Source organism: Pseudomonas sp. 6D_7.1_Bac1 (genome assembly GCF_025465945.1).
In the GTDB taxonomy this organism is placed as follows: Bacteria; Pseudomonadota; Gammaproteobacteria; order Pseudomonadales; family Pseudomonadaceae; genus Aquipseudomonas.
The window spans coordinates 1-55,958 of sequence record NZ_JANLNW010000082.1; the positions used below are offsets into that span (position 1 = coordinate 1).

Annotated in this window: 53 protein-coding genes and 1 pseudogene (1 of these 54 running past the window's edge); 30 read left to right on the forward strand and 24 right to left on the reverse strand. The window is 58.7% G+C overall.

Features of this window, described 5'->3' with window-relative positions:
• Positions 1–18: 18 nt before the first annotated feature.
• A complete protein-coding gene (locus NTD87_RS26205; protein ID WP_262117089.1) occupies positions 19–2,919 on the reverse strand; it encodes an AAA family ATPase in 2,901 nt (966 codons plus the stop codon).
• Positions 2,920–3,257: 338 nt separating this feature from the next.
• On the opposite strand from NTD87_RS26205, the gene NTD87_RS26210 reads away from it, so the two are divergent.
• Together NTD87_RS26210 and NTD87_RS26215 are read left to right on the forward strand one after the other, a co-directional pair.
• On the forward strand, positions 3,258–4,916 hold the full coding sequence (locus tag NTD87_RS26210; protein WP_262117090.1) for a bifunctional 3-(3-hydroxy-phenyl)propionate/3-hydroxycinnamic acid hydroxylase: 1,659 nt from the start codon (positions 3,258–3,260) through the stop codon (positions 4,914–4,916).
• Positions 4,917–4,918: 2 nt separating this feature from the next.
• Positions 4,919–5,566 (forward strand): TetR/AcrR family transcriptional regulator, encoded by a 648-nt coding sequence (locus NTD87_RS26215; RefSeq protein WP_262117091.1) that lies wholly within the window; start codon positions 4,919–4,921, stop codon positions 5,564–5,566.
• A gap of 22 nt (positions 5,567–5,588) precedes the next feature.
• On the opposite strand, the gene NTD87_RS26220 is transcribed toward NTD87_RS26215, so the two are convergent.
• Positions 5,589–6,824 (reverse strand): NADH:flavin oxidoreductase/NADH oxidase family protein, encoded by a 1,236-nt coding sequence (locus tag NTD87_RS26220; protein ID WP_262117134.1) that lies wholly within the window; start codon positions 6,822–6,824, stop codon positions 5,589–5,591.
• A 361-nt stretch (positions 6,825–7,185) separates the two neighbouring features.
• Between NTD87_RS26220 and NTD87_RS26225 the strand changes: the two genes are divergently transcribed.
• The 5 genes from NTD87_RS26225 to NTD87_RS26245 all read left to right on the forward strand — a co-directional run bounded on the left by NTD87_RS26225 (position 7,186) and on the right by NTD87_RS26245 (position 13,401).
• Complete coding sequence (locus tag NTD87_RS26225) at positions 7,186–7,800, forward strand: TetR/AcrR family transcriptional regulator (RefSeq protein WP_262117092.1); 615 nt, start codon at positions 7,186–7,188, stop codon at positions 7,798–7,800.
• Between the two features lie 88 nt (positions 7,801–7,888).
• Positions 7,889–8,980 carry a VOC family protein gene (locus NTD87_RS26230; RefSeq protein ID WP_262117093.1) on the forward strand — a complete coding sequence of 364 codons (1,092 nt, stop codon included), beginning with the start codon at positions 7,889–7,891 and terminating at the stop codon, positions 8,978–8,980.
• Between the two features lie 82 nt (positions 8,981–9,062).
• Positions 9,063–10,019, forward strand: coding sequence for a fumarylacetoacetate hydrolase family protein (locus NTD87_RS26235; protein WP_262117094.1), 957 nt, complete (start codon positions 9,063–9,065; stop codon positions 10,017–10,019).
• On the forward strand, positions 10,019–11,920 hold the full coding sequence (locus NTD87_RS26240; protein ID WP_262117095.1) for an acyl-CoA synthetase: 1,902 nt from the start codon (positions 10,019–10,021) through the stop codon (positions 11,918–11,920). The genes NTD87_RS26235 and NTD87_RS26240 overlap by 1 nt, the downstream gene beginning before the upstream one ends.
• Before the next feature lie 161 nt (positions 11,921–12,081).
• On the forward strand, positions 12,082–13,401 hold the full coding sequence (locus NTD87_RS26245; protein WP_262117096.1) for an outer membrane protein transport protein: 1,320 nt from the start codon (positions 12,082–12,084) through the stop codon (positions 13,399–13,401).
• A 219-nt stretch (positions 13,402–13,620) separates the two neighbouring features.
• On the opposite strand, the gene NTD87_RS26250 is transcribed toward NTD87_RS26245, so the two are convergent.
• Positions 13,621–14,361, reverse strand: coding sequence for a Mut7-C ubiquitin/RNAse domain-containing protein (locus NTD87_RS26250; protein ID WP_262117097.1), 741 nt, complete (start codon positions 14,359–14,361; stop codon positions 13,621–13,623).
• 195 nt (positions 14,362–14,556) lie between these two features.
• Here NTD87_RS26250 and greB point away from each other — a divergent pair, with 195 nt between their 5' ends.
• The gene (gene greB / locus NTD87_RS26255; RefSeq protein WP_262117098.1) at positions 14,557–15,030 is read left to right on the forward strand and encodes a transcription elongation factor GreB; all 474 of its coding nucleotides are present in this window, start codon (positions 14,557–14,559) and stop codon (positions 15,028–15,030) included.
• Between the two features lie 70 nt (positions 15,031–15,100).
• On the opposite strand, the pseudogene NTD87_RS26260 reads toward greB, so the two are convergent.
• From NTD87_RS26260 to NTD87_RS26270, 3 genes and pseudogenes are all read right to left on the reverse strand, one after another.
• Positions 15,101–15,256, reverse strand: a pseudogene (locus NTD87_RS26260) (transcription elongation factor GreB); the annotation flags it as partial.
• Positions 15,257–15,300: 44 nt separating this feature from the next.
• The gene (locus NTD87_RS26265) at positions 15,301–17,805 is read right to left on the reverse strand and encodes an ABC transporter permease (protein ID WP_262117099.1); all 2,505 of its coding nucleotides are present in this window, start codon (positions 17,803–17,805) and stop codon (positions 15,301–15,303) included.
• Entirely contained in the window at positions 17,805–18,491 is a 687-nt protein-coding gene (locus NTD87_RS26270; protein ID WP_262117100.1) for an ABC transporter ATP-binding protein, read from the reverse strand. The genes NTD87_RS26265 and NTD87_RS26270 overlap by 1 nt, the downstream gene beginning before the upstream one ends.
• Positions 18,492–18,501: 10 nt before the next feature.
• On the opposite strand from NTD87_RS26270, the gene NTD87_RS26275 reads away from it, so the two are divergent.
• The 3 genes from NTD87_RS26275 to NTD87_RS26285 all read left to right on the forward strand — a co-directional run bounded on the left by NTD87_RS26275 (position 18,502) and on the right by NTD87_RS26285 (position 20,558).
• Positions 18,502–19,107 (forward strand): arylesterase, encoded by a 606-nt coding sequence (locus tag NTD87_RS26275; RefSeq protein ID WP_262117101.1) that lies wholly within the window; start codon positions 18,502–18,504, stop codon positions 19,105–19,107.
• A 58-nt stretch (positions 19,108–19,165) separates the two neighbouring features.
• On the forward strand, positions 19,166–19,459 hold the full coding sequence (locus tag NTD87_RS26280) for a hypothetical protein (protein ID WP_027620143.1): 294 nt from the start codon (positions 19,166–19,168) through the stop codon (positions 19,457–19,459).
• 130 nt (positions 19,460–19,589) lie between these two features.
• On the forward strand, positions 19,590–20,558 hold the full coding sequence (locus NTD87_RS26285) for a L,D-transpeptidase family protein (RefSeq protein ID WP_262117102.1): 969 nt from the start codon (positions 19,590–19,592) through the stop codon (positions 20,556–20,558).
• A 124-nt stretch (positions 20,559–20,682) separates the two neighbouring features.
• Here the strand turns inward: NTD87_RS26285 and oprI are convergent, their stop codons facing one another.
• Positions 20,683–20,934, reverse strand: a complete 252-nt coding sequence (gene oprI / locus NTD87_RS26290) for an outer membrane lipoprotei OprI (RefSeq protein ID WP_002553018.1) — start codon at positions 20,932–20,934, stop codon at positions 20,683–20,685.
• A gap of 635 nt (positions 20,935–21,569) precedes the next feature.
• Here oprI and NTD87_RS26295 point away from each other — a divergent pair.
• Positions 21,570–21,851 carry a GNAT family N-acetyltransferase gene (locus NTD87_RS26295; RefSeq protein ID WP_019692933.1) on the forward strand — a complete coding sequence of 94 codons (282 nt, stop codon included), beginning with the start codon at positions 21,570–21,572 and terminating at the stop codon, positions 21,849–21,851.
• 62 nt (positions 21,852–21,913) lie between these two features.
• Here NTD87_RS26295 and NTD87_RS26300 read toward each other — a convergent pair whose 3' ends face one another.
• Complete coding sequence (locus NTD87_RS26300; protein ID WP_262117103.1) at positions 21,914–22,990, reverse strand: 3-deoxy-7-phosphoheptulonate synthase; 1,077 nt, start codon at positions 22,988–22,990, stop codon at positions 21,914–21,916.
• Between the two features lie 132 nt (positions 22,991–23,122).
• Positions 23,123–23,566 carry a PilZ domain-containing protein gene (locus NTD87_RS26305; protein ID WP_262117104.1) on the reverse strand — a complete coding sequence of 148 codons (444 nt, stop codon included), beginning with the start codon at positions 23,564–23,566 and terminating at the stop codon, positions 23,123–23,125.
• Here NTD87_RS26305 and NTD87_RS26310 point away from each other — a divergent pair.
• The 5 genes from NTD87_RS26310 (at position 23,565) to cysB (ending at position 27,503) form a co-directional block, all read left to right on the forward strand.
• The gene (locus NTD87_RS26310; RefSeq protein WP_262117105.1) at positions 23,565–23,951 is read left to right on the forward strand and encodes a thioredoxin family protein; all 387 of its coding nucleotides are present in this window, start codon (positions 23,565–23,567) and stop codon (positions 23,949–23,951) included. The genes NTD87_RS26305 and NTD87_RS26310 overlap by 2 nt on opposite strands.
• Positions 23,948–24,910 carry a putative 2-dehydropantoate 2-reductase gene (locus NTD87_RS26315; protein ID WP_262117106.1) on the forward strand — a complete coding sequence of 321 codons (963 nt, stop codon included), beginning with the start codon at positions 23,948–23,950 and terminating at the stop codon, positions 24,908–24,910. Before NTD87_RS26310 ends, NTD87_RS26315 begins: the two co-directional genes overlap by 4 nt.
• Before the next feature lie 15 nt (positions 24,911–24,925).
• On the forward strand, positions 24,926–25,831 hold the full coding sequence (locus tag NTD87_RS26320; RefSeq protein ID WP_262117107.1) for a 5'-nucleotidase: 906 nt from the start codon (positions 24,926–24,928) through the stop codon (positions 25,829–25,831).
• A gap of 83 nt (positions 25,832–25,914) precedes the next feature.
• On the forward strand, positions 25,915–26,415 hold the full coding sequence (locus NTD87_RS26325; protein ID WP_262117108.1) for a universal stress protein: 501 nt from the start codon (positions 25,915–25,917) through the stop codon (positions 26,413–26,415).
• A 113-nt stretch (positions 26,416–26,528) separates the two neighbouring features.
• Positions 26,529–27,503, forward strand: a complete 975-nt coding sequence (gene cysB, locus NTD87_RS26330) for an HTH-type transcriptional regulator CysB (RefSeq protein ID WP_003183769.1) — start codon at positions 26,529–26,531, stop codon at positions 27,501–27,503.
• Here the strand turns inward: cysB and NTD87_RS26335 are convergent.
• Positions 27,500–27,982 (reverse strand): transcription elongation factor GreAB, encoded by a 483-nt coding sequence (locus NTD87_RS26335; protein ID WP_262117109.1) that lies wholly within the window; start codon positions 27,980–27,982, stop codon positions 27,500–27,502. The genes cysB and NTD87_RS26335 overlap by 4 nt on opposite strands.
• Positions 27,983–27,984: 2 nt before the next feature.
• A complete protein-coding gene (locus NTD87_RS26340; protein ID WP_262117110.1) occupies positions 27,985–28,386 on the reverse strand; it encodes a hypothetical protein in 402 nt (133 codons plus the stop codon).
• A gap of 122 nt (positions 28,387–28,508) precedes the next feature.
• Between NTD87_RS26340 and earP the strand changes: the two genes are divergently transcribed.
• Both earP and NTD87_RS26350 read left to right on the forward strand, forming a co-directional pair.
• Entirely contained in the window at positions 28,509–29,642 is a 1,134-nt protein-coding gene (gene earP, locus NTD87_RS26345; RefSeq protein ID WP_262117111.1) for an elongation factor P maturation arginine rhamnosyltransferase EarP, read from the forward strand.
• 48 nt (positions 29,643–29,690) lie between these two features.
• Complete coding sequence (locus NTD87_RS26350) at positions 29,691–30,260, forward strand: elongation factor P (RefSeq protein ID WP_032626910.1); 570 nt, start codon at positions 29,691–29,693, stop codon at positions 30,258–30,260.
• A gap of 76 nt (positions 30,261–30,336) precedes the next feature.
• On the opposite strand, the gene NTD87_RS26355 is transcribed toward NTD87_RS26350, so the two are convergent.
• Together NTD87_RS26355 and NTD87_RS26360 are read right to left on the reverse strand one after the other, a co-directional pair.
• Positions 30,337–30,756, reverse strand: coding sequence for an organic hydroperoxide resistance protein (locus tag NTD87_RS26355; RefSeq protein ID WP_262117112.1), 420 nt, complete (start codon positions 30,754–30,756; stop codon positions 30,337–30,339).
• Positions 30,757–30,999: 243 nt separating this feature from the next.
• Positions 31,000–31,461: a MarR family winged helix-turn-helix transcriptional regulator gene (locus NTD87_RS26360; protein ID WP_262117113.1), complete on the reverse strand. Its 462-nt coding sequence runs from the start codon at positions 31,459–31,461 to the stop codon at positions 31,000–31,002.
• Positions 31,462–31,619: 158 nt separating this feature from the next.
• Between NTD87_RS26360 and NTD87_RS26365 the strand changes: the two genes are divergently transcribed.
• Complete coding sequence (locus NTD87_RS26365; protein ID WP_262117114.1) at positions 31,620–32,369, forward strand: sulfite exporter TauE/SafE family protein; 750 nt, start codon at positions 31,620–31,622, stop codon at positions 32,367–32,369.
• Here the strand turns inward: NTD87_RS26365 and NTD87_RS26370 are convergent.
• On the reverse strand, positions 32,359–33,213 hold the full coding sequence (locus tag NTD87_RS26370; RefSeq protein ID WP_262117135.1) for a LysR substrate-binding domain-containing protein: 855 nt from the start codon (positions 33,211–33,213) through the stop codon (positions 32,359–32,361). The genes NTD87_RS26365 and NTD87_RS26370 overlap by 11 nt on opposite strands.
• A gap of 97 nt (positions 33,214–33,310) precedes the next feature.
• On the opposite strand from NTD87_RS26370, the gene NTD87_RS26375 reads away from it, so the two are divergent.
• Positions 33,311–33,526, forward strand: coding sequence for a DUF1127 domain-containing protein (locus NTD87_RS26375; RefSeq protein ID WP_262117136.1), 216 nt, complete (start codon positions 33,311–33,313; stop codon positions 33,524–33,526).
• A 64-nt stretch (positions 33,527–33,590) separates the two neighbouring features.
• Positions 33,591–34,820, forward strand: coding sequence for a winged helix-turn-helix domain-containing protein (locus tag NTD87_RS26380; RefSeq protein ID WP_262117115.1), 1,230 nt, complete (start codon positions 33,591–33,593; stop codon positions 34,818–34,820).
• 105 nt (positions 34,821–34,925) lie between these two features.
• Here the strand turns inward: NTD87_RS26380 and NTD87_RS26385 are convergent, their stop codons facing one another.
• Positions 34,926–36,272 carry a class II 3-deoxy-7-phosphoheptulonate synthase gene (locus NTD87_RS26385; protein ID WP_262117137.1) on the reverse strand — a complete coding sequence of 449 codons (1,347 nt, stop codon included), beginning with the start codon at positions 36,270–36,272 and terminating at the stop codon, positions 34,926–34,928.
• A gap of 156 nt (positions 36,273–36,428) precedes the next feature.
• Here NTD87_RS26385 and NTD87_RS26390 point away from each other — a divergent pair, with 156 nt between their 5' ends.
• Complete coding sequence (locus NTD87_RS26390) at positions 36,429–37,184, forward strand: spermidine synthase (protein ID WP_262117116.1); 756 nt, start codon at positions 36,429–36,431, stop codon at positions 37,182–37,184.
• A 116-nt stretch (positions 37,185–37,300) separates the two neighbouring features.
• Here NTD87_RS26390 and NTD87_RS26395 read toward each other — a convergent pair whose 3' ends face one another.
• Entirely contained in the window at positions 37,301–38,092 is a 792-nt protein-coding gene (locus NTD87_RS26395) for a crotonase/enoyl-CoA hydratase family protein (protein ID WP_262117117.1), read from the reverse strand.
• Between the two features lie 422 nt (positions 38,093–38,514).
• On the opposite strand from NTD87_RS26395, the gene NTD87_RS26400 reads away from it, so the two are divergent.
• A complete protein-coding gene (locus tag NTD87_RS26400; protein ID WP_054596358.1) occupies positions 38,515–40,188 on the forward strand; it encodes a DEAD/DEAH box helicase in 1,674 nt (557 codons plus the stop codon).
• Between the two features lie 173 nt (positions 40,189–40,361).
• On the opposite strand, the gene NTD87_RS26405 is transcribed toward NTD87_RS26400, so the two are convergent.
• A complete protein-coding gene (locus NTD87_RS26405; protein ID WP_262117118.1) occupies positions 40,362–41,129 on the reverse strand; it encodes a DODA-type extradiol aromatic ring-opening family dioxygenase in 768 nt (255 codons plus the stop codon).
• A 103-nt stretch (positions 41,130–41,232) separates the two neighbouring features.
• Between NTD87_RS26405 and NTD87_RS26410 the strand changes: the two genes are divergently transcribed.
• On the forward strand, positions 41,233–41,898 hold the full coding sequence (locus NTD87_RS26410) for a thiopurine S-methyltransferase (RefSeq protein WP_262117119.1): 666 nt from the start codon (positions 41,233–41,235) through the stop codon (positions 41,896–41,898).
• 52 nt (positions 41,899–41,950) lie between these two features.
• On the opposite strand, the gene htpX is transcribed toward NTD87_RS26410, so the two are convergent.
• Positions 41,951–42,838 (reverse strand): protease HtpX, encoded by an 888-nt coding sequence (gene htpX / locus NTD87_RS26415; RefSeq protein WP_071554338.1) that lies wholly within the window; start codon positions 42,836–42,838, stop codon positions 41,951–41,953.
• A gap of 313 nt (positions 42,839–43,151) precedes the next feature.
• Positions 43,152–44,363 carry a pyridoxal phosphate-dependent aminotransferase gene (locus NTD87_RS26420; RefSeq protein ID WP_020796801.1) on the reverse strand — a complete coding sequence of 404 codons (1,212 nt, stop codon included), beginning with the start codon at positions 44,361–44,363 and terminating at the stop codon, positions 43,152–43,154.
• Between the two features lie 224 nt (positions 44,364–44,587).
• Between NTD87_RS26420 and msrB the strand changes: the two genes are divergently transcribed.
• The 3 genes from msrB (at position 44,588) to NTD87_RS26435 (ending at position 46,056) form a co-directional block, all read left to right on the forward strand.
• Positions 44,588–44,983: a peptide-methionine (R)-S-oxide reductase MsrB gene (msrB, locus tag NTD87_RS26425; RefSeq protein ID WP_262117120.1), complete on the forward strand. Its 396-nt coding sequence runs from the start codon at positions 44,588–44,590 to the stop codon at positions 44,981–44,983.
• Positions 44,984–45,112: 129 nt separating this feature from the next.
• Positions 45,113–45,598, forward strand: a complete 486-nt coding sequence (locus tag NTD87_RS26430) for a glutathione peroxidase (protein WP_262117121.1) — start codon at positions 45,113–45,115, stop codon at positions 45,596–45,598.
• On the forward strand, positions 45,595–46,056 hold the full coding sequence (locus NTD87_RS26435; protein ID WP_262117122.1) for a MarR family winged helix-turn-helix transcriptional regulator: 462 nt from the start codon (positions 45,595–45,597) through the stop codon (positions 46,054–46,056). Before NTD87_RS26430 ends, NTD87_RS26435 begins: the two co-directional genes overlap by 4 nt.
• Here NTD87_RS26435 and NTD87_RS26440 read toward each other — a convergent pair.
• On the reverse strand, positions 46,040–48,364 hold the full coding sequence (locus tag NTD87_RS26440) for a response regulator (protein ID WP_262117123.1): 2,325 nt from the start codon (positions 48,362–48,364) through the stop codon (positions 46,040–46,042). The two genes, NTD87_RS26435 and NTD87_RS26440, sit on opposite strands and share 17 nt — an antisense overlap.
• Before the next feature lie 165 nt (positions 48,365–48,529).
• Between NTD87_RS26440 and NTD87_RS26445 the strand changes: the two genes are divergently transcribed.
• Together NTD87_RS26445 and NTD87_RS26450 are read left to right on the forward strand one after the other, a co-directional pair.
• Positions 48,530–49,420: an ATP-binding protein gene (locus tag NTD87_RS26445; protein WP_262117124.1), complete on the forward strand. Its 891-nt coding sequence runs from the start codon at positions 48,530–48,532 to the stop codon at positions 49,418–49,420.
• Positions 49,417–49,899 carry a GAF domain-containing protein gene (locus tag NTD87_RS26450; protein ID WP_262117125.1) on the forward strand — a complete coding sequence of 161 codons (483 nt, stop codon included), beginning with the start codon at positions 49,417–49,419 and terminating at the stop codon, positions 49,897–49,899. The genes NTD87_RS26445 and NTD87_RS26450 overlap by 4 nt, the downstream gene beginning before the upstream one ends.
• A 119-nt stretch (positions 49,900–50,018) precedes the next feature.
• On the opposite strand, the gene NTD87_RS26455 is transcribed toward NTD87_RS26450, so the two are convergent.
• The 4 genes from NTD87_RS26455 to NTD87_RS26470 form a co-directional block, all read right to left on the reverse strand.
• Positions 50,019–53,651, reverse strand: coding sequence for a transporter substrate-binding domain-containing protein (locus NTD87_RS26455; protein WP_262117126.1), 3,633 nt, complete (start codon positions 53,649–53,651; stop codon positions 50,019–50,021).
• An 8-nt stretch (positions 53,652–53,659) separates the two neighbouring features.
• The gene (locus tag NTD87_RS26460) at positions 53,660–54,286 is read right to left on the reverse strand and encodes a response regulator transcription factor (protein ID WP_262117127.1); all 627 of its coding nucleotides are present in this window, start codon (positions 54,284–54,286) and stop codon (positions 53,660–53,662) included.
• 278 nt (positions 54,287–54,564) lie between these two features.
• Positions 54,565–54,972, reverse strand: a complete 408-nt coding sequence (locus NTD87_RS26465; protein WP_262117128.1) for a response regulator — start codon at positions 54,970–54,972, stop codon at positions 54,565–54,567.
• 272 nt (positions 54,973–55,244) lie between these two features.
• Positions 55,245–55,958, reverse strand: the 3' portion of a protein-coding gene (locus NTD87_RS26470; RefSeq protein WP_262117129.1) for a deoxyguanosinetriphosphate triphosphohydrolase. Its footprint extends 618 nt past the window's final position; the window shows 714 of its 1,332 coding nt (coding positions 619–1,332); its start codon lies beyond the right edge, outside the window; the stop codon is at positions 55,245–55,247.

Genomic DNA, 55,958 nt, shown 5'->3' on the forward strand with positions numbered 1-55,958 from the left:
ATTTGTATCCTTAACTCTTCAAGCTGGCTTTGCAGCCTGAAGCAGCGAGCGTGCACGTTTCACCAGCTCGGTTCCGTCAGTTTCGGGTGACTGGTCAACCAGCGTCGCCAATGCCTGGTGGTCCTCGGCCGTGGTGTCGTGGTGCTCGCACAGCTCGACCAGCGCGAGCAGCTCCAGCCACGGTGCTTCCTGGGTACGAGCCTCCTCAATCGCATGCCGAACCGCAGTGTTGCCGGCATCGAGCCGGCCCTGCATCCGCGCAATCGCTGCCTCCAGCAGCAACAGTTGCGGCAGGTATACGCGCTCGCCCAGTTCTTCCCCCACCCGTAGTGCTTGCTCTAGCTCGACTCGCGCGGCGTCGCAATCACCCGCCAGCAGCAACGCCTCGGCGGCGTAGCCGAGCACCTCGCTGGCACCGGAGCGCATGCCGAGCCCGGTGTGTTCTTCGTAGGCCTCGCGGATGCGTCGGTAGCCGTCGCGCGGCGCACCATTTCGCGCGTCGGCCCAGCCGCGCCACCAGCGGCAAGCCGTACGCCCCAGTGCGAGCGAATACTCATCGACCAGCTTCTGCATGTCGTCAGCCAGCGTTGCTACACGCACAGGGTTCCCCATCCGCACCTCGATCAACACCTCCTGCCAGGTGGCGACCAGCCAGGTCATAGGTTGGCGAAGCACCTGCGCGCGGGTCCGCGCCCGCTGCATGTGGGCTCGGCCTTGCTCAATCAGGCCAGAACGCACGAGTTCTATGGCCAGCATACCGTGCAGCATGACCTGAGGATCGGCCGCAAAAATCTCGTTCGCCCCGATGTCCAGCGGCTCGGCAATCGCGAGGGCGCGCTCTAGCCAACGGCGGGTCATCTGTGTGCGACCCTGAAGATGATGCACCTCGCCCTGCACGATGCACGCTGCCAGCATGAGCGCTGGATCGTTCGCCTCGGACGACAGGGTTTCGGCGCGTTCCGCCACCTCCAGCGCCAGCGCATAGTCACCGCGAAGGCCAAGCAGGTAGCCGAATCCGTGCAGCAGGCGACCGCGCATTGGATGCTCGGGTACATCCGCTAGCAGCGTGTACGCGCGTTCGAACGCGTTTCTGGCTTCGTTGCCGACACCGAACGTGTGAAAAGCCGACACGCCCTGCAGTGTGGCCAAGGTGATTTCGAGCGCATTGCGCTCGGTCCCTCCAGGTGCCTGCGTCAGCAGGACCAGCGCGCGCTCAGTGAGGCCGATGCACAAGGCCGGGCTGAAGTGCAGCAGCGCGGTTTCTGCGGCCTCGGCGTAGTAGCGCAGCGCGATCATTGGCTGCCGAGCCCGGTCGAAGTGCATGGCCAGTTCCGTGGCAGCAACCGGTATGCCGGTCGTGCGCTCGCGTTCGAGGGCAGTGCCAACCTGGCGATGGAGATGGGTGCGCAATGAGCGTGGCGTGCGGTCGTACAGCACCTGGCGGAAGAGGGCATGCCGGAACGAGTAGGGTGGCTCTACCGTCTCTTCGACGTCGGTGGCCCGCGACGGTGTGAGCCATACCTGCTCGCGCACCAGTTCTTCGCAGGTGTCGGCCACAGATGCGAGGTCGCGCTCGAGGGCCAGTGAAACCGTCTCGACCCGGAATTCGACTCCGCACACCGCTGCCGCCGAGAGCAGCGCACGCTGCTCCTGTCCGAGCTTGGTGATGTAGTGATCGATGATCGCCGCGAGGTTCTCGGGGACCGCCAATCCCGCCAGCCGAGCCTCGATGGTGGCGTCGTCGTCCGTTGGGTCCATCACTTCACTGATGACTGACGATACAAACAACGGTACACCGTCAGTGCGCTCGTGCAGGGCACGTACGAAAGTTTCATCTCGCGCCAACGAGAGGGAATGCAGCGCAACATAGTCAGCGACCTCGGTTTCCGAGAACGGATCGAGCACCACTTCCTCGCACAGACGTTGCAGGCGCAGCTCGTGGCGCAACGAGCTGAGCGGATGATCGAGCGCTACCACCTCGGCGAGGCGAAAGCTCGACAGCCACATAAGCCGCATGGGGCTACGTCGCCGCGCCAGATAGTCGATGAGCTGGACCGTCGCCCGATCGCTCCAGTGCAGGTCTTCAGTGACCAGCAACAGCGGGCGCTGCTCCGTGTAGCGGTCCAGCAGTTCGCCCATTTCCCGCAGCATGCGGTCCGGGCCGATGCCGGCAAGCTCGCGCCGCAATGCATCTCGCTCCTCCATAGTGTTCAGCCACGGTAGTTGCAGCAGCCAGGTCGGCGCCACGGCGCGCAACAGCGTCGGCAGGGTGGGGTCGCTGCGGCACAGATCGGCCAACGCCTCCAGCACCGGCAGGTACGGCTCGCCGGCACCGTAGTGTTCCACGCAATGGCCGCGTGCGCAGGCGATGCCGCCGCCAAGGCTGGCGAGGAAATACTCGATCAACGTCGTCTTGCCAATCCCCGGTTCTCCGGCGAGCCAGACCACTGCACGTTGGCCACCGTAAGCCCGCTCCCACGCCCATTGCAGCTTTGAAACCTCGTCGGTGCGACCGATGAATGGCGGCGACGGATGCGCGCCAGCCGTTGGTAACGTCGTGGATGCAGGCGGCATCGAAGGGGCAGGGGACGGCGCGGCGATGAAGCGATAGCCGCGCCGCGACACAGTCTCGATGAAGCGGGGCTGTCTGGGGTTGTCGCCCAACACCTTGCGCAGATCGCTGATGGCCGTCTTCAGCACCGAATCACTGACAAACCGATGCCCCCACACGGCATCAAGCAAGGCATCCTTGGTCACGAGCGATCCCGGCTGGCGTGCAAGTACGCACAGCAATGTGAAGGGCGTTGGCGCCATCGCCACGGCTTCTCCGTTACGTAACAAGCAGGCGTTGGCCTCGTCGAGCTCGAACTCGATGAAGCAGAGCTGGACTGGGTTCGGATGGGGCTGCGGACGCGCCACGTTGGGTTCCTGAAGACTAAAACATAGTTGTGCGCTGTGAAGCATGGCTCCAATGACAACGCTGATCGGTTCAGAAGCCAAGCCTCACCGGTCGGAAACTGACGCAAGCGCGACTTCACTCCTCAGGCATCCGGGATTCATCTCTTCGGACCGCTCGATTCGCAAGCCTCCTGACACTCTCAGCACAGCCCACATGGCCTCATATCGGTGTGGAAATGATCCCAAAAACTAATGACAAAAACATCAATATTGAAAAATGTCTCAATTTTACATATCTTCGCATTGCCTGACGATGAGACCTGCGCGTCCCACGACTTCAATCACAACAAGGGCTCGATATGAACAACAACAAGAAAATATCCGAACTGCCTCCCACCGCCGTCGATGTGCTGGTCGTCGGTAACGGTCCGGTCGGTGCGACAATCGCGGCGCTGCTCGGCCGCTATGGGGTAAAGACACTGGTGCTGGACAAGACCCATGAGGTCGTACTGATGCCCCGCGCCATTGCCCTGGACAACGAGGCGCTGCGTATCCTGCAACTCGCCGGATTGTCGGAGGACGCTTTCGAGAAGATCGCTATCCCTGAAGTGAGGATGCACTCCCCGGTTCTCGGGCAATTCGGTCGCGCCAACACTGCAGGGTGTATCGACGGCCATCCCAAGCTTGTGACCTTCTATCAACCCGACCTCGAACGAGCGATGCGCAGCCAGGTTTCCCGGCTGAAGTCAGTGACCAGCCTGGGCGGCTTCGAGCTCGAGAGCCTGGTTGAGGAGTCGGACTGCGTCGTCGCCTCCGTACGGGATCAGGAGGGTCACTCGCATTCCGTTCGCGCCCAGTACGTGGTCGGTGCGGATGGCGCAAGCTCCAGGGTCAGAACACTGATTGGCCAGGAGTTCGAAGGGCAGACCTATGCGGAGGATTGGCTGATTGTCGATGTCATGAACCGGCATAAGTCAGCGATTGATCACATTGAGTTTCTCTGCGATCCACGGCGCCCAACGCCGCACATGCCCGCACCCGGCGGCAGGGAGCGCTGGGAGTTCATGCTGCAACCCGGCGAATCGCGGGAAGAGTTGGAAAGCCCGGAAAGCATAGCCCGGCTGATTGCGCCATGGATCAAACCGCAGGAGCTGGAAATCGAGCGCAAGGCGGTGTATCGATTCCACGCGCGCTGCTGCAACAAATTCAGCAAGGGACGCGTCTTCCTGGCCGGCGACGCAGCGCACATCACCCCGCCTTTTGTCGGGCAAGGTCTCGTAGCGGGACTTCGAGATGGCGCCAACCTGGCCTGGAAACTGGCCTGGGTCCTTCGCGGCTATGCCGCGCCTGCGGTGCTTGACACCTATGACGTAGAGCGCCGTCCTCATGCTCAGGCGATGATCAATCTAGCGAAACTCATGGGTCGCCTGGTGATGCCCAAGAACAGGATCGCAGCTTTCTTCATCCACGGCCTGATGCGCATGCTGACGTTGACCCCCGCTACCAGGAGGTACTTCGAACAGTTGGACATCAAGCCGAAGAACATCTTCAAACACGGCCTGTTCGTGAAGCACCGTCGGGGCGACAAGCTGGTACGTGGCAGCCTGTTTCCCCAGGCCTGGGTTCGCAACATGCAAAAGCAGATCCAACTGAGCGACGATGCTCTTGGGGACAACCTGACCCTGGTTGGTTTCGGCGTAGACCCATTGTCACTGCTGACCCCTGCTCAAATTGTTTCATGGGAAAAAATGGGCGGCCACTTCCTGGAAATCAGAACACGCGGCCAACGCTCCGGCGGCCGTTGTGATTTCATCGAAGACATGAACCATGACATCCTGCCGCTGGCTGCTAAAGGCACGCTCGTCGCGATTCGCCCCGACCGTATCATCATGCACCACGCCCCTGGCGCAGAAGCGGCCAGTTTCCTCAGAGACTGCCGAGGTCTTTTGGCCAGCGAAGATGTCACTGCCGATAGCGTTTCCATTACTATCAACGAACCACCTCGATTAAGAGCCTGAAGATGCCGTCCCCCACTTTTCCTTCAGAAGCAACTGCGCAAGAGCCTCTCACTCGAGGCCACAAGAAGCGTGAACGCACCCGTCGCGGCCTGGTGGACGCGGCATTACGTCTTGTCGCGCGTAAGGAGGTGGGGGAGATCGCACTGCTCGAGGTCGCCGCGGAGGCCGAGGTGTCCAGCGGCACCATCTACAACTATTTTCGAACACGCGATGAAGTACTCGAGGCGGTTGGCATCGCCATGGCGACCGAGTTCTCCGATGCCATTTCCGCCCTGAGCTCGGACGTGCACTGCGGCGCACAGCGGCTTTCGATTGGCGTGCGCATGTTTGTATGCCGGGCAGCGTACGACCATCAATGGGCCAACGCACTGCTGCGCATCATCCATTCCGATCAGGCCATGCGCTCGCGCTTGGCTGCCCATGTGCTTGGCGACCTGCGTGAAGGTCTGCGTGCGGGCACTTTCGCTTACGAGGACGAAGGGATCGCCCTGGACATGGTCGTATCGTGCACAACCGGAGCCATGCGCTCGGTTGTCGAGGGGCGTGCGGTGGCGGAGCACGATCTGCGGGTCGCCGAGATGATTCTCAAGGCTCTGGGCGTAACACCTGCCAGGGCCAAGAGAATCGCCGGCAAGCCGCTACCGGTCTAGTCCTGATATCATCCTCGACCCGCTAGGCCCGGCCAATCCATTGCCGATAGTTCTTCGCCTGGCGACGAGACTTCAGCTGATTGCCGATTAATGCCATGAGTGGCGACGTCCTGGGTTTTGTTCTTTTCCCTTGGCTCAGCAAGCCGAGCTGCTTTTTGACCACCGACGACACTGCAAGCGATGCCAGCGCCTTGTTCTTCCAGCGGACGACGATGGGCTCCACTTCAGTGTTCTGACCGGCCATCCACTGGCTTGGCAGGGCCGGCTCGATAGCCAGTGCAGTGGCAAGTCCTACCATCGACACCGAGCCGCTCACCACTCGCTCCGCGACCGCCTTTCTACGCACGCCGCCGGTGACCATCAGCGGCATGCGCGCTATTTCTCCTATTTTCTCCGCGAACTCGAGAAAATAGGCTTCTCGAGCCAAGCGGCTGCCATCTCGGGTTTGCCCCTGCATCGCCGGGCTTTCGTAGCTGCCACCTGACAACTCGACCAGGTCGACCGCCTTGGTGTTGAGCATTTCCACCACGCGAGCCGCATCCTCGGCATCGAAACCGCCTCGCTGAAAGTCCGCGGAATTGAGCTTCACAGCGACGCAAAAGGTCGGTGCCACTCGCTGACGTATTGCGTCGATGGTTTGCAGGAGAATTTGCGCCCGATTTTCCAGGCTGCCACCCCAGCGGTCGCTACGCCTGTTGGTCAAGGGCGAAAGGAATTGGCTGAACAGGTAGCCATGCGCGGCATGAATCTCCACGCCGGTGAATCCGGCACGCTCGGCCAGCACTGCCGCATGGGTATAGCGCTCGATCAGCTCTTCGATCTCCAGCTCATTCAAGGCCCTGGGCGGTACAAAAGCCTTTGATAGTCCGGGAATGTCGACGTTAACTGCGGAGGGCCCCCGTGCTGATTGCCCCATTGAAGCCAACAGCTGCCGTCCGGGATGATTGATTTGCATCCAGGCCTGGGCTCCGCGACTGCGGCAAGCATCGGCCCATAGGCTGAATTTTCCGAGGTTCCGATCGTCCTCAAGCACCACGCCAGCCGGTCCGGTCAAGGCGTGGCGATCAACCATGACGTTGCCAGTGATGATCAGACCGGCCCCACCGTCCGCCCAACGCCGATAGAGCCTGGCCAGCGCTTCCCCTGGAGCGTGATCCTCATTGGCAAGGTTCTCCTCCATGGCAGCCTTGGCGATTCGGTTTGGAATCACCGTGCCGTTAGGCAATCGAAGCGGTTCGAAGAGCTTTGAGCCGGTCATGTTCTGTCCTTCAGTTAATGAAAAATCGGCCAGTCGTCGCGAAGGGCCAATACCTTTGGAGCAACGTAGGCACGGTGCTCCAAAGGTTTGTTGAGGTCCTGGTTTACATCGATGGGCCGGTTTGATGGCCCTACCGAGAAGATGGACCAGAAGCGTGAGGGAGCTGAACACGCGTGTTCAGCTAAGTCAATATTTAGAAATCTAAAGTCCCCATTGACCTTGCCATGCCACTCATAAAATCCAGAATCATTAGGTATTGAAGGGTTTTATTGGGCGGTACGCTCTGAATTAAAAAATCCTTGTTGACGACAGATGAACACGAGTGTTCAATTCAGCCATAAGGTAATTCTGGAGAGAGAGCGTGGAATCCCTAAATCCGATACAGCGCCGCATTCATCAAGCAGCCTTTCGCCTGTTCGCTGAAAGAGGCACCTCACAAGTGAACATCCTTGACCTCGCGCAAGAGGCAGGAGTGGCGCGTGGAACGGTCTACAGCAACATCGACAGCATGGAAGACCTATTCGAGGCGGTCGCCGGCCATCTCGCGGGGGAGATGCATGAGCGCGTCAACAAGAGCTTCAATTCCCTCTCCGATCCGGCCCAGCGCCTTGCCAATGGCATTCGATTCTTCATTCGTCGAGCTCACGAGGACTCCCAGTGGGGGGCATTCATCCATAAATTCGCCATGAGCAACTCTTCGTTGCGCGAAATGTTTAGCAGCCAAGCGACTGTGGATCTTCTGAGCGGACTTTCCAGTGGGCGGTACACGTTTGCGCAGGAGCAATTGCTCTCAATACTGACGCTGATATCGAGCAGCGTCCTCGGCTCGATTTTCCTGGTGCTGGAAGGGCACAGAACGTGGCGCGAATCGGGTTCTGACACGGCCGAGCTAGTGCTGCGGGCATTGGGTGTGCCTCACGAGGAGGCTAGAGCGCTGGCGACCAAAGAGTTGCCGGCACTTCCCCCTCTCGACTGAGCGCGGTAACCGACTCAACAAAAAACACCCCTGGTATTTTCAGGGGTTCGGGGATCGCTTTGCCCTAATAAACTGGAAAACAAGAACAATGAATAACAAAAATGAAATGCCCCAGTTGGTGACACAACAACCTGCCCGGCATCCGCAACCGACGGTGAAGGCCCAAGGTCTGACTCACCTGATCTTTCAAAGGCCGGACTTGAACGAGGCGGCGCGTTTCCTGACTGACTTCGGCCTGACAGTCAGTCATCAGAACGCCGATACGCTCTATCTGCGCGCCACTGAACCGGCTCCCTATTGTTACCGTGTCCACCGTGCAGAACATGCACGCTTTGTCGGGTTCGGACTGGCAGTCCAATCGCTCAAGGATCTGGCAAAGCTGACTCGAATCCCGGGCGCGTCACCGGTAGAGAAATCGGAACATCCTGGCGGCGGGCATTACGTCAGACTGACCGATCCTTCCGGGTTCATCGTGGAAGCAGTTTGCGACCAGGCTCCAGGTAAAACCCTGGTACACCGAGCCCCACTTCATTGGAATCTGGCGCAAGAGCAGCCGCGCATCAACTCCACGCAGCGCCCGCCGATTGCACCGCCTGAAGTACTCAAACTTGGCCACATCGTGATTGAAGTGGCCGACTACCAGGCGACCTGTGCCTGGTATGCGCAGCATTTCGGGTTTATTCCCAGCGATGTGCAGGTACTCCCCGACGGCACACCTATCGTCGTCTTCATGCGCCTTGACCTCGGTGAGACTCCAACGGCTCACCATACGCTCGCGATAGCGCAAGGATTCATGGCTACCTATAGCCATAGCGCCTATGAGGTCGTCGATGCAGACGCGGTGGGCATGGGGCAGCGCGTCCTGCGGGAGCGGGGGTGGGAGCACTCATGGGGAATTGGCCGGCACATCCTGGGCAGTCAGATCTTCGATTACTGGCAAGACCCTTGGGGCGATAAGCACGAGCATTACTGCGACGGGGATATCTTCACAGCCATGCAGCCTACGGGCATTCATCCCGTGAGTCCTGAGGCGATGGCGCAGTGGGGGCAGCGCATGCCCAAGAGTTTTACAAAACCCAAGATGAACTTGACCAGTCTGCGTGCGCTGATCCGTAACCTGCGACGCAGCCCGGACCTGACCATTCGCAAGTTGATAACGCTTATGCGGATGTTCGGGTAGATCCGTCAGCCCTTCCTCAGAACAACACCACAGTTCTCGCGCCACCGAGCGCGGGACAAACACTGCTCCAGGAGTACCTTCAATGTCTGCTGTACACGTAGTCCGCTTTGAGTTTCAGAACGGTATCCACTGGGGCGTGCTACGCCAAGGCCGTATCACTATTGTCCCCGGTGCTTTTGAAACCACCGGTGACTTCATTCGCCAGAACAGTATCGACGACCTCGCTCGAATGAACGGTACGGAGTTGGAGGAGGGCGAAGTGAAACTGCTGTCGCCGGTGACCCGTAATCAGCAGTTCGTCTGCCAGGGCGCCAACTACCGTCAGCACATGATCGAGTCGGGCATGGACCCGGATGCGAAGAAATTCAACATGATCTTCACCAAGGCGACGAGTTGCCTGGTGGCGGCTGACAGCGACCTGATCAAGCCGCGCACCGTGCGCTTCCTTGACTACGAGATCGAACTGGGGCTGGTGATGAAACGCGCGATCACCGGCGCTGTTACTGTCACCGACGCCAATCTGCATGAGTTCATCGCAGGCATAGTCATCGTCAATGACTACTCGGCTCGTGACATTCAGATTCCCCAGATGCAGTTCTACAAGGGCAAGAGCTTCCGCACTTTTGGCCCGGTCGGCCCCTACCTCTGCCTTCTGGGTGCCAAGGACATGCATTACCTGAAAGCACTGCAGCTGCGCCTGACGGTCAACGATCAGGTGCGTCAGAATGACAGCACCGCCAATCTGGTTTACGGCCCCGCTGAAACCCTGACCGAGCTCTCCTCCCTGCAAGATCTCGCCGTTGGAGACCTGATCGCCACCGGCACTCCTGCCGGCTGTGCTCTAACGGTACCTTCGCCTGCCAAACAGCGCATTGCGGCCCTGATGCCAGAAGCCACCAAGTGGAAGCTTTTCCTCAAGGCGCAGGAAGGCCGGACGCAGTATCTCAAGCCAGGTGATGTGGTCGAGGCGCGCATTCGCAGCGCCGATGGCGTGATCGACCTTGGCGTGCAACGCAACCGAGTCGTGGAGGAAGTCTGATGACGGTGCAGACCCTGAGCGACATCGAGAATCTCGAACGAGTCCCCTTGTCGGAGCGCGACTTGGCGCCCAGCACCTACGACGCGTTGCGACAAGCGGTCGAACGCACTCCCCACGCGCCAGCCCTGAGCTTCTTCGCCGATGCCGCCGATTTCAGACGCATCTACCAGTGGACCTATTCTGAGCTCTTCGCGGATATAACCCGCGCGGCGAATGCTTTCCACGACCTGGGCATAAAGCCGGGCGAGGTGCTTGCCTTCATCCTGCCCAACTTGCCGGAAACCCATTTCACTATTTGGGGCGGGGAGGCGGCAGGTATCGTCATGGCGATCAATCCTCTGCTCGAGGCCAAGCAGATGGCTGGCTTGCTGAATGCCGCAAAGGCAACCGTGGTGGTGACGCTTGCACCGACTGCGGGCAGCGATCTATGGCCAAAATTGGCCTCGCAGCTGGATCAATTACCAACAATCAGGCATGTCGTTTGGGTCAGCATGGAGGACTATGTCGTCGAACCCGTGCGTGAGGCCCTGAGAGCAGCGGCCCTGAAGGAGCGAGACTTACACAGCGGTATCGCGATCCACGATTTGCAATCGCTGATGGATACTCAGCCGCACACGCACCTGAAGAACGGTCGGCAAATCCGCCCGGATGAATGCTCCTCCTACATCTGTACCGGTGGCACCACCGGGCTCCCCAAGATCGTCGCGCGTACCCATGGGTCGGAAGTCTTCAATGCATGGGCCGTGGCCGCTCACATGCAGCCACGCAATAGTGGTCAGGTTATCTTTTGTGGCCTGCCGCTGTTTCATGTCAATGGACAACTGGTTACCGGACTGATGCCTTGGACTCAAGGCGACCATGTGATCCTTGGGACACCTCATGGGTATCGTGGCGAGGGGGTGATCCCACGATTCTGGGAGATGGTCGAGCACTTCGGTATCAACTTCTTTTCCGGCGTACCCACTGTCTATGCTGCACTTTTGCAAAATGAATGGCAGGGCCGCGACCTATCCAGTCTTCGCTATGCAATGTGTGGCGCCGCCCCAATGCCGGCAGAGCTTTTCCGAGAATTCGAGCGCCGGACCGGGGTGAAAATCCTCGAAGGCTATGGCCTCACGGAAGGCGCCTGTGTCTCCTCGGTCAATCCTCCCCATGGCGAGCGCCGTATGGGCTCCATCGGGATACGGATCGCCTATCAGAATATGCGCGCGGTTTTGCTCAGTGACGCCGCAGAGTACTTGCGCGACGCCGACGTGGATGAGATCGGCCTGATCACGATCAGTGGTCCGAACCTCTTCGATGGCTATCTGGAGGAGAGTCATAACCGGGGCCTGTGGATCGATATCGACGGTCAGCGCTGGCTGAATACGGGCGATTTGGGTCGCCAGGATGCGCAGGGTTACTTCTGGCTGACCGGACGCAAGAAGGAGTTGATCATCCGCGGCGGCCACAACATCGATCCCAAGCAAATCGAGGAGGCGCTGCAGGCGCATCCCGCCGTCGCCTTGGCTGCTGCAGTCGGCAGCCCCGACGTCTACTCGGGCGAGGTGCCGGTCGCCTACGTTCAACTGCGACCCGGACAAGCCTGCAACGTCGAAGACCTTCAGGTGTTCGCTCAACTCAACATCAGCGAGCGGGCTGCAGTTCCCAAGCGCATTGAAATCCTCGAAGCGCTGCCACTGACTGCCGTGGGCAAGATATTCAAGCCCGCCTTGCAGCAGCGCGAGATTGGCAGGGTAGTCCAGCAGGAAGTGGAGCGCCTGTGTCTGCGGGAGATTGCGGTAGAGGTGGTACAGGATGGTCGTCGTGGGCTGGTCGCATGCATCCGGGCCGGGGCCGATGAGGAAGACCTGGCCCTCCTTCTAGGTCGCTACAGCTTTCAAGTGGAATGGCTTAAATGAGCCCGAATTTGCCACCGTAAGCCCAGCAAACATGCCCTGGTACTCATCAGTCAGGGCCTTTTACACAACTTCGATCAACTCCAACCGGCACTGACAAGTGCACCGGAAGGCGAAGCCTTGCCTGCGTGCAATCAACAAAAACAATAAATAAGAGGTGGAATATGAAACTGAATAGCCGTGCGATCCCGTGTCTCTCTGCTCAGCGAAAGTGTGCTGCCTGGATTAAGTTCACCAGTGCCATGGCACTGCTCAGCGCCTCTACACTTGCAGGCGCCAATGGCATTGCCCTTAACGAACAAAGTGCCAGCAGTGCGGGAACTGCTTATGCGGGAAGGTCGTCATCCGCGCTGGACGCCAGCACTATCTTTGGAAACCCTGCAGGCTTGACCAAGTTGAAGCGCAGTGAGATTTCCGGCGGGGCCGCGGTCGTCTCGGTGAGCAACGACATGAGTGATGCGCAGAGCAGTGTCGCAGGAACGAGTAAGGGGAACTCGGTACCATTGGGGGTCGTGCCCTTCGTCTATATGTCGACGCCGCTTGATGATCGTCTTTCGATTGGTCTGGGCCTCTATGCTCCGAGTGGTCTGATCAATGACTACGAGAGCACTTTTCAGGGCCGCTACCATGGTTCCTATAGCTCGACCAAGGAGGTGACCCTGCAGCCCACCATTGCCTATCGGATCAATGATTACGTGTCCATTGGTGGCGGACCGACCATAAACCATTTCGATGCAAATCTTCAGAATTACTTGGCCACCGGCGCCCTGAACAACGGTCAGGACACGCAGGTCACCATCAAGGGCGATGACACGGCACTGGGCTACAACCTCGGCCTCTTGGTTGACTTGAGTGATGCAACGAGTTGGGGGATCAACTATCACTCGAAGGTGAGCTATCAACTCAAAGGGCATACTACGGTTTCCGGCTCCCCGGCTGTTCTCCCGGTGGACGGAAGTTATCCCGCCAAGATAGCTATTGTTATGCCCGAATCAGTGGATACGTCCATCACCCATCATTTTGATAGTCGCTGGACCGGATACCTGGGGGCCACCTGGAAACGTTGGAGCCGGCTCGACAAGTTCGAGGCAATCAACAGCGATGTTTCCGCCGCTGGCCAGAGTGTCGGCCTGGGGAGTGTGGGCGAGCCATTGAACTGGCACGACACTTGGTCCACCGCGGTTGGCGCATCCTATCAATTGACCCCGCAATGGCTGATTCGCGCAGGCTACGCCTATGATCCGTCGCCAATTGGAAATGCCGATCGCAGCGTGCGTATTCCGGTGGGTAACCGCCAAGCCGTGACCTTGGGCGGCGCTTATTTGCCGAATCCCGATCTGACCATAGACTTTGCTTATGGTTATCTCTGGGATTCCAAAGCCTCGGTAAATCAGCCGAACACCTCCGGTCTTCAACCTGCATACAGTGCCAATTACGAAAACAGTGCGAATGGAATTTCAGTGCAGGCAACCTATCGGTACTAATCGACACGACACCCCTTTTTAAGGGAGCCCATTTTCGCAAGCCTTCCCGAAGGTTTACCTTTAATCGACAGGCAACTATCCCAACGGGGGCATGACGCAGTTTCGTCTGTCAATCAGCACCAACTGCCGCGAACACTTTCGCGGTCGTTGGTGGGTTGTCGGCAGAATGCCGTAGCAATAACCCACGATGAGCATGCGGATCATCCCCGATGCGCTCGGCTAGCGGTCCAGCAGAGGTGCCAGCAGTGCACACATGCCGCGCCAGTGCGAACCCTCCCAGTAAACCCGTTGGCAGGCGTCGCAGCGCAGAAAGTGCGAATAGAGGACGCCAACGCGTGGCGGCACCTGCGGCCGGGCCAGTTCCGGGCTGATCTCGTGCAGCGGCAGGTTGCAATGAAGGCACAGGCTGAATGGCCGCGCGCTACGCGCCAGGTCGAGGCGCTCGTACAATTCGCGCAGCTGCAGCGACGGTTTCAGGGCATGCACGTAACAGCCGTGGCTGATGATCCGCCGCTTGAGCAGTTCGCGGTCGCGGGTTAGCACGATGCGTCCTTGCTGCGCAGCGATCTCGGCGATCTCGCCATCCTCGAAGCCATTGTCATAGAGGGTGTCGAAGCCGCTCATGCGCAGCAGGCTGGCCAGCCCGCCAAGGTGCGCATCAGCGACGAAGCGCAGCACCCGTAAAGGTTGCGCACGAACCTTGAGCAGCGGGCTGATGTCCAGCGCTTCGAACTTGGGATACACCGCCAGCCGGTCACCGTCGAAGATCACCCGCTCGAAACCCACCGACTCGCCGTTGAGCAGCACCAGCTCGACCTCGGTGTGCGGTATCCCGAGCGCCTCGATCATGTGCTTGACCGTCGCCCCTCGCGCGCACTCGCAGGTGAAAGACTGCCGCCGCCGTTCGGCCGGCAGGAAGTCGTTGAGCTCCTCGTAGAAGCGGAAGGTTGCACTGGTCATGCTGAACAGTATGGCAGGGCTGCAGGATGAGCGAGTCTAGTCATTAAAGCGTTCTACCTGAACTATTCACGCTGAAGCTATGATACGGGCCATGCTCGATTGCCCAAGCATCCGCTGTAAGTGCATGGATATGAAACCGAGCATTTGTGACCCGATCTAGCCGTGCTGGAGGTAATCGTTAGTGAGAAACCCGACTTGAGTACCAACATAATCACAAAGCAAGGGCACGAGGCGCTGAAGCAAGAGCTCGACTTCCTTTGGCGAGAGAAACGTCCTGATACGACTCGGAAAGTCACTTGGGCAGCCTCGCTGGGCGACCGTAGTGAAAATGCTGACTACCAGTACAACAAGAAGCTGCTTCGAGAAATTGATCGACGTGTCCGATACCTTCGTAAAAGGCTCGAGGATGTGCGGGTTGTTGAGTATTCGCCCGAGCAGGAAGGGAGGGTCTTTTTCGGGGCTTGGGTCGAGATCGAAAACGAGGCGGGTGAAATCAAGAAATTCAGAGTGGTGGGGTACGACGAAATCTACGGTCGTAACGATTACATTTCGATCGATTCGCCGATGGCGCGTGCGCTTTTGAAGAAGGAGGTGGGCGACGAGGCTGTTGTTCAGACCCCGGGCGGAGAAATGTTGTGGTGGATTAACGAAATTTTTTACGAAAAATAGTATGCGTTTTTGAGTATGGCTACTATTTCTGAGTGCCCGGATTTAAAGGCTTTCAGAGGCAATCGTATGGAAGCTGCGGGGCTTGGACGTACTCGGCGTTTGCAGAGCGGCCGCCTTGCGCAGCAGCCTCGCTGACGGATTGGGTCACCTGGGGGCGGCGTACATGCCAGAGCTCATGGGGCTCGGCACACATCCGCGCTTCGCCCTCGGGAGTGATGAGGGCGATAGCGGCTCATTGCAGTTTCTTTTGGTCAGAAAGCATCGAGTCTATCAACCCTCGCGCAAGACTGTCAGTGGGCTGGCATTCAGCGCCCGACGAGTACCGAACACGCCCGCACCGCCGATCAGCAATGCGCCAATCACCGGGAGCAACAACAGCCACGGATGCGGATGCCAGGCCAGGTCGAACGCATAGCGGTAAAGCACCAGGCTCACCAGTTCCGAGCCTAGCGCCGCGAGCAAGCCGCTGACCGCGCCGAGCAAGCCGAACTCGATCCGCCGCGCCTTGACCAACAACTGCCGTTCGGCGCCCAGCGCACGCAGCAGCGCACCTTGGCGAATACGCTCATCGAGCGTCGCCTGCAAGCCGGAAAACAGCACCGCCATGCCGGCCGCCAGCACAAACAACAACACGTACTCGACCGCCAGGGTGACTTGCTCAAGGATACTGCGCAGCTGCGCCAGCAAGGCTTCGACCTGCAGAATGGTCACCGCCGGGAAGGCCCGCGACAGGTCGATGATTTGTTGGTCGTGACCGGCTGCCAGGTAAAAACTGGTCAGGTACGTGGCCGGCAGGTCTTTCAAGGTGCCGGGCTGGAAAATCATGAAGAAGTTTGGCTGGAAGTTGTCCCAGTTGATCTTGCGCAGGCTCGTGACCTGTGCCTCGCGGTTGACGCCGCCGACGGTGAAGATCAGGTGATCGCCAAGCTTGAGTTTCAGGCTCTCGGCCACTTTGCCTTCTACCGAAACACCGGGTACGTCGCCTGTAGGCTGCGCGGACCACCAGTTGCCGGCGGTGATGCTGTTGCCCGCAGGCAGCTCGGCGGCCCAGGTCAGACTCAGATCCCGCTGGATGGCCCGATCACCTTCGGAGTCCTTGCTGACGATGCCCTGTACCGGTTCGCCGTTGATGCTGATCAGCCGTCCCGGCACCACCGGGTACAGCGGCGCGGATTGAGCGGACAGTTCGATCAGGCGATCAGTGAAGGCCTGTTTGTCGGCGGGCAAAATATTCAGTGCGAAGTAGTTGGGAGCGTTTTTGGGTAACTGGTTCTGCCAGGTGTCCAGCAACTCACCGCGCAGCAGGGCGATCAGGGCCATCGACAGCAGAATCAAACCGAAGGCCAGGGATTGTCCCGCCGCCGCCAGCGGGTGACGCAGCAATTGGCCCAGACCCAGGCGCCAGGGCAAGGGCGCACGGGCCAGCAGGCGACGCAGGCTGTTGAGCATCAGCAGCAACAAACCGCCAAGGACCAGTGCCGCGATAACCCCGCCACCGAGCAGGGCGAAGGTCAGCACCAGGTCCAGGCTCAAGCGCCACATGATCAGCCCCAAGGCTGCCAGCGCGGTGCCATAAACCATCCAGGTGCTTGAAGGGATCGGCAGTATGTCGCGGCGCAGTACACGCAGTGGTGGAACACGCCCAAGCGCCGCGAGTGGCGGCAGGGCGAACCCGGCGAGGGCGACCAGTCCGGTGCCGATCCCGGCGACCGCTGGCAGCAATCCTCCCGGCGGTACATCGCTCGGCAGCAAATCACCGAGCAGGGCGAACAGTCCTAGTTGAGCCAGCCAGCCGAGCAGGGCGCCACTCATGCTTGCCAACAGGCCGAGAACCGTCAGTTGCAGACTGAACAACAGCATCGTTTCCCGGCGCGACAAACCCAGGCAGCGCAGCAGCGCACTGGCATCGAAGCGTCGTGTGGCGAAGCGGGTAGCCGACAGTGCGACCGCTACGCCCGACAACAGCACGGCGACCAGACTGGCCATGTTCAAGTAGCGTTCGGCTTTGCCCAGGGCGCCACCGATTTGCCGGTTGCCGTCGCGGGCGTCCTGTATGCGCTGGTTGGCGGCCAGTCCCGGTTTGATCAGTTGCCGATAGGTTTCCAGGGCCGACGCGGTGCCGCGCCATAGGTCGCGGTAGCTGACCCGGCTGCCGGGCTGGACCACGCCGGTGGCCGTCAGGTCGGCGAGATTGATCATCACCCGGGGCGTGAGGCTGTAGAAATTGCCGGCACGATCCGGTTCATAGGTCAGCACGCGGGTCAGGTGCAGGGTCTTCATGCCGACGTCGATGCTGTCACCCATCTTCAGGTTCAGTGCTGTCAGCAAGCGCGCCTCGGCCCAGGCTTCGCCCGGTTTCGGACTGCCGCCGGCGACTTCGAGGGCGAACGGAGCTGGCGCGCTTTTAAGCTGGCCGCGCAGCGGATAGACCTCATCGACGGCTTTGATACTCGATAGTTGAATGCCGCTGTCGGTGGCGATGACACTTGAGAACTCGACCACCTGAGCGTGTTGCAGCCCCAGTTCCTTACCGCTTTTGATTTGTTCGGGCCGGGCCGGCGAGCTGCCTTCGAGCAGCAAGTCAGCGCCCAGAAACTCGGTCGCACGCAACAGCATGGCGCCGTTCAGGCGAGCGCCGAAATAGCCGATGGCGGTACTTGCTGCCACGGCCACCAGCAGGGCGAAGAACAACACCCGCAGTTCCCCGGCGCGGGCGTCGCGCAGCAATTGGCGAATGGCGAGGCTGAACAGGCGCAACAGCGGCAAACGTGCCATCAAGGCTCCAGAGGGTCGACGACCAACAGGCCGGCTTCAAGACGAATCAAGCGGTGGCAGCGGTGTGCCAGGCGTTCGTCGTGGGTAACCAGGACGAGCGTCGTGCCGCTTTCTTTATTGAGTTCGAAGAGCAGATCACTGATGTGCTCGCCGGTGTGCGTGTCGAGGTTGCCGGTGGGCTCATCGGCAAACAGCACATCGGGTTCGGCAGCAAATGCCCGGGCGATGGCCACGCGCTGCTGTTCGCCGCCAGAGAGCTGGCGTGGCGAATGGCTCAGGCGCTGGCCGAGGCCGACGCGGCGCAGCAGTTCGGTGGCGCGTTCGCGGGCGTCTTTGCGGCCGTCCAGTTCCAGCGGCAGCATGACGTTTTCCAGGGCGTTGAGACTGTCGAGCAGCTGGAACGACTGGAACACAAAGCCGACATGCTCGGCGCGGATTCTTGCGCGTTGGTCTTCATCCAGATTGCTCAAGGCTTGCCCGGCAAGGGTGACTTCGCCGCTGCTGGGCAGGTCGAGGCCGGCCAGCAAGCCCAGCAGGGTGGATTTGCCGGAACCGGAGCTGCCGACGATGGCCAGGCTGTCGCCCTTGTTCAGTTCCAGGCTGAGTTGGTGCAGGATGGTCAGTTCACCTTCCGCGCTGGGAACCACTTTGCTAAGGTTCCGCGCAGTGAGAATGCTTGCGCCCATGGAGAGTCCGATGCGTGTGTGGTTTTTGAGTGCTGGCCTGGCCTTGATGTGCATGGCCCAGAACGCAGCGGCGGGTACTGTCCTGATCGTTGGCGATAGTATCAGCGCAGCTTTCGGCCTGGATACCCGGCAAGGGTGGGTGTCGTTGCTCGAGCAGCGTCTCAAGCACGAAGGTTTCACCGATACGGTGGTTAATGCGTCCATCAGTGGCGACACCAGTGCAGGCGGTCAGGCCCGCCTGCCGGCGCTGCTTGCAGAGCATAAGCCTGAGCTGGTGATCCTTGAGTTGGGGGGCAACGACGGCTTGCGTGGTTTGCTGCCAACGCAATTGCAACAAAATCTTGCGTCGATGATCGACAACGCCAAGGCCAGCGGTGCCAAGGTGCTGCTGCTCGGTATGCAATTGCCACCCAATTATGGGGTGCGTTACACCGAGGCGTTTGCGAAGGTTTACAGCGATCTGGCCGACGAGAAAAAAATCCCGCTGGTGCCGTTTTTTCTGCAGGGAATCGGCGGGAATCCCCAGCTGATGCAGGCTGATGGCATTCACCCGGCCGTCGCGGCGCAGGGCAAGTTGCTGGAAAATGTCTGGCCTGCACTAAAACCGCTGCTATGACGCTTTTCTAGCGGCAGTCTTTCGGCTAATGTGGCGCCCCCCTGATCTGGAGCCCCCGATGCCGCGTCCTGCCTGGTCCCTGTTTGCCTACCAACTGATCGAGCCTGACGAACAGCTGGATCTGTTCGCCTGCCAGGAAGTCCGGGTGCATCTGGTGACGCGTCAACTGGAGTTGGGCGGCTCGGCCGACCGTACCTTGTGCGGCACGTTGCTGCCGGCGCAACCGCGCTGGTCGAGCGTCGACCGGAGGGTGTTTCAGGACCAGCGGCTGTGCTCGCTGTGTCGGGCGATCCTCGAATCGCAAAAGCGCGGCACGTCACCAATCTGGCCGGAGCTGCGTTTCGAGCTGTAGTTTCGAGCTGTAAATATCGCAGCCGGGCAGCACGTACAAGGCAGCCCATCGACCCGGCTCCCCGAATCCGGGGGTGTCGGTGTACAATCGCGCTCCTAAACCCTTGTTGATCATGCGAAGGATGTTCCGGATGTTGCCGCGCTTTCCTGCCGTCACCCGCTGCTTGTCTCTTGCCGCCTTGTGTGTGGCGGGTCCTGTTGCAGCTTTGGAGTTGCCTCTACCGCCGCCGGGCGAAGATATCGTCGGCCAGGTGCAAACAGTCAAAGCCAAGTACGAAGACACCTTTGCTGACCTGGGCACCACCTACGATCTGGGCTACCTGGAAATGGTCGCCGCCAACCCGGGTGTCGATCCGTGGTTGCCAGGTGCCGGCACCGAAGTCGTGCTGCCAACGCGTTTCATCCTGCCACCTGGCCCGCGTGAAGGCATCGTGATCAACCTGGCCGAGTATCGCCTCTACTACTACCCCAAAGGCCGGAACGTGGTGTACACCTTCCCGCTGGGTATCGGCCGTGAAGGCTGGGGCTCGCCGATCGCCCACACCAGCATCACCGCCAAAACGCCGAACCCGACCTGGACGCCTCCAGCTTCGATCAAGGCCGAACACGCCGCCGATGGCGATCCACTGCCAAACGTTGTGCCAGCCGGTCCGGACAACCCTCTGGGGCCGTTCAAGTTCACGTTGGGCACTCCGGGCTACCTGATTCACGGGTCGAACAAGAAGTTCGGCATCGGCATGCGGACCAGCCATGGCTGCTTCCGCATGTTCAACAACAACGTGCTGGAAATGGCCGGCATGGTGCCGGTGGGAACGTCGGTGCGGATCCTCAACGACCCGTACAAGTTCGGCATGAGTGGCGGCAAGGTTTACCTGGAAGCGCATACGCCGCTGGACGACAACGGCAGCCCGTCGGTAGTCGACAAGCACACTGCGGTGATCAACGCGATGCTCAAGCGTGAGGACATCACCAACAACCTGCGCATGAACTGGGATGTGGTGCGCGACGTGGTCGCCGCAGAAGATGGTATGCCGGTGGAAATCGCCGTGCCGAATACCTCCATACCCGTGGCGTCGAACATGCCGATCGACCTGCAGTAATCGCTTCAAACGACCCGCCGAGGCTTCGCAGCTTCGGCGGGTTTTTTATTGCCTGCAGCAAAGCCCGGGCAATAAAAAAGCCGACCCAAAAATGGGTCGGCTTGATAACAATCCCGAAGGACTATTACTTGCGGCTAGCTTTGTCCAGCATACGCAGAGCGCGCTCGTTAGCTTCGTCAGCAGTCTGTTGTGCTTTTTGAGCAGCAGCCAGAGCTTCATCAGCTTTACGGTAGGCTTCGTCTGCACGGGCCTGGGAGCGAGCTGCTGCGTCTTCAGTAGCGGTCAGACGTGCTTCGGTTTCTTTCGATACGCTGCTGCAACCGGTAGCCAGAACTGCGGCCAGAGCCAGAGCAGAGAATTTCAGAACGTTGTTCATCGTGTTCCCCTTCAAGGACTTTCTATTAAGTAGCTGTCTCCTCAGAGTGAGGAAATAGCCGGCGTACATACTACCCATTACTTGTAGTAAGTAAACTGACGTAGCGCAAGAAGCAAAAAAAATTGTAGGCGCGGATTCTTTTTCGAGCAACTTTTAATCGCGCTGTATAAAAAGTATTCAGCTGGGAAGCCCGCCCTGAGCGACCTGCTGGTAAAGCCGGCTGACGCTTGCGGCTGTTTCACGCTCTAGAGCTAGAGTCGCTCTATATCGATTCGTCTACACTTTTGTTCAGGATTTGCGGAGCGGCTCACGCCTCTTTGCGCATGTAGAGGTGACTTTAACAAGCCGTGCTCGTCTTAAGTCACAACATCCGGCAATGTTCAGGCTATCGACCAGGGGAGATGTTCGGTCGAGCCGCCGCTACGTGCCCTGTGCTGAACCACCGCAATCGACGTGATGACGAGCGCGCCTTGAGCATTTATGCCTTTGGTGCCTACTATTTGATACGTGTCCGGTTGCACGAGATCGGTGCAGTTCTTCTCGGTGTCCAGGCAGACACGGGGTGGCGTAGAGGTTCCTTCGCTGGAAAAACAACGGTAAGGTAGGGGTCAATTCAAGACCCGCGAGGAGTAGCGATGAGCGAGGCGTTGTCCATCCACCATGACCAGGCTGGTCATCAGTTCGAGACCAATGTGGACGGTCATCGTGCCTACCTGACCTATATGGATCTGGGGAAGCAGACCCTGGATATCTATCGTACCTTCGTGCCCAACGCGCTGCGTGGTCGCGGCATTGCTGCGGCATTGACCGAGCAGGCGCTGCAGTACGCTGAGGAAATGGGCTACACAGTCATTCCGTCGTGCTCCTACGTTGAGCGCTACATGGAGCGTCACCAGCGGCACGCCGCGAAGCTCTGATCAGGGTCACTGAATAAAAAACGCCGGGCTAAGCCCGGCGTTTTTATGTGCGCTGAATGTGATCAGGTGCGCTTGCGTTTGGGCAGCACGTCCTTGAGCTTGGCGTGCATGCTGCGCAAGGTGTTTTCGGTGGCTGACCAATCGATGCAGGCGTCGGTGATCGACACGCCGTATTGCAGCTCGGCGAGGTCTTTCGGAATCGCCTGGCAACCCCAGTTCAAATGGCTTTCGACCATCAGGCCGATGATCGACTGGTTGCCTTCGAGGATCTGGTTGGCCACGTTCTCCATCACCAGAGGTTGCAGTGCCGGATCCTTGTTGGAGTTGGCGTGGCTGCAATCGACCATGATGTTCGGCTTGATCTTCGCCTTGTTCAACGCTTGCTCGCAGAGCGCGACGCTGACCGAGTCATAGTTCGGTTTGCCGTTGCCACCGCGCAGTACCACGTGACCGTAGGCATTGCCCTTGGTGGTGACAATCGACACGCCACCTTCCTGGTTGATCCCCAGGAAACGGTGCGGGCTGGAAACCGACTGCAAGGCATTGATGGCAACGGTCAGGCCGCCGTCGGTGCCGTTCTTGAAGCCGACTGCCGAGGAAAGGCCTGAAGCCATTTCACGGTGAGTCTGGGATTCGGTGGTGCGCGCGCCAATTGCCGACCAACTGATCAGGTCTTGCAGGTACTGCGGCGAGATTGGGTCAAGGGCTTCAGTCGCGGTTGGCAGGCCCATTTCGGCCAGGTCCAGCAGCAACTGACGACCAATGTGCAAGCCGTCCTGAATCTTGAACGAGTCATCCAGGTACGGGTCGTTGATCAGGCCTTTCCAGCCGACGGTGGTGCGTGGCTTCTCGAAATAGACCCGCATGACCAGATACAGGGTATCGGACACTTCAGCGGCGAGTACCTTGAGGCGCTCGGCATATTCGTGTGCAGCCTTGATGTCGTGGATCGAGCAAGGCCCGATAACGACGAACAGGCGGTGGTCGGTGCCGTCCAGGATATTGCGAATCACTTCGCGGCCCTTGGTCACGGTGCGCAGGGCAGCATCGCTCAAAGGAATATCACGCTTGAGCTGGTCAGGAGTGATCAGCGTCTCGTTGGAGGCGACGTTTAGGTCATTGATCGGTAAATCAGCCATCGTGTTACTCGTCAGGTCACGGGTGCCGGCCGCCAGCGATCCCCGCGCGGCGGAGCACAGCATGATTTAAGCGCAGCGGGGAGCCGAACCTTAGCGCGTTACGCGGTGGCTCGACAATGGGCAGGCGCGGGTTTAATCCAGCGCGGGCTGCGTAAAAGCCTGGCGAACGGTCTCGTGGGAGTACTCGGTGGCATGCTGGTCGACCCATTTCAGGGCCATCGCCTCGACGCCTTGTTGTCCGGCCAGGGGCTTTTGCTGACGGCAAAAACGTTCAATCTGGCAGACCTGTTCGCCCATCCGCGCTTTAAACAGCGTTTGCTCGTCGATGAAGGCGATGCCGACCAGATAACCGTGCTTTCGTCGCAAACACCAGGCTACGTAGCCCAGATAGCAGACATTTTCGCTCAGAGTCGGCATTCGCACTTCCAGCGCCGTTCCTTTGCGCCAGCCACGGTGGTAATTGCAAGCCACGCCTCCGAGACTGATAGTGTGCAGCTCTTGCCGAGAAATACACTCATGCTTGCGCAACGTTAACTCGACAGGCACATCGTCAGGATGAGGAATAAAACGCCCCATGAACACAGGCTCCAAGTGTCGGTCATTCGACAGTGTTTCAACCAGTATAGTGGTCGAATGCGAGCTGACCGATTTCGATGCCGACCAGCGGCTGTTGGCGATGAGCGGCGTGTCCCTGGTGATTTTCACCAGCGTCGGCTGTTCCGGTTGCCGCTGGGCGCGCCAGCAGTTGCCAGCGCTTGACCTTGAAGTCGATCAGTTGTGTTGGATCGATGCGGGGAACAACGGTGGTGCGGTGGAGCGTTATCAGGTCTTTCATTTGCCCGCGCTGTTTGTCGTGCGCGATGGCGAGTTTTATGGGGCGCTACAGTCGCGCTTGGCTCGCACCGAACTGAACGCAGCGGTGGGGCAGGCGCTGAGTCGAGATCCAGAGGAGTTGCCATGACGGATACAGCGGTTAAAAAGCCGAGAATCGGCATTATCGGTACCGGAGCGATCGGTGGTTTTTACGGTGTGATGCTGGCGCGGGCCGGGTTCGATGTGCACTTTCTGTTGCGCAGCGAGTTTTCAGCCGTCGCTGAGCACGGTCTGCAACTCAACAGCGCGCCCTATGGCGCGTTGACCTTGAAGCCGGTTCAGGCGTATTCGTCGGCCGACGATATGCCGTCCTGCGACTGGTTGCTGGTCGGTGCGAAAACCACCAGTAGCGCTGAGCTTGCACCGGCAATCATCAAGGCTGCGGCGCCTGGGGCGAAAGTCCTGCTGCTGCAAAATGGTCTGGATGTCGAAGACGGTCTGCGCGGTCTGTTGCCCGACTCACTGCACTTGCTGGGCGGGTTGTGCTTTATCTGTGTCCATCGTGCGGGTCCCGGAGTGATCGAGCATCAGGCGCTCGGCGCGGTGAATGTGGGTTATCACAGTGGGCCGGCACTCGATGACGAGGCCGCGCGTCAGGCGATTGTCGAGCAGGGCGCAGGGCTGTTTCGTACCGCTGGTCTCGATTCACAGGCGATGGCCAACCTTCAGCAGGCGCGCTGGCAAAAACTGGTCTGGAATGTTCCGTACAACGGTTTGTCGGTCTTGCTCGGTGCGAGCACAACGCCACTAATGGCCGATGACAGCAGCCGCGAACTGATTCAGGCGTTGATGGCCGAAGTGGTGCAAGGCGCGCTGGCGTGTGGCCACAGCATGCCGCCGGGGTATGCCGAGCATCTGTTCAAGGTCACGGAAAAAATGCCCGACTACTGGCCGAGCATGTACCACGACTACCATCATAAACGGCCGCTGGAATTGGCAGCGATTTACGCAAGGCCATTGGCAGCCGCCAAGGCTGCCGGTTGCCAGTTGCCGAAAATCGAGGCCTTGTATCAGGCCCTGAGTTTTGTCGATCGGCGTAACGGTTGAGCCAGGGGGCGCGAAATGGCAAAAGGGATTGGCGACAAACTGGTGCTGGCGATTTCTTCGCGGGCGTTGTTCGACCTGAGCGAGAGCCACAAGGTGTATCTGGCGAGCGGTGTCGAGGCTTATCGGCAGTATCAGATCGAGCATGAAGACGAGATCCTCGAGCCGGGTGATGCGTTCCCCCTGGTGCAAAAACTGTTGAACCTCAATGCCCGTCTTGGCCGGGCGCGGGTCGAGGTGGTGCTGGTGTCGCGCAATAGCGCAGACACCGGCTTGCGAGTCTTCAACTCGATTCACCATTACGGTCTGACGATTTCCCGCGCGGCGTTTGTCGGCGGGCGCAGTCCGTATCCGTACCTGAAGGCATTCGGGTGTGATCTGTTTCTCTCCACTCACGCCGATGACGTACGCAGTGCACTCGATGCCGGCTTCGCGGCGGCGACCATTCTGTCGGGTGGTGCGAGCCGTGCCGCCAGCGAAGAATTACGCATTGCCTTCGACGGTGACGCCGTGCTGTTTTCCGATGATTCGGAGCGGGTGTATCAGTCGGGCGGCCTCGAAGCGTTTCAGGCCAACGAACGCGAAGCCGCTCGCGAGCCATTGCGCGGTGGTCCTTTCAAAGGCTTTCTGGCGGCGCTCAATCTGTTGCAGCGCGAGTTTCCCGATGACAGCTGCCCGATCCGCACCGCACTGGTGACTGCGCGTTCGGCACCGGCTCACGAACGGGTCATTCGCACCTTGCGCGAGTGGGATATCCGGCTCGACGAATCGCTGTTTCTCGGCGGGCTGGCCAAGTCTGCCTTTCTCGAAGCCTTCGCGGCCGACGTGTTTTTCGACGATCAGGAGGGCCACTGCGAGTTGGCTCGCGAGGTGGTCGCCACCGGACACGTCCCTCACGGCATCAGCAATGAGTTGAAGGTTTAAGCCCAATTGCGCGGGACGTCGTACTCGCTGTGGCACTGCTAAGCTGAATCAATCTCCGCCATTCTGGCATTCGAGGAGGTCACATGATTCGTTCGATGCTGTACGCCACTGACCTCGGCCTGTACGCACCTTTTGTGATGCAGCATGCACTGGCACTGGCACGAACATTCAAAGCCGATCTGTATGTGGTGCACGCGGTTGAACCCATGGGATTGTTCGCCGAATCGGTATTGCAGAGTTATCTCGACGAACAAGCCTTGAATGAGTTTCACAGTCAGGGCTTGAACACGGTCATGGCCAATATCGAGCAGCGGGTACTCGACAGCTTTCGTGAGGAGTTGGGGGAGGGGCAGCAGGACCTGGCGTTGATTCAATCGGTCAGAGTGTTTCAGGGCGATCCGTCGCAGGTCATTCTTGATCAGGCGCAGAAACTCTCGGTGGATTTGTTGATCGTAGGTAGTCACAGCCATGGCGTTGGTGGGGATACGCCATTGGGCAGAACCGCTGCGCGCGTGTTGCAGTTGTCTAAGGTGCCGGTTTACCTGGTGCCGTTGCTGCAGCGTCGACGTCACGGTGACATTTAAGGCGAGAATGCTGGCCTTTTGATGAAAAAGTTCTAGATTTATTCTTCGAACCATTAATATAGTTATATACCGTCGCTGATGCCCGTGGCGTCTATCTGCTTTGAGGGATTGATATGAAGCTTCAACAATTGCGCTACATCTGGGAAGTGGCGCACCACGACCTCAACGTTTCCGCTACTGCCCAAAGCCTGTACACCTCGCAACCGGGCATCAGCAAGCAGATCCGTCTGCTGGAAGACGAGTTGGGGGTCGAGGTTTTCGCGCGCAGCGGCAAGCACCTGACCCGAGTCACCCCGGCCGGTGAGCGAATCATCACCACCGCAGGCGAGATTCTGCGCAAGGTCGAAAGCATCAAGCAGATCGCTCAGGAGTTCTCCAACGAGAAGAAAGGCACCCTGTCGATTGCGACCACTCACACCCAGGCACGTTATGCACTGCCGCCGGTGATCAGCAACTTCATCAAGCAATACCCGGACGTTGCCCTGCACATGCACCAGGGTTCGCCGATGCAAATCGCCGAAATGGCCGCTGACGGCACTGTGGATTTTGCCATCGCCACCGAAGCGCTGGAGCTGTTTGGTGACCTGGTAATGATGCCGTGCTACCGCTGGAACCGTTGTGTGGTCGTGCCACAAGGTCACCCACTGACCAAGCTGCCAAAACTGACCCTCGAAGCCCTGGCTGAATACCCGATCGTGACGTACGTGTTTGGCTTCACCGGCCGCTCGAAACTCGACGAAGCCTTCAGCCATCGCGGCCTGACCCCGAAAGTGGTATTCACCGCCGCCGACGCCGACGTGATCAAAACCTACGTTCGCTTGGGGCTGGGTGTCGGTATCGTGGCGAAAATGGCGGTGGACACCAAACTCGACAACGACCTGGTGGTGCTCGACGCCAGCGAGCTGTTCGAATCCAGCGTGACCAAAATCGGTTTCCGTCGCGGCACTTTCCTGCGAGGCTTCATGTGCGACTTCATCGAGAAGTTCGCCCCGCACCTGACTCGCGAAGTCATGGCCAAAGCCATCCAGTGCCACAACAAGCAGGAACTGGAAGAGCTGTTCGACGGCGTTGAACTACCGGTTCACTAAACTACCTCGGTGACAGCAAACTGTTGCCGAGTACCCGCTACGACGATCTCCACCTCATCACCCTCGAACTTGCCCAGCAGGCCTTTGCCCAGCGGTGAGCGCGGGGTGATGACGGTAATCAGTTGTCCCACCAGATCGACCTTTAATCCGGCCGCGTCAGGGGCCAGGAACAGCCACTGTTCGCGTCTCTTTTCGTCTTCCAGACCCAACAGCGCACCAACTTCAATCCCGCGCTGATCGTCATAAGGCCGCAGTATCAGGTTCTGGCACAGCGTCAGTGACTGCCTGATTTCCTCCACTCGCTTGGCCTGTCCGGCCGCCAGGTAAGACGCCTCCAGTCCCAACGTGTCGTACTTGTTCTCGGCAATGTTCTCTTCGTGGGTCGCGGTCTCGTACGCGGTTTGCGCTGCGCGCTCGGCGATGTCGAGATCGACCGCAAGCTTTTCCAGAATCAGGTTGTGGACCGTGTGTTTGTTCATGATCAATCGCAGAATTGCAGGACGTTGGTGCGGCTTTTTTCGCTGGGCGCAGTTTGGTCTTGCTGCAACCAGAACTGGCATTTTGGGTTGGACAGGTTGCGAGGATTGCTGCGCGCCTGATCGAGCGTTTGCTGTTGCGCCTGTTTGCGCAGGTTTTCCTTGTACTGCTCAAACATCGGATTCTCGGGGGCCGGGTAGACTGGCGCTGGCTTGGGCTGAGTGATCTGGCGCGTCGCTTCGGCGAGCGGGGCGAGTTGTTCGCTGGACAACAGTTTCGACAACAGCCAGCAGGTCAGTGCAATGGCCAAAAATCCCAGCCATAAACCCACTGCGATGCTGGCAATCAGTTGCAGCGGATTGAGTGTGATGGACACCGTGCGGCGAGCGGGAGGGCGGTAGGGCATGGCTGCTTCCTGGCGAGGGTTGTGGGCTGCGGCGATTGTCGCATGAAGATTAATCGGCGTCGGCTCTTCTGTACGCAACGATTTATGCGGACAATTGAGGTCTTTGCCCCTCGGAGCCCGGAATGAAAGTCGACTGGGATATTTTCTGCACGGTCGTCGACAACTACGGCGACATCGGCGTGACCTGGCGCCTGGCCAGGCAGTTGGTTGCCGAGCATCACTGCGCGGTGCGACTGTGGGTCGATGACCTGCGGGCGTTCGAACGCTTGTGCCCGGAACTCGACACCTGTGCTGCCCGGCAGTGGCAGCAAGGCGTCGAAGTCTGCCATTGGTCGGCCAACTGGCAATCGACAGCGTCCGCCGATGTGGTGATCGCCGCGTTTGCCTGTCAGTTGCCAGCTGCTTACATGGAAGCAATGGCGGCCCGCGAAAAGGCTACGCTGTGGATGAACCTCGATTATTTGAGCGCCGAAGACTGGATCGTCGGCTGTCATGGCTTGCCGTCGGTCAAGTACAAACAGGTGCAGAAGTACTTCTTCTTCCCGGGTTTTCAGGCCGGCACTGGCGGCTTGCTGCGTGAGCATGGGTTGTTGGAGCGGCGCGAGGAGTTTCAACACAGTACCGAGGCGCAGCGCGAATTCTTGCAAGGGCTGGGCGTCGATCGCGCCGAAGGTGCACGGCTGATGTCGTTATTTGCCTACGAGAATGCCGGGCTGGCCGATTGGCTGGACGTCATGGCGAGCGACACGCATGCCACTCATCTGCTGGTGCCCGAGGGCCGGATTCTGGGCGACGTCGAGCGTTGGCTGGGCGTTGAAGGGCTTTGTGTCGGCGCGATACAAGTGCGTGGTGCGTTGACCGTGCAGGTGCTGCCGTTCGTCCGACAGGATCAATACGACCTGCTGCTGTGGAGTTGTGATTTCAACGCGGTAAGGGGAGAGGACTCGTTCGTCCGCGCGCAATGGGCTGCCCGGCCAATGCTGTGGCATATTTATCAACAGGAAGAAGATGTACACCTGGATAAGCTCGAAGCCTTTCTGACGTTGTACACCGCAGGCCTTTCACCGGCGGCAAAAGCAGCACTCGTCGGGTTATGGCGAGCCTGGAACACCGGCGCAGGAATGGCCCAGGCATGGGTTGCGACGCAGGAACACTGGCCAGAACTGCAAAAACACGCCCAGGCATGGTGTCTGGAACAGGCCTTGCAGGCCGATCTTGCTTCGGCGCTGGTGCAGTTTTACCTAAATTGGATATGATACGCGGCCTAGATTTTTGTAAATCCCATCCAAATTCGGATATTCGCAATGAAAACTGGTAAAGAACTGAAACCCGGTACGGTGATCCGTCTCGAAAACGACCCTTGGCTGGTTCAGAAAGCTGAATTCACCAAGTCCGGTCGTAACAGCGCGATCATGAAGACCAAGCTGAAAAACCTGCTGACCGGTTACAAGACCGAGATCGTTTACAGCGCTGACGACAAACTGGACGACGTAATCCTCGACCGCAAAGAAGCGACCCTGTCCTTCATCAGCGGCGACACCTACACGTTCATGGACACCACTGACTACACCATGTACGAGCTGAACGCTGAAGACATCGAAGCCGTTCTGCCTTTCGTTGAAGAAGGCATGACCGATGTTTGCGAAGCGATCTTCTTCGAAGAGCGTCTGGTTTCCGTAGAGCTGCCGACCACTATCGTGCGTGTAGTCGACTACACCGAAGGTTCCGCTCGTGGCGACACTTCCGGCAAGGTGATGAAGCCTGCCAAGCTGAGCAACGGTACTGAGCTGCAAGTTGCTGACTTCATCGAAATCGGTGACAGAATCGAGATCGATACCCGCGAAGGCGGTTCTTACAAAGGCCGCGCTAAATAAGCGCAGTTTTTGCAGGCAAGAAAAAGCCCGACCATTGAGTCGGGCTTTTTTGTGCGCGTCTGTTGGGTGCGAGCACTCAGACAGTGACGTGCAACCGAACGTCTACGTTGCCACGAGTGGCGTTGGAGTACGGGCAGACCTGGTGCGCGGCGTCGACCAGGGTTTGTGCATCGGCGTGTTCCAGACCCGGCAGGCTGACATGAAGGTCGATGTCCAGACCGAAACCACCTGGAATCTGACCGATGCCGACGTGGGCGGTGATCGAGGCGTCATCGGGGATTTTGCGCTTGGTCTGGCTGGCAACGAATTTCAGTGCACCGATGAAGCAAGCAGAGTAACCGGCCGCGAACAGTTGCTCAGGGTTGGTTGCTGCGCCACCGGCACCGCCGAGCTCTTTTGGTGTGGCGAGTTTGACGTCGAGGATGTTGTCGCTGGAAACGGCACGACCATCACGGCCACCGGTAGCGGTTGCAACTGCGGTATAGAGCGTTTGCATGGTGTGAGCCTCATTCGGGTTGACTGATTTGCGCTAAATGTTTGTGCGCTAAGTAAGTGTGAAATAAATGTAGCTCGTTAATATTTTGCGCGCAAGATAAATTTTGAAAAAAGTTTGCCGAACAAAAAAATGTGGGGGCGAGCTTGCTCGCGAAGGCGGTGTGTCAGTCAACATCAATGCTGAATGTCGCACAGTCTTCGCGAGCAAGCTCGCTCCCACAGGGTTTTTTTGATGGCCTGAAGATTAGAGGCTGTCTTGCAGGTGGCTGCGCAGGTTTTGCAGATCGGCTTGCAGTTTGCGCATCTGCTCCAGGGTCTGGCCACTGGCGCCAAGGATGCACGGTGGGATCTCACGGGCTTCTTCCCGAAGCGCGCGACCTTGTTCGGTCAGCTCGACAATCACTACCCGTTCATCTTCGCGGCTGCGAGTACGGCTCAGCAGGCCTTCCGCTTCCAGGCGTTTGAGCAGCGGCGTCAGGGAGCCGGGGTCGGTCAGCAGGCGTGTGCTGATTTCACCGACGGTCAGCCCATCGCGTTCCCACAATACCATCATGGCCAGGTACTGCGGATAGGTCAGACCGAGCGCTTGCAGCAAGGGCTTGTAGACCTTGGTCATCAGCAGTGAAGTGGAGTGCAGGGCAAAGCACACCTGATTATCCAGCAGCAGGTTGTCGCAGTTGTCCGGGGTGTTGCGTTGGGTGGTCATGTCTACACCTTGATCATTCATCAGCATGAATCTAGCGGGCGAGTCTTTAATGCGCCAGATAATTTTCATCTACAACCGGCCAAAATCTGTTTGCTGTGCGTTTCCCCGCCAGAGCCGACTGCGTAGGATGCAAGGCCTGATGTGAGGGGAAATCGCCTGTGATTGAGTTAGTGATGTATCTGGTGCTCGGCGCTGCCCTGGGCACCGTGGGTGGTCTGTTCGGGATTGGCGGTGGCTTGATCGCGATTCCCGTGCTCGGTGTATTGTTCGGACTGGATCAGCAAATTGCTCAAGGCACGGCGCTGGTCATGGTGGTGCCGAACGTGATGCTGGCGCTGTGGCGCTATCACCAACGAAATCGCATCGAATTGCGCCACGCATTGCCGTTGGCCTCGATGGGCTTCTGCTTTGCCTGGATCGGCTCGATCTGGGCAGTGGGCGTCGACGCGCAGGTGATGCGCATCGGTTTCGTGGCGTTCCTGGTCGCCTTGTCGGCCTACAACTTGCTGCGGATGTTCATGGCCACTGCGCCGGCCGCATCGCAGATGCGTTACTCGTGGCCGTGGCTGGGCGTGTTGGGCGCCGCATCGGGCACCATGGGCGGGTTGTTCGGCGTTGGCGGTGCGGTGGTGGCGACGCCGGTGCTCACCAGCCTGTTCGGCACCACGCAAGTGGTGGCTCAAGGATTGTCACTGGCGTTGGCGTTGCCCAGCACCGGCGTCACGCTGGTGACCTACGCGGTCCATCATCAAGTGAACTGGACCATCGCACTGCCCATGGCGGCCGGCGGGTTGCTGAGCATCAGTTGGGGCGTGAAGATCGCCCACGCCATGCCGGAGCGTTTACTGCGCGGGTTGTTCTGCGGTTTTCTGGTGCTCTGCGCGGTGATGCTCGCCTTTAAAGTTTGAAGCCTTCGACAATGTGCTCCGCCAGGCATTCTGTGATGGGCGAAGGGTTGTTCAGGTTGCGCACCAGCATGATGCTGGCCTCGGGCAACAGGGGCAGGCCTTCCGCCTCGCCGAGGATGCGCATGTCCTGGGTGATCAGGCTTTCCAGTTGCGCAGTGACCGCCAAGCCGGCGCTGACCACTGCCATGATCGCCGCCAGGCTCGAACTGTTGTAGGCGATCCGGTATTCGCGTCCGGAAGCGTCCAGCGCATTGCAGGCCCAGAGTCGACAGAAACAATCACTGTTGAACATCGCCAGCGGTAGCGGCGTCTGCTCATTGGGGTTGAAGCATTGCGCCTGCGCCCAGACAAAGCGTTCCTTGCGCAGCAGTTGGCCGATCTCGCTGCCGGGTTCGCGGGTGACGATCGACAGGTCCAGGTCCTGACGCAGCAGTAACTGCTTGGACGACTCGCAATGGACTTCAATCTGAATCAGCGGATAGGCCTGGGCAAAACGCGAAAGGATGCCCGGCAGGAAGCGCATGACATAGTCATCCGGGGTGCCGATGCGCACCATGCCGACCATGTGCGGCTCACGCAGCGTGTTGAACACTTCGCTGTGGAGTTTCAGGATCCGCCGCGCATAACCCAGCAGCACCTGACCCTCGGCGGTCAGCTTCACCTGGCGGCCGTCGCGCTGAAATAACTGGCGTTGCAGCACGTCCTCTTCGAGCCGTTTCATCTGCATGCTCACCGCCGATTGCGTGCGATTGACCAACTCGCCAGCGCGGGTGAAGCCACCTTGATCGGCAATCGCGACGAAGGTGCGCAGGACTTCCGTATCGATACTCGGGTAGTTGCTCAATTCATCAATCTCCGAGATGTATTGCATAAGAAACATTCGTTGGATTGATCTTAGCGCCGGGGCGAGACTTTAGTCATCTACAACGGAGGGCAAGATGATGAAAGGTCAAAAAGGTTATGTGCTGGTTGGAATGTTTCATGGGTTTTCTCTGGGCCATTGGCTGGAAAAAATTGTCCGCTGGCATGAGCTCCACCGTGAGCGCGCATTGCTGGCCAGTATGAGCGACGAAGCGCTCAAGGATATCGGTATCAGTCGAGCCGATGTCGAGCATGAAGTCGTCCGGCCATTCTGGGATGACCCGATGCACAAATGAGTACCGAACCGCTACACAAGACGGCTTACTCTGAGGTAGTTTGCGAGCAGACAAGGAGATGCACATGCCCGCAGAACTGTCCTTATCTCTCAAACAGGCTCGGCGTCTGGCGCTGGCCGCCCAAGGTTTCTCCGGGCGCCGGCCGCCAGCGGCGATCAAAGCCAATCAGCTCAACCGCTTGATCGAGCGCTTGGGCATTCTGCAAATCGATTCGGTCAACGCAGTGGTGCGCTCGCACTATCTTCCGCTGTTCTCCCGTCTTGGCAACTACTCTGCCGACTTGCTCGACCAGGCCGCCTGGAGCCAGAGCCGACGGCGCACGTTGTTCGAATACTGGGGGCATGAAGCGTCGCTGTTGCCGCTGTCGATGTATCCCTTGATGCGTTGGCGCATGCAGCGTGCGGCGCAAGGCGAGGGGATTTATCAGCAGCTGGCGCGTTTCGGCCGCGAACAACAAGACACTATTCGCCGTGTCCTGGCCTCGGTCCAGGAGCTGGGTGCGCTCGGCGCCGGCAGTTTGTCGACGCGCCAGGAGCGGGCCGGCCCATGGTGGGACTGGAGCGCTGAAAAGCATGCGCTGGAATGGTTGTTCGCTGCCGGCGAAGTGACGGTGGCAGGGCGTCGCGGCTTCGAGCGTCTTTACGACTTACCGGAACGGGTGATTCCCGAGTCGATTCTCAAGCAACCGCTGCTCGGTGAAACCGAGGCGCAACGCGGTTTGCTGCTACACGCTGCCAATGCGCTGGGTGTCGGCACCGAAAAGGATCTGCGCGACTATTTTCGTTTGAGCCTGGCTGAAGGCCGCAGTGGTCTGGCCGAGCTGGTTGAGAGCGGCGATTTACGGGTGTGCGAAGTGCAGGGCTGGAAGCAGCCGGCGTACTGCCTGTCGGACCCAAAAGTACCGCGCAAGGTCGAGGCCAGCGCGTTGCTTTCGCCGTTTGATTCGTTGATCTGGGAGCGCAGTCGTACCGAGCGGCTATTCGATTTTCGCTATCGGCTGGAAATCTACACGCCACCCGACAAGCGGGTTTATGGCTATTACGTACTACCGTTTTTGCACAACGAACGGGTTGCCGCGCGGGTCGATCTGCGGGCGGAACGGGCGTTGGGCCGGTTGGCGGTGCATGCGGTGCACGAAGAAGAGCAAGGCCTGGATGAGGAGGGAATGCAGGCGTTGGCGGCGAATTTGCGGCAGATGGCTGATTGGTTGGGATTGGAACAGATTCAGCTCAATTGTCCGCGGGCTAGTGCGGCGCGGTTGCGGGTGGCATTGGCGCAGACTAGCGGTGTCTGATCTGACGCTATCGCGAGCAGGCTCGCTCCCACAGGATTGCGCGATACCTGTGGGAGCGAGCCTGCTCGCGATGGCGGTGTGTCGGGTAATACAAGGCTTACTGATTCAGCGCCGAACCTGCTTCAGCGTCTCGGCAATCAGGAACGCCAACTCCAGCGACTGATCGGCATTCATCCGTGGGTCGCAATGGGTGTGGTAACGATCCGACAGGCCGTCTTCAGTAATCGGCCGTGCGCCGCCGATGCACTCGGTGACGTTCTGCCCGGTCATCTCGATATGAATGCCGCCGGCATAGGTGCCTTCCGCTTCGTGGACCTGGAAGAACTGCTTCACCTCGCTCAGGATCTGCGCAAAATCCCGGGTCTTGTAACCGCTGCTGGCCTTGATGGTGTTGCCGTGCATCGGGTCGGAACTCCAGAGCACTTTCTTGCCTTCGCGTTCCACCGCACGAATCAGCTGCGGCAGATGGTCGCCCACCTTGTTCGCGCCCATGCGTGCGATCAGGTTCAGGCGGCCCGGGTCGTTGTCCGGGTTGAGCACATCGATCAGGCGAATCAGTTCTTCGGTGTTCATCGTTGGGCCGACCTTGACCCCGATCGGGTTGTTCACCCCGCGCAGGAACTCGACGTGAGCGCCGTCAAGCTGACGCGTGCGGTCGCCGATCCACAGCATGTGAGCCGAGCAGTCGTAGTAGTCGTTGGTCAGGCTGTCGCGGCGTACGAAGGCTTCTTCGTAGTTCAACAGCAGCGCTTCGTGAGCGGTGAAGAAACTGGTTTCGCGCAGTTGCGGCGAGCTGTCCATGCCGCAGGCGCGCATGAAGGCGAGGGTTTCATCAATGCGGTCGGCCAGGTGGCTGTACTTTTCGGCCAGCGCCGAGTTGGCGATGAAGTCCAGGTTCCATTTGTGCACTTGATGCAGGTCGGCAAAGCCGCCTTGGGCAAAGGCCCGCAACAGGTTCAGGGTCGCGGTGGATTGGTGATAGGACTGCAACAGGCGATCGGGGTCCGGCACGCGGCTCTTTTCGTCGAAACCGATGCCGTTGACAATGTCGCCTCGGTAGGCCGGCAGGGTGACGCCGTTGATGGTTTCGTCATTGGCCGAACGCGGCTTGGCGAATTGCCCGGCCATGCGTCCGACCTTGACCACCGGGCAACCGGCGGCGAAGGTCATGACGATCGCCATCTGCAACAGGACTTTGAAGGTGTCGCGGATTTTCGCCGCCGAGAATTCGGCGAAGCTCTCCGCGCAATCCCCTCCTTGCAACAGAAACGCCCGGCCCTGGGTAACCTCGGCAAACTGACGGCGCAACTCCCGGGCCTCACCGGCAAACACCAGTGGCGGATAACTGGCCAGGCTTTGCTCGACCTGCAGCAGATGCGCGGCGTCAGGGTAGTGGGGTTGTTGCTGGATCGGCAGGGCGCGCCAGCTGTCAGGGCTCCAGGGTTGGCTCATCACGGTCTCTAGTGTTTTACGCATGGACGCTCATGTTATCAGCAATTAGTGCGTGACCTGTTCCCGAAGCTTGGCGGACAATCGCGCCTTTGCCGCGTCATGCGGAACGAATGATTGCGTTGTCGGGGATCAGCCCGACAACGACCAGGAGACGAAATGACTGAGGAGCGCGTCGAGCATCTGCTCGCCGAGGTGCACGATGAGTTCGGCATGATCCGGGTGCTGGAAGTGGCGGATTATCGCTTTCTCGAGTTTGGCGACGCCATCGAACAGAGCTGCGTGTTCACTGCCGACCCGAGCTGGCTCGAGTACGACTACACCCGCGCGATGCTGATTGGTGCGCTGTGCCATGAACAGCCGGAAAGTGCGCTGTTTCTGGGGCTGGGCGCCGGCACCCTGACTCAAGCGTGCCTGAAGTTCCTGCCGCTGGAAGACGTCGAAGCAATCGAGCTGCGCCCGGACGTGCCGCGTCTGGCCATCGAATACCTGGGGCTGGACGATGATCCGCGGCTGTACATCCGTATCGGCGATGCCCTTGAATTGCTTGAGACGGCTGAATCGGCGGATCTGATTTTCGTCGACCTCTATACCGATGTCGGTCCGGGTGTCGGTCATTTGGCCTGGGGCTTTCTGGAAAACTGTCAGAAACGCTTGAATCCGGGCGGCTGGCTGGTGATCAATCAATGGGCCACCGATGATGGCAAGCCATTGGGTGCGGCATTATTGCGTGGGCTTTATCACCGGCATTATTGGGAGCTGCCGGTGAAGGAGGGCAACGTGATCCTGATCGTGCCGTCCGACCTCGACCAGGCACTGGACATGCAAGGGCTGACGGCTCGCGCCGAAGCACTGGCGTCGCGGTTGGGTTACTCGTTGCAACCGCTGATCAAGGCGATTCGCCCGGCGACTTGAGTGGTCTGTGAGGACCTCATCGCGAGCAGGCTCGCTCCCACAGTGGATTTTCGGTGTTCACAAGACCCTGTGGGAGCGAGCCTGCTCGCGATAGCTTTCTAACTTCCAATACAAAGCTAAAGCCCTTTGAAGATACCGGGGCGCTTCTCGATCAACGACCGCACACCTTCTTTGGCGTCTTCGCTGTTGAGCAACTTCTTCACCAGCGGTGGCAAGTCCAATGCCGCTGCTGCCTCGCCCTCTAAATGGGCCTGGCGTGCGGACTGCAAGGTCGCCTGAACCCCCAGTGGTGCCTGGCGGGCAATGCGCTCCGCTAATTCAATAGCACGAGGTAACAGGTCCTCGCTGGCCATCACCTCTTGCACCAGCCCCAGACGCAGCGCTTCGTGGGCATCGAACTCATCGCCGGTCAGCAGCCAGCGCATGGCGTTGCCCCAGCCGGCAACCTGATGCAGGCGCAAGGTTGCACCGCCAAAAGGGAAGATGCCGCGCTGCACTTCCATCTGCGCAAAACGGGTATTGCTGGCGCAGAGGTTGATATCGGCGGCGAGCATCAATTCGATGCCGATGGTCAGGCAATAGCCCTGAGCCGCAACAATCACCGGTTTGCTGACCCTGGGCCCGACGAACACCCCCCACGGATCACAACCGCCGGCGGGAGCTTGCCAGCCTTCGGCCAGCGCGGTGCTGACGTTCGCCAGGTCCAGTCCGGCGGTAAAGTGCTCGCCATGACCGAACACCACCGCAACACGGGCCTCGCTGTCGGCTTCGAACTCGCCATAGGCCATGCTCAGCGCGTTGAGCAGATCGAGGTCAAACGCATTGCGCTTGGTCACCCGGTCCAGCCCGATCAACAGGACATGACCGCGCCGTTCACGGCTGACACGACTGCAATCAGGTTGATTCATGGGGCATATCCTCGGGCGGGGAAGGGGGGCTCAGACCAAAGGTCATGGTCTGAAAGATGAACCGATTAAGCGTCATGACCAACAGGGCCGGGCCTTTGAAAAATAGACCGTCGCGCGATTATCCGCAAAGCCTGTGACACTCCGGCGTCCACAGGCTTTTTCCGATAAATAAAGCTCCCTTTTTGGGCGAATTCCGGTATAGTGCGCGCCGGTCTTTAGCCAGGCCGCGTTTAGGTAGCGCAATTCCCCGAAGTCAGCTTCGGCTGCACGTCCGCACAGCGGACTCTTCCTTGACGAATCTTTTTCATTCATTCGTTTTCGCAAATCCCCGCCGACAAAGCAGCCAGGGCGACTCTTGAGTCTTACACGGCATGCGCAGCTTTGGAGCATGGGTCTTTGCGGATGCACTTAGAGGCAGACCCATGACCCAGGAAACCGGCGGCTTCGCCGCTTTTAATCTTAATCCGAACATTCTTGCAGCCGTCATCGCGACTGGCTACGAAGAGCCTTCGGCTATTCAGCAGCAATCGATCCCGATCATCATGGCCGGTCACGACATGATTGGTCAGGCGCAAACCGGTACGGGTAAAACCGCTGCGTTCGCCTTGCCGATCCTGCATCGCATCGATCCTGCCAAGCGCGAGCCGCAAGCCCTGATCCTGGCGCCAACCCGTGAGTTGGCGCTGCAAGTAGCAACCGCTTTCGAAACCTACGCCAAGCAAATGCCGGGCGTTACCGTTGTGGCCGTTTACGGCGGCGCGCCGATGGGCCCGCAACTGAAAGCAATCCGTAATGGCGCACAGATCGTTGTCGCCACTCCGGGTCGTCTGTGCGACCACCTGCGTCGTGACGAAAAAGTATTGGCGACCGTGAACCACCTGGTTCTCGACGAAGCTGACGAAATGCTCAAACTGGGCTTCATGGACGACCTGGAAGTTATCTTCAAGGCCTTGCCGGCAACCCGTCAGACCGTATTGTTCTCGGCAACCTTGCCGCAGTCGATCCGTGCCATCGCCGAGCGTCACCTGCGCGATCCGCAGCACGTGAAGATCCAGACCAAGACTCAGACCGTTACCGCGATCGAACAGGCTCACCTGTTGGTTCACGCTGACCAGAAGACCTCGGCTGTATTGAGCCTGCTGGAAGTGGAAGACTTCGACGCCCTGATCATGTTCGTGCGCACCAAGCAAGCGACCCTGGACCTGGCCAGTGCCCTGGAAGCCAAAGGCTACAAAGCCGCTGCGCTGAACGGTGACATTGCTCAGAACCAGCGTGAGCGTGTGATCGAATCCCTCAAGGATGGCCGTCTGGACATCGTTGTGGCGACCGACGTAGCTGCTCGTGGTCTGGACGTTCCGCGTATCACTCACGTTTTCAACGTTGATATGCCGTACGACCCGGAATCCTACGTTCACCGTATCGGCCGTACTGGCCGTGCCGGTCGCGAAGGTCGTGCGCTGCTGCTGGTGACTCCACGTGAGCGCCGGATGCTGCAAGTGATCGAGCGTGTAACGGGTCAAAAGGTTGCTGAAGTTCGTCTGCCGGACGCTCAAGCTGTTCTCGATGCACGCATCAAGAAACTGACCAACAGCCTGTCGCCGCTGGTGGCTGATGCCGAATCGACTCACGGTGATCTGCTGGATCGCCTGACTGCCGACATCGGTTGCACCCCGCGTGCACTGGCCGCTGCTCTGCTGCGCAAGGCTACCAACGCTCAAGCACTGACCCTGGCTGCCATCGAGAAAGAACGTCCACTGGTGCCGAACAACGCACCGCGTGGCGATCGTCCAGAGCGCACCGGTGATCGTCCGGACCGTGGTGATCGTGAGCGTCGTGCTCCGATCCCGCTGGCCGAAGGCCGTGCTCGTTGCCGTACCGCGCTGGGTGCGCGTGATGGTATCGCTGCCAAGAACCTGCTGGGCGCCATCCTCAACGAAGGTGGTCTGGCTCGCGAAGCAATCGGTCGTATCCAGGTGCGTGACAGCTTCAGCCTGGTCGAGTTGCCGGAAGATGGTCTGGAGCGTCTGCTGACCAAACTGAAGGACACTCGCGTTGCCGGTAAGCAGCTGAAACTGCGTCGCTACCGCGAAGATTGATCCGCTCTCGGGCTGATTGATCGCACATAAAAAATCCCCGACTGGTTCGGGGATTTTTTTGCCTGGCTTTTTTGTATGACGCGTCCTCATCGCGAGCGGGCTCGCTCCCACAAGTGCCGCAGATCCAATGTGGGAGCGAGCCTGCTCGCGATGGGGGTGACACGGTCTATCTGTCAGCCGAAACGATAAATGTCCATGCCCAGCGCGCCCATGGTGAAACCCTGGTGGGCAATGCTGAAGTCACCACCGGCGCCGCGGGCGAAGTACAGCGGCAGCAAGTGTTCGTCACTCGGGTGGCTGCACACGGCATTTGGGGCTTGCTGGCGATAATCGTGCAGGGCGGCTTCGTCGTTTGCGGCGAGTTTTTCAATGATCCAGTCGCGAAAGGCCTTGGCCCAGGGTTCAACGCTTTCCGGACCAGCATGCCAGTCCAGTTCGCGCAGGTTGTGGGTGATGCTGCCGGAACCAATCAACAGTACGCCTTGCTCGCGCAGACTGGATAAGGCACGTCCGACGCGGGTCTGCAGGGCAGGGCCGAGACGGCTTGGCAGCGACACTTGCACCACCGGAATGTCAGCCCGTGGATACATCAGTGACAGCGGCACCCAAACACCATGATCAAACGGGCGCTGGCTATCGAGCTGTGCTGGCAAGCCATCGACCTTGAGCAACTCGGCAACCTGCGCCGCGAGCTCCGGCTGGCCGGGTGCGGGGTATTGCACCGCGAACAGTGCGGCAGGGAAGCCGCCAAAGTCGTGCCAGGTTTCTGGGTGCTCAGCGCTGCTGACGCGCAGGTCCTGGCTTTCCCAATGTGCGGAAACGATCACGATGGCCTTGGGTTTCGGCAATTCGCTGGCCAGACGGGCCAGCGCCGGTCCACTGGCGCCGGGCTCCAGTGCTAGCATGGGTGAGCCATGAGAGATAAACAGGCTAGGGAGCATGAGTAAGGTCCTGAGCGTTAAGATGGCACCATCTTCAGTCAGATCATTGATCTAAATCTAATATAAGTTTTAGGGCAAATTGATCGAATTTTCGGGGTGATTTATGCAGCCTGAGTTTTGGCAAAAGCGTTGGGAGCTCAATCAGATCGGCTTCCATCAGTCAGAGGTTAGTCCTTACTTGCATCAGTACTGGCCGCAGTTGAATCTGGCAAAGGGCTCGCAGGTACTGGTGCCACTCTGTGGGAAAAGCCTGGATCTCGTGTGGTTGGCAGGGCAGGGGCACCAGGTGTTGGGCGTCGAGTTGTCGGAAAAGGCCGTGGAGGATTTTTTCCGTGAGCAGCAACTGACGCCGCAGATCACCGAGCAAGGGAGCTTCAAGGTCTACCAGGCGGGGTCTCTCGCGCTGTGGTGCGGAGATATTTTCGGCCTGACCGCAGACGATGTGGCCGACTGTGCAGCTGTCTATGATCGAGCCGCGTTGATTGCTTTGCCGCCGCCCATGCGCGAGCAATACGCAGCGCACCTGAGCCGGATTCTGCCCCCAGCCTGTGAAGGTTTGTTGATTACGATGGACTACGATCAGCAGCAGCTGGCCGGGCCACCCTTTGCCGTGACCGATGACGACGTTCAGGTATTGCTGGGGAACCGCTGGCAGCTTGAGTTGTGTGAGGAGCGGGACATCCTCGGCGAAAGCTGGAAGTTTCTTCAGGCAGGCGTTACGCAGCTTGATGAGCGGGTTTATCTGCTAAGGGTGCCGAGCATTCGATAAAGCGAGCGCGCACAAAACAGGGCGACCCAGTCGCCCTTTTTTACCGCACCTGTCAGCCGCGACGACGCAATGCGTCGATACGCTCTTCCAGTGGCGGGTGGCTCATGAACATGCGGGCGAACCCTTGCTTGATGCCACCGTTGATGCCGAAGGCATTCAGGGTGTCCGGCATGTGTACCGGCAGGCCTTGTTCCGAGCGCAGGCGCTGCAGGGCGCCGATCATTGCGCTGGTGCCTGCCAGGCGAGCACCGGCTTCGTCTGCACGGAATTCGCGTTTACGCGAGAACCACATGACGATCGAGCTGGCCAGGAAGCCCAGTACCAGTTCGGCGAAGATGGTCGCGACATAGTAGGCAATGCCTTGGCCTTCTTCGTTCTTGAAGATCACCTTGTCGACGAAATTGCCGATGATCCGCGCAAAGAACATCACAAAGGTGTTCACCACGCCCTGGATCAGCGCCAGTGTCACCATGTCGCCATTGGCCACGTGGCCGATTTCATGGGCCAGAACGGCTTTCACTTCATCGGGCGAGAAACGCTCGAGCAAGCCCTGGCTGACCGCGACCAGCGCGTCGTTCTTGTTCCAGCCGGTGGCAAAGGCGTTAGCCTCGTAGGCCGGGAAAATCCCGACTTCAGGCATCTTGATTCCGGCTTCGCGGGACAACTGCTCAACGGTTTGCAGCAGCCATTGTTCATGGCGAGTGCGCGGCTGGCTGATGATTTGGGTGCTGGTGCTCATCTTCGCCATCCATTTGGAGATGAACAGCGAGAACAGCGAGCCGGCGAAACCAAAGACCGCACAGAAAATCAGCAGCTGATTGAGGTTGAGATCAACCCCATTGGCCGCCATGAACCCGTTGAAGCCGAAAAGGCTCAGGGTGATGCTGGCAATCAGCACGACCGCCAGGTTAGTGGCCAAAAACAGCAGAATGCGCATCATGGTTGTAGAAATCTCCTCATGCTAAATATGTAGCGTACTGCGGGGTATATAAGGTGCCCCACCAGGCTATTCAACCGGGTGACTATTTCAAACTGTGTCCTACAGCTGGATTCTAGACGCTTGCAGGGCAATTCTGACGTCGTCTGAAGAGATATTTGGCTGGAATTTGCTTTCACAAGTCCCGCCACTATTGGGCGTAACCAGCAGTCGCATAATTCCGCCAGTACTCAAGGCGCTGTCGCAGTCAAAGGTTGGAGATGTGTTGCTGAATTAATCGCCGAGGGCCTTTCAAGGACCCTCGGCGTCATCGCGCTTACTGGCGATAGGACTTGAGGAAATTCCCGATCCGCCCGATTGCCATGTCCAGATCGTCCACCCGTGGCAGGGTCACGACGCGGAAGTGGTCCGGCCATGGCCAGTTGAAGGCCGTGCCTTGAACCACCAGCAGTTTTTCCGAGAGCAGCAGGTCGAGTACGAACTTCTCATCGTTGTGGATCGGGCAGACTTTTGGGTCGATCCGTGGGAAGGCGTAGAGCGCGCCCATCGGTTTGACGCAACTGACGCCCGGGATGTCGTTGAGCAGTTCCCAGGTGCGGTTGCGTTGTTCGAGCAGGCGCCCTGACGGCAGTACCAGATCATTGATGCTCTGATAACCGCCCAGCGCGGTCTGGATCGCATGCTGGCTTGGCACGTTGGCGCACAAGCGCATATTGGCCAGCATGTCGATGCCTTCGATGTAGCTTTGGGCGTGATGCTTGGGACCGGAAATGGCGATCCAGCCGGAGCGGAAACCGGCAACCCGATAGGACTTGGACAGACCGTTGAAGGTCAGGCACAGCAGGTCCGGTGCCAGGGACGCGGTGCAAATGTGCACGGCATCGTCGTACAGAATCTTGTCGTAGATTTCGTCGGAGAACACCACCAGGTTGTGCTGGCGAGCCAGCTCCAGCATGCCCAGCAGGACTTCCTTGGAATACACCGCGCCGGTCGGGTTGTTCGGGTTGATGATCACCAGGGCCTTGGTGTTCGGGGTGATCTTGGCCTTGATGTCGGCCAGGTCAGGCCACCAGTTGGCCTGCTCGTCGCACAGGTAGTGCACCGGATTACCGCCAGACAGGCTGACCGCGGCAGTCCACAGCGGGTAGTCGGGGGCCGGGACCAGCACTTCATCGCCGTTGTTGAGCAGGGCTTGCATCGACATCACGATCAGCTCGGAAACGCCGTTGCCCAGGTAGATGTCTTCGATGCCGACACCTTCTACCTGTTTCTGCTGGTAGTACTGCATGACGGCCTTGCGCGCACTGAACAGGCCTTTGGAGTCGCTGTAGCCCTGGGCAGTCGGCAGGTTGCGGATCACGTCCTGGAGGATTTCATCGGGCGCTTCGAAACCAAAAGGCGCCGGGTTGCCAATGTTCAGCTTGAGGATGCGATGGCCTTCCTCTTCCAGGCGTTTGGCGTGCTTGAGCACTGGGCCGCGAATGTCGTAGCAGACGTTGGCGAGCTTGTTCGATTTGCTGACCTGCATGGCGATGTGTTCCCGAAAATGAACGATCCAGACGCTGTATGAACTACCGTACTGGGAATCCTGCGCTTTCACACAAGCCTGGAGCCTTCGGTCGCCGCACCAAAATCCGTTTGAATGCGTGTAACGCGGCTGCCAGACTGGCGATTAACGAGGCGCAATCATACGTGCCGCCTGATCCGTGGAAAAGGTACAGATCAGGCTTTTTCAGATGCAGAGGTATGACGATGGAAAAGTTGGAAAAAACCCTGGATGAATGGCGTGCGATGCTCGACCCGGAGCAGTACAACGTTTGTCGTCTGAAGGGCACCGAACGGCCGTTCTCGGGCAAGTACAACGGCACCAAGACCGAGGGTGTCTATCACTGCATCTGCTGCAACGAGCCGTTGTTCGACTCGAGGACTAAATTCGATTCCGGCTGCGGCTGGCCGAGCTTCTATGCACCGATCGGAGAGAGCGCCATGGTCGAGATCCGTGATATCAGCCACGGCATGATCCGTACTGAAGTGGTTTGCGCCAAGTGCGATGCGCACCTGGGCCATGTGTTCCCCGATGGTCCGCCGCCGACCGGTTTGCGTTATTGCATCAACTCGGTGTGCCTGGACCTGGTGCCCCGCGAATAACCCGATCCTGCAGGAGCTGCCGCAATCTTCGGCAGCTCTCGAAGGGTTGTAGTGCGAATATTTAAATTGCGTGCAATTTAATTGCTCGCTATGTTTAAGTTTCCCCCATCTTCCACCGGAGCACGCACCATGACCGACACCCTGCTGAGTATTCCTTGTACCACCATCAAAGGTGAGCAAAAGACCCTGGCCGATTACGCCGGCAAAGCGGTTTTGGTGGTCAACACCGCCAGCAAATGCGGTTTCACCCCGCAGTACAAAGGACTGGAAGAACTGTGGCGGACCTACAAGGATCAAGGTCTGGTGGTGCTCGGTTTTCCGTGCAACCAGTTCGGTAAACAGGAACCGGGCAACGAAGGGGCGATTTCCGAGTTCTGTGAACTGAATTTCGGTGTGAGTTTTCCACTGTTCAAAAAAATCGACGTCAATGGTAGCGATGCTCACCCACTGTTTGTTCAACTGAAAAAACGGGCGCCGGGTGTGCTTGGCTCACAAGGCATCAAGTGGAATTTCACCAAGTTCCTGATCGGTCAGGATGGCAAGTTGGTCAAGCGTTTCGCACCGGCGACCAAGCCGCAGGACCTGACCCGCGAGATTGAAGCCCTGCTTAAATGAACGACTTGTCAGCCGATTCGCTGCAGCTCGACAGCCAGCTCTGCTTCAAGCTGTATGCCGCGTCCCGAGCGGTGATCCGCGGCTATAAGCCGATGCTCGATCAACTGGGCCTGACCTATCCGCAATACCTGGTGATGCTGGTGTTGTGGGAGTGGCAGCAGAGTGCGCCCGAGCAGCCGACGGTCAAAGCCCTTGGCGAACGGCTGTCGCTGGATTCCGGGACGCTCACGCCGTTGCTCAAGCGTCTTGAGCAGTTGCAATTGGTCCAGCGTCAACGCTCGGCGCGTGATGAGCGAGAAGTGCACTTGAGCCTGTCGCTGGCCGGGGTTGCCCTGCGCGCGCAGGTCGGGCCGCTCAAGGCCCGTCTGTTGTGCGACAGCGGTGTCGATCTTGAGTGCCTGAGCGAACTGCGCAGCGGCCTTGATCAACTGTTGGGGCAGATCAAGGCGCTATCGTAGCCGGCACCCACAACTCAAGCAGGGCAGCCAGTTCCTCGCGGCGGAACGGTTTCGCCAGATAATCGCTCATGCCCGCCGCTCGGCAGCGTTCGCGCTCCTCTGGCATGGCGTTGGCGGTCAGGGCAACGATTGGCAGATCCGGCCAGCGCCCACTGCGACGGATCTGCCGGCTGGCCTCGTAGCCGTCCATGACCGGCATGTTGCAGTCCATCAGTACCAGGTCAAACTGGCTGTGTTCCAGCTGATCGAGCGCTTCGGCACCGTGGGCGGCGACCATCACGTTACAGCCCAACTTGCTGAGCATGCCTTTGGCCACGAGCTGATTGACCGGGTTGTCTTCCACCAGAAGGATTCGCGACCGCCGCAAAGGTACGAGGCTTGGCTGGTGAGCATCGGCGACGAGGGCAACCTCGGCCTGCAAGGTACGTCGCAGCGTCTGGTAGAGCGCATTGCGGGCCAGCGGGCGTGCCTGCTGTTGCAGGGGGGCGAGGGCAGCGGCCTCTTCGCTGGGCATGAAACTGCCGTAGGCGGTCACCAGCAGAATTGACGCGGTCATGCCCGGACGCAAACCAAACAGACATTCCGGGCAGTCGGTGATCAGCACATCGGGTGACAACCCGATCAGGGAATCGTCGATGGTGCACTGTTGATACTCCAGACCCCAACCGGGCAGCAGGTTACCCAACAGTTCGGCCAGACCGCTGCTGGCGGCGGTGATCGCCAGAACCTTGCCTTGCAAGGACGGTGGGGTGATTGCCGGAGTGTGACCGGGCAACGGCAGATAGGCGCAGAACTGGCTGCCGAAACCGGGCTCCGAGCTGATGGTGAGGCGGCCCTGCATGGCTTCGCACAGGTTGAAGGTCAGGGCCAGACCCAGCCCGGTGCCACCGAACTGACGGGTGATGCCGGCTCCGGCCTGGGTAAACGGCTGGAAAATTTTGACCTGGGCGTCCTGTGCGATGCCGATGCCGGTGTCGCACACTTCGATTCTGACACCGTCTTCGTGGGTGCTCAGGCGCACGTCCACCCGGCCGAAGCGGGTGAATTTAAGGGCGTTGGAGAGCAGATTGCTGACGATCTGGCGTACCCGAGTCGGGTCGCCAAGCACCAGAGACGGAAACTGCGGATCAATCAGGCAGGTCAATTCGACGCTGGGCGCCGCATTCTGTGACAGCAGGTTGGCGGTGTCTTCAATCAATGAGCCGAGGTCGAAGGGAATATGTTCCAGCTCAAGCTGGCCGGCGTCGAACTTCGACAGGTCGAGAATATCGTTGAGCAGCTCCACGAGCACTTTGCCTGAGTCGTGGGCAATCGACAGTTGCTGGAGTTGTTCGGCATTCAGCGGGCCGTCCAGCGAGAGGGCGATCATGCCTAACAAGCCATTGAGCGGTGTGCGGATTTCGTGGCTCATGTTGGCCAGAAACACCGAACGCGCCTGTGCCATGTCCAGGGCGGTCTGGCGCGCGACTTCCAACTCTTCGTTCGATACCGTCAATCGGCTATTGATCGCCTTCAGTTCACCGGTACGCGCCGAGACGATGTTTTCCAGTTGCTCGAGGTAGTCGGTCAGGCGGTTTTCGGCATTGCGGCGTTGCTGGATTTCGGTGGTCATGTTTTCGAATTGCTGGTTGGCCACCGTGACCAGGACGCCGATTTCATCGTTTTCGTGTGCCACCGGACACTCCAGCGGTGCCTGTTCGGCACTGCGTGGGTCGCGTCTGCTGAGTTCGCGAATCACCCGCACCAGCGGTTTGGTGAGCATCATGTAGAACAGCGCCAGCAGAATCCCGGTCAGTATCAGGCTGCGGGCAAAACCGTTGAACAGCGTGACTTCGGCCCGCCGCAGAAATCGGCTGCCGAACGTGTAGGTGTCGACATCCAGTTGCAACGTACCGAGGGACTCCTCGGGCAGGTGGTCGAGGAACAGGCGGTCCTTGAACTGTCGATTGGCGCCAAACAGAAAGTCGCTGATCACCCGATAGCCGCCGCTTTGCAGTTCCGGGCGTTTTACGTTGGCGAGGACCGTATTGTTGTTATCGATCAGTTGTGCACGGATGACTGCAGGTGAACGTAGCAGGCCGAGGGTCAGCTCCTGGGCCAGTTCGGCATCGATGTTGTAGGCGATCCGTGAAGCCGGGTTATGGCTGATTTCCAGCAGCGACAGTATTTCCTGGTTGATGGAGGCATCTTCGCTGGCATAATCGATGCCTATTTGCACCAGGCTAAGCAGGGTTCCCAGAATGAAACCGACGAGCACCGTGAGCCTGGCTTGCTTGTAAGACAGGCGGTTGGTGAACTTGATATCCATGGTTTGCTGTACCACTTTCGTTTCCTTTCTGGGCGAAGCATAGCTGATCATGCGTGGGTTTCGGCATGACTGGCTGGTGAGCCATTATCGCGAAAGTCCCGGTATTGCGCGCTGCGTTTGGTTTTCTGTGCCCATCATTACTGTGAACGTGCCCGAGGAGAAGTCGTGGATTCCCGATTGAATGCATTTCTTGAACGCGCCGATGCGGTTCTGGCTCGTATCGAGCCATTGTTGCCCGCACCGCGTAGCACCATCGACTGGACACAGTGCCTGGCTGCGCGCTGGCAGCGTGAGGGGCGCAGCGGATTTCTGTTGCCGCTTGAGGTCAGTCTGGACATGCGACTGTCCGACCTGATCGGGGTCGACAAGCAGTTGGAACAGTTGGGGCGAAATACCCGGCAGTTTCTCGACGGCATGCCTGCCAACCACGCATTGCTCTGGGGCTCGCGCGGCACGGGTAAATCGTCGCTGGTGCGGGCCTTGCTGGCAGAGCACGCCAAGGGCGGTTTGCGGCTGATCGAGATTGAGCGCGATCACCTGGCAGACTTGCCTCGCGTCGTTGAGCAAGTCGCCAAGCTGCCTCAGCGCTTTGTGCTGTTTTGCGATGATCTGTCGTTCGAGGCCGGTGAGGGCGACTACCGAGTGCTTAAGAGCGTGCTTGACGGCTCGCTGGAGCAGGCACCGGATAACGTGCTGCTGTACGCCACCTCTAACCGTCGTCACCTGGTTCCGGAAAAGGAAAGCGATAACGAAAACTGGAAAATGGTCGACGGCGAGCTTCATCCCAACGAGGCGGTCGAAGACAAGATCGCCTTGTCGGATCGATTTGGTCTGTGGTTGTCGTTTTATCCCTTTACCCAGGAACACTTTCTCAATGTGGTCGAGCATTGGGTAGGTGAGTTGGCAGGCAAGGCCGGCCTTGAGTGGAAACGTGATGAAGAGCTGGAGATTCTCGCGGTTCGCTGGGCCACCGGCCGCGGCAATCGCAACGGCCGTTGCGCGTATCAATTTGCCCGGTATTGGGTAGGACTGAAGTTGTTGGAGCACAAGGCATGATCGATTTGCAAAAGAGCGGCGCAGGCCTTGAGGGTTATGGTTTGCTCTGCGCGCAGCTGGAGTCGTTGCTGGCGGATGAGCGTGATTTTATCGCCAACGCCGCACAGTTTTCGGCGTTCTTGTTCAACCAGCTCGATGACCTGAATTGGGCCGGGTTTTACCTCAATCGCAACGAGGAGCTGGTGCTCGGACCTTTCCAGGGGCAGATTGCCTGTGTGCGCATTCCGTTTGGCCGCGGCGTTTGCGGCGCAGCGGCCGCGACCCGGTGCACTCAACGGGTTGAGGATGTGCACGCGTTCGCCGGGCATATTGCCTGCGACAGTGCCTCGAACAGCGAGCTGGTAGTACCGCTGGTCAAAGACGGTCGATTGATCGGCGTGCTGGACCTGGACAGTCCTTTGCTGGCGCGTTTCACCGTTGATGATCAGGCCGGCATCGAGCAGTTGGCGGCGATTTTCTTGCGTTTGACCGAGTGCTGATCAGACCCGCAAGCCTGCTTTGACGAGCAGGCTCATGGGGCGATTTGCCGTGCCGGGCATTGCAGGTCTCTCAATAGCCGATACGCACCGCTCAGCGATCAAGCATAGTCAAGGCTGGATCAACCGGTCTTGGCGTGATCACGGATCTGTCGTTGCAGGGCTTGTTCCAACTCAAGCATGGCGCGCTCTATGCCTTTGCTGCGGGCCTCAAGCTGCACCTCGCAGAAGCCTTCATGGCACATGCGTTCAAGCGCTTCGCAGCCATCGATAAGCCTTGAGGCCTGGACGATACGGGCCGCGCCTTTGATTTTGTGTGCCAAATCGATGAAGGCTTGCGGCCCGCTCGCAGGTGGCAGTGCGAGGAGTTCCTGGCGGTCGAGGCGATTGCTGTTGAGCAGTTCTGCGAGCAAGCGCTGAACCCGTTTTGGATCGCCGCCGGTGAGTAACTGCAAGCCGTCCAGGTTAAAGGCTTGATCGTCCATGATCGGCTTGAGTGCTTCCAGTCGCTGGCTCAGTGTGGTCAGGCTGATGGGTTTGAACAGGCAATCATTCATGCCTGCTTGTCGACATCGCTGTTTTTCCTCCGGTTGAGCATTGGCGGTGAAGCCAAGCACCGTGCAGGGTGGGCGCTGCTCATTGTGCTCGGCTTCACGGATGGCACGGGTGAGCTCGTAGCCATTCATCAGTGGCATGTTGCAGTCCGCAATGACCAGGTCGAAATGGCCTTCGTTCCATGCCTGGAAGCCTGCCTCGCCGTCGTCGGCCGTGACGGATTGATGCCCGAGAAAGCCGAGTTGCTGGCACATGAGCAATCGATTCGCAGGATGGTCGTCGACCACCAGCACGTTCAAGGTCGCCGCGGTATTCGCGATCACCGGTTGCGGGGTGTCCAGCACCACGGCGTCTGGAAGTGCCGTCATCTGCAATGAAATCCGGACCTGGGTGCCGATCCCGGGCTGACTGGTCAGCTGCAGGCAACCGCCCATCATTTCGCACAGATTGCGGCTGATCACCAACCCCAACCCCGCGCCGCCTCTGGCCAACTGCCCGGTGTTTTCCGCCTGGGCGAAGGGTTCGAACAACCGTCGCTGATCATCTTCACTGATACCGACACCGGTGTCAGTGACCGATAACTCCATCGCCAACCGGCCGGGTTTCGAAGCCGGTTGCAGCTTGACCTTGATCTCGACCTTGCCGCGCTCGGTAAACTTGATGGCATTGCTGATCAGGTTGGACAGTATCTGTTTGAACCGCAGGGGGTCTATCGAGACATCGGGCTGTTCAGCACGGGTGGGAAACTCCAGCACCAGACTGAGGTTTTTTTGTCGGGCCAATCCGTCGAAGACCCGCACGACCGCTTCCACGGTTTCGCGAAGGTTCACCCGCTCTGGGGCCAGGCTCACGTGGCCGGACTCGATTCGAGCGATATCGAGGATGTCGCCAATCAGTTCCAGCAAGTCCTTGGCCGAGTTGTACGCCACTTCGATGGCCGGACGGTCCAGATGGCTTTGGTCGGCCCGTTTCAACGTCAATTCGAGCATGCCGATCACCGCATTCATCGGCGTGCGGATCTCATGACTCATGGTGGCGAGGAAGGTGCTCTTGGCGCGGTTTGCCTTGTCCGCCTGCTCTTTGGCGGCCCTGAGCTCATCAAAAAGCTGTCGTCGTTCGCTGATGTCGATCCAGCCACCAATGATCCCCCGGACCTCACCCGTCGAGTCTCGGTAGGGAAGAATCCAGTGATAGATCGTCAGCTTCTGCCGGCCAATGTGCAGAGTGCGGTCGAGAATCAACGGGACGCCTTCGGCCATCACTCGCTGGTAATCCGCCTGGTATTCACGGGCCTCGAACTCATTGCTCATGGCGCCTTGCATGACGTTTTTGCCGATCACGTCCTCGCGTTTGGCGCAAAAAGCCTCCAGATAACTGTCATTACAGCTTTGCAACAGTCCTTCGCGGTCCCGAACGTAGAGGGGGTGAGGTGTTCCGTTGACCAGAGACCGCATGAATTCAAACTGATCATTGAGTGCGCGCTCCGCTTTCTGGCGTTGTTTGATCTGCCTGCGCATGTGGGCATTCCAGGCCAGTGAAATCAGCAACAACAAACCGCTGCCGATGACCAGTTGATAAAACAGGCGATGGTATTTACGCCAGGTGCTATTGGAGGTGCCCGTGTAGCCGCGCCAGTGACTGTTGATGACCCCCAGCTCGTCCGGCGCAATGCTGAGCAGGGCTTTTTCGAGGATGGCGTTCAGTTCTGTAGCGCTGCGCGCCGTCGCCAGTGAAAACGCGGCCTGCTGTATCCCGATCGTCGCGCTGATTTGCAACGTGTCCTCGAACACCTGCGATGAAATGACGTAGTTGGCAATCACCAATGAGCTGGCAGCGCCCTCTACTTGACCTTTGGCAAGTAACTCCACCGCGCTGAACGTGTCAGGCGTTTCAATCAGATGGATACTCGGGTGTTCGTGGCGCAGGTAGTCGAGGAGTGGATTGCCTTGAGTGATTGCCAGGCGCTTGCCATTCAGTTGCTCAAGACTGAGTGGGCCAGTGGTGCTCTTTTGGGTCAGCAGTACAAATGAATTTTCCAGGTAGGGACGAGTGAAGCTCAGCTGCGCCTCACGTTCGGCGCTGGGAAGCATCGCGGCAATCAGATCGGCCCGGTTTTCTTTAATCTGGTTGATCATCTCACTGTCACTTTGGCTATGGTGAATCTCGAACCGTAAACCGGTTCGAAGCCTGATCAGTTCGAGCAGGTCGGCGGTGATACCCCGAAAGGTCCCGTCGGAGTCAAAGAACGTGAGCGGGGCGAAGGCGTCGTTGACGACCACGCGAACAACCGGATGCTGCGCAAGCCAGCGCTCCTCGCGGTGGGTCAATTGCAGTTTGTGGTCAGTCAGAAGGATGTCACTGCCCGCGCTCCAGCGTTTGGCAATGCTTTCCCGCTCGCCCGCAGGCACCCCTTTGAGTACGGCGTTAATGATCTCCAGCAGGTTCTGATCGTCCTTGCGCACAGCGAAGCTGAAACCATAGGCCTCATGTTTGCCGAAGTTGGCCATCCGTATATTTTTCAGATAACCCTTGTTGATCGTGAAATGGGTTGAAATGGTATCGCCGAGGAACACGTCTGCCTGGTCAAAGGCGACGGCACTGATCGCATTCTGGTAGGACGGATAGGCGGTGATGATGGCCTTGGGGTATAGCGCTTTAACCTCTTCCAGCGGCAGATAGTGATAGACCATGCTGACTCGCATGTCGGCCAGGCCTTCTGTCAACGATCGGTTTTCGGTGTTCCGGGTTACCAGTACCGGTCGATCGATGGCGTAGGGTGCGGAAAGTACGATGTTCGGATGCCTCGCTTCGAAACCATTGGCCGTTCCGAGCAGATCGATGTCGCCATTTTCGAGTGCCTCGATGGCAGCCTCTCGGGAGAGGTAGCGACGGACCTTGATCGGCAGGCCCAGGGATTTTGCAAGAATCCCCGCGTAATCGGCCGTGAAGCCCTCATAGTCGTGGCCACTGATCGTTAAATCGAAAGGAGGGTAGTCGGGAGCGGAGGTCCCAAGGATCAGTGTGCGTTTATTGTGTATCCACAGCTGTTGTGATTTATCCAGCTGAACTTCCATATGACCTGCAGTTGAGCGACTGAGCAGTGTGTAATTCCCGATTTCGGTGTCTGCTACGGACACAGAGCTGCTTAGGCATAATCCTGCGCTCAAATACAATAAATAGTCCTTTAAACACCTGGGCATCCTGTCTCTCACACTAGCGCGTTACGTTTTGCCATCTCGATAAGTTCTACCAAGGATTTGGCCTTGAGTTTCTGCATGAGTCTTTTCTTGTAGGTGCTGACGGTCTTGTTGCTGAGGAACATGCCTTTGGCAATTTCCTTGTTGGTACGGCCTTGGGCGAACAGCTGCAGAACCATCAGTTCGCGATCATTGACGGTCTTGAACAAGTCCAGTTCGGCACAGAGTCCTTCATCCCCGCGAACCGGGTTCAAGGCCTGGCTGGGGAAGTAGTTGTAACCGGACAGCACGGCTTTGATGGCACTGAGCAGTTCGCTGAGGTCCTCCTGTTTGCAGACATAACCGGAGGCCCCGGACTGCATGCAGCGGATGGCGAAAAGTGTTGGGCTCTGGGCCGTCAATACCAGTGTTTTCAGCGGAGTACTCATCGCGTTGAATCGGGAGAGAACTTCCAGTCCATCGAGTTTCGGGATGCTGATGTCAAGGATGATCAGGTCGGGCATGCATTCGCGAACCATCTGCATCGCATCGACGCCGTTATCGGACTCACCGACTACTTTGTAACCTTCATGTTCCAGCAACATACGAACTGCAAGGCGAATGACGGGGTGATCGTCGACAATAAAAACTGAGTTCATAACCATGTCCCATGCGTGCGCAAATAAAGCGAGCACCTTAGCTCAGATAAGGGAGTTGACGCATGAAGTGAAGGAGCTGTAGGGGCAATACAAGACAAGTCCTACAATAAAAGAGGCAGAGGATTACATGTGAACTAGGTTTGTAAGGAAGGACGAGAATATTAGGTCGGTATGTAGGTGGGGTGATATATGCGTTTTAGTTAGTGCTGAGTGGATGTTTCTGGTGCGTGGTGACGTTGGGTGTTCCTGTCTGTCGAAAGGTGCCTGAGGGCTCTGCGTTAATTGTGCTTGTTCATTGTGCCGATGTGGGTCAACAAGTTTATAAATTCAGATTGTTTCAGTGGTTTGGCCAAATACCCCAGCAATGGCAGTCGCTGTTCGTGTGCGTTTTTTTTCAATATGCCCAGTTCGGTTGAGTCAAGGCTGCTCAGGATGATCGCCTGGTGTATCAGGCCCAGGTGGCTGGCAATACCAATCAAGTCGAGGCCGCAGAGGTCAGGCAGGCATTGATCGCACAGCAATATTTCGAATGGTCGCTGCAACTGAGTCATCGTCTGTAATGCATTTTCAGCATTATCTACAGCGGTGACCTGAGTGAAGCCGTAACTTTCAAGCAGGTATTGGGTTGCTTTCAGCTGAAAAGGGTGATCCTCCACCAGCATGATGCGCAGATCGTATTTGAACATATAGCTTTCCATGCAAAATGGTTGACCTGCGGTGGCGTCAGAAATGATTGTCTAGTTTTAATCAGCACTATCTTCTTTATTGTTACGGGATATCTGTCAGCTTTACGGCGCTCGATCATAATGATCAGGATAGAGTGATTATTTCGTGTGTATATAGAGCAAACGATCAGTTTACTCTGCACAAGATGTAGGGGGATTCTCTCAGTACTACAAAAAAGTTGAGGTTACGATCAGCCGCCACCGAATTTTCCGGGGCGACTGATCGATCAATTTTAGTGGTGGCTGGAGCGTCCGGTCATTTCCAGTGCCATTTCGCTGGCATAGCTGTCGGTCATGCCGGCGATGAAGTCGATCATGCGTAAAAACGAGGTATGCAAAGGGCCGTGGGGGTCGGGTGCATTATTGCCTAGCAGATCAAGTATGCGACGGTTCTTGAATGAAGCCGTACGACCGCCGTGCTGCTCCAGTGCTGCCCCGCAAAAGCCGTTCAGCAGAATTTCCAGGGTGGTGTAAGCACCGATTTCGTGCAGGGTTTTGCGCTTGTCCTGGAATATTTTTTTACGCGCCATGTCCTTGGCATTCAGCACGCAACGCTTGGCGGGACCGTGCATGTGTTCCACCAGATCGCCGTGAAGGGTGCCCGCCAATAGCGCGTCCTGTTGCTCGACGAATGCACGTGCCGCGGCGTTGGTCAGGTGTTCGATGGCTTTGCCACGCAGAATCGCCAGTTTGCGGCGGCGCGAATCATTGGGGCCAAGTTGACGGTAGGTTTCCGGCAGATCATCCCCGACCAGGCCGAGCAACAGGGACTCCACCTCGGCGTATTCCAGAAGCTCCATCTCCAGACCATCTTCAAGGTCGATCAAGGCGTAGCAGATGTCGTCAGCGGCCTCCATCAGATAGACCAGAGGATGCCGGGCCCAGCGCTGTTCCTCGAGTTGAGGCAGGCCCAGTTTCTGGGCGATCTGCTCCAGCAGGGGCAGTTC

Excerpts from the sequence above, each read along its gene's own strand:
- NTD87_RS26210 (WP_262117090.1), top strand. The coding sequence starts at position 3,258 with ATGAACAACAACAAGAAAATATCCGAACTGCCTCCCACCGCCGTCGAT.
- NTD87_RS26215 (WP_262117091.1), top strand. The coding sequence starts at position 4,919 with ATGCCGTCCCCCACTTTTCCTTCAGAAGCAACTGCGCAAGAGCCTCTC.
- NTD87_RS26220 (WP_262117134.1), bottom strand. The coding sequence starts at position 6,824 with ATGACCGGCTCAAAGCTCTTCGAACCGCTTCGATTGCCTAACGGCACG.
- NTD87_RS26230 (WP_262117093.1), top strand. The coding sequence starts at position 7,889 with ATGAATAACAAAAATGAAATGCCCCAGTTGGTGACACAACAACCTGCC.
- NTD87_RS26235 (WP_262117094.1), top strand. The coding sequence starts at position 9,063 with ATGTCTGCTGTACACGTAGTCCGCTTTGAGTTTCAGAACGGTATCCAC.
- NTD87_RS26240 (WP_262117095.1), top strand. The coding sequence starts at position 10,019 with ATGACGGTGCAGACCCTGAGCGACATCGAGAATCTCGAACGAGTCCCC.
- NTD87_RS26245 (WP_262117096.1), top strand. The coding sequence starts at position 12,082 with ATGAAACTGAATAGCCGTGCGATCCCGTGTCTCTCTGCTCAGCGAAAG.
- NTD87_RS26250 (WP_262117097.1), bottom strand. The coding sequence starts at position 14,361 with ATGACCAGTGCAACCTTCCGCTTCTACGAGGAGCTCAACGACTTCCTG.
- NTD87_RS26265 (WP_262117099.1), bottom strand. The coding sequence starts at position 17,805 with ATGGCACGTTTGCCGCTGTTGCGCCTGTTCAGCCTCGCCATTCGCCAA.
- NTD87_RS26270 (WP_262117100.1), bottom strand. The coding sequence starts at position 18,491 with ATGGGCGCAAGCATTCTCACTGCGCGGAACCTTAGCAAAGTGGTTCCC.
- NTD87_RS26275 (WP_262117101.1), top strand. The coding sequence starts at position 18,502 with ATGCGTGTGTGGTTTTTGAGTGCTGGCCTGGCCTTGATGTGCATGGCC.
- NTD87_RS26280 (WP_027620143.1), top strand. The coding sequence starts at position 19,166 with ATGCCGCGTCCTGCCTGGTCCCTGTTTGCCTACCAACTGATCGAGCCT.
- NTD87_RS26285 (WP_262117102.1), top strand. The coding sequence starts at position 19,590 with ATGTTGCCGCGCTTTCCTGCCGTCACCCGCTGCTTGTCTCTTGCCGCC.
- oprI (WP_002553018.1), bottom strand. The coding sequence starts at position 20,934 with ATGAACAACGTTCTGAAATTCTCTGCTCTGGCTCTGGCCGCAGTTCTG.
- NTD87_RS26295 (WP_019692933.1), top strand. The coding sequence starts at position 21,570 with ATGAGCGAGGCGTTGTCCATCCACCATGACCAGGCTGGTCATCAGTTC.
- NTD87_RS26300 (WP_262117103.1), bottom strand. The coding sequence starts at position 22,990 with ATGGCTGATTTACCGATCAATGACCTAAACGTCGCCTCCAACGAGACG.
- NTD87_RS26310 (WP_262117105.1), top strand. The coding sequence starts at position 23,565 with ATGAACACAGGCTCCAAGTGTCGGTCATTCGACAGTGTTTCAACCAGT.
- NTD87_RS26305 (WP_262117104.1), bottom strand. The coding sequence starts at position 23,566 with ATGGGGCGTTTTATTCCTCATCCTGACGATGTGCCTGTCGAGTTAACG.
- NTD87_RS26315 (WP_262117106.1), top strand. The coding sequence starts at position 23,948 with ATGACGGATACAGCGGTTAAAAAGCCGAGAATCGGCATTATCGGTACC.
- NTD87_RS26320 (WP_262117107.1), top strand. The coding sequence starts at position 24,926 with ATGGCAAAAGGGATTGGCGACAAACTGGTGCTGGCGATTTCTTCGCGG.
- NTD87_RS26325 (WP_262117108.1), top strand. The coding sequence starts at position 25,915 with ATGATTCGTTCGATGCTGTACGCCACTGACCTCGGCCTGTACGCACCT.
- cysB (WP_003183769.1), top strand. The coding sequence starts at position 26,529 with ATGAAGCTTCAACAATTGCGCTACATCTGGGAAGTGGCGCACCACGAC.
- NTD87_RS26335 (WP_262117109.1), bottom strand. The coding sequence starts at position 27,982 with ATGAACAAACACACGGTCCACAACCTGATTCTGGAAAAGCTTGCGGTC.
- NTD87_RS26340 (WP_262117110.1), bottom strand. The coding sequence starts at position 28,386 with ATGCCCTACCGCCCTCCCGCTCGCCGCACGGTGTCCATCACACTCAAT.
- earP (WP_262117111.1), top strand. The coding sequence starts at position 28,509 with ATGAAAGTCGACTGGGATATTTTCTGCACGGTCGTCGACAACTACGGC.
- NTD87_RS26350 (WP_032626910.1), top strand. The coding sequence starts at position 29,691 with ATGAAAACTGGTAAAGAACTGAAACCCGGTACGGTGATCCGTCTCGAA.
- NTD87_RS26355 (WP_262117112.1), bottom strand. The coding sequence starts at position 30,756 with ATGCAAACGCTCTATACCGCAGTTGCAACCGCTACCGGTGGCCGTGAT.
- NTD87_RS26360 (WP_262117113.1), bottom strand. The coding sequence starts at position 31,461 with ATGACCACCCAACGCAACACCCCGGACAACTGCGACAACCTGCTGCTG.
- NTD87_RS26375 (WP_262117136.1), top strand. The coding sequence starts at position 33,311 with ATGAAAGGTCAAAAAGGTTATGTGCTGGTTGGAATGTTTCATGGGTTT.
- NTD87_RS26380 (WP_262117115.1), top strand. The coding sequence starts at position 33,591 with ATGCCCGCAGAACTGTCCTTATCTCTCAAACAGGCTCGGCGTCTGGCG.
- NTD87_RS26385 (WP_262117137.1), bottom strand. The coding sequence starts at position 36,272 with ATGAGCCAACCCTGGAGCCCTGACAGCTGGCGCGCCCTGCCGATCCAG.
- NTD87_RS26390 (WP_262117116.1), top strand. The coding sequence starts at position 36,429 with ATGACTGAGGAGCGCGTCGAGCATCTGCTCGCCGAGGTGCACGATGAG.
- NTD87_RS26395 (WP_262117117.1), bottom strand. The coding sequence starts at position 38,092 with ATGAATCAACCTGATTGCAGTCGTGTCAGCCGTGAACGGCGCGGTCAT.
- NTD87_RS26400 (WP_054596358.1), top strand. The coding sequence starts at position 38,515 with ATGACCCAGGAAACCGGCGGCTTCGCCGCTTTTAATCTTAATCCGAAC.
- NTD87_RS26405 (WP_262117118.1), bottom strand. The coding sequence starts at position 41,129 with ATGCTCCCTAGCCTGTTTATCTCTCATGGCTCACCCATGCTAGCACTG.
- NTD87_RS26410 (WP_262117119.1), top strand. The coding sequence starts at position 41,233 with ATGCAGCCTGAGTTTTGGCAAAAGCGTTGGGAGCTCAATCAGATCGGC.
- htpX (WP_071554338.1), bottom strand. The coding sequence starts at position 42,838 with ATGATGCGCATTCTGCTGTTTTTGGCCACTAACCTGGCGGTCGTGCTG.
- NTD87_RS26420 (WP_020796801.1), bottom strand. The coding sequence starts at position 44,363 with ATGCAGGTCAGCAAATCGAACAAGCTCGCCAACGTCTGCTACGACATT.
- msrB (WP_262117120.1), top strand. The coding sequence starts at position 44,588 with ATGGAAAAGTTGGAAAAAACCCTGGATGAATGGCGTGCGATGCTCGAC.
- NTD87_RS26430 (WP_262117121.1), top strand. The coding sequence starts at position 45,113 with ATGACCGACACCCTGCTGAGTATTCCTTGTACCACCATCAAAGGTGAG.
- NTD87_RS26435 (WP_262117122.1), top strand. The coding sequence starts at position 45,595 with ATGAACGACTTGTCAGCCGATTCGCTGCAGCTCGACAGCCAGCTCTGC.
- NTD87_RS26440 (WP_262117123.1), bottom strand. The coding sequence starts at position 48,364 with ATGGATATCAAGTTCACCAACCGCCTGTCTTACAAGCAAGCCAGGCTC.
- NTD87_RS26450 (WP_262117125.1), top strand. The coding sequence starts at position 49,417 with ATGATCGATTTGCAAAAGAGCGGCGCAGGCCTTGAGGGTTATGGTTTG.
- NTD87_RS26455 (WP_262117126.1), bottom strand. The coding sequence starts at position 53,651 with ATGCCCAGGTGTTTAAAGGACTATTTATTGTATTTGAGCGCAGGATTA.
- NTD87_RS26460 (WP_262117127.1), bottom strand. The coding sequence starts at position 54,286 with ATGAACTCAGTTTTTATTGTCGACGATCACCCCGTCATTCGCCTTGCA.
- NTD87_RS26465 (WP_262117128.1), bottom strand. The coding sequence starts at position 54,972 with ATGTTCAAATACGATCTGCGCATCATGCTGGTGGAGGATCACCCTTTT.